The 55,443-nt window shown below is 53.1% G+C and carries 61 protein-coding genes and 2 pseudogenes (1 of these 63 only partly in view); 27 read left to right on the plus strand and 36 right to left on the minus strand.

Translation table 11 applies throughout. The features are described from left to right. Positions 1–526, minus strand: a 526-nt coding sequence (locus HA48_RS10110; RefSeq protein ID WP_139807980.1) for a TetR/AcrR family transcriptional regulator, incomplete at its 3' end; no start/stop codon positions are given. Positions 527–666: 140 nt separating this feature from the next. Here HA48_RS10110 and HA48_RS10115 point away from each other — a divergent pair. Next, positions 667–1,068 (plus strand): RidA family protein, encoded by a 402-nt coding sequence (locus HA48_RS10115; RefSeq protein WP_128601148.1) that lies wholly within the window; start codon positions 667–669, stop codon positions 1,066–1,068. A 197-nt stretch (positions 1,069–1,265) separates the two neighbouring features. Here HA48_RS10115 and HA48_RS10120 read toward each other — a convergent pair whose 3' ends face one another. Beyond that, on the minus strand, positions 1,266–1,988 hold the full coding sequence (locus HA48_RS10120) for an SDR family oxidoreductase (RefSeq protein WP_128601150.1): 723 nt from the start codon (positions 1,986–1,988) through the stop codon (positions 1,266–1,268). 98 nt (positions 1,989–2,086) lie between these two features. On the opposite strand from HA48_RS10120, the gene HA48_RS10125 reads away from it, so the two are divergent. After that, a complete protein-coding gene (locus HA48_RS10125) occupies positions 2,087–2,986 on the plus strand; it encodes a LysR family transcriptional regulator (protein ID WP_128601152.1) in 900 nt (299 codons plus the stop codon). 456 nt (positions 2,987–3,442) lie between these two features. Further along, complete coding sequence (locus tag HA48_RS10130) at positions 3,443–3,889, plus strand: ASCH domain-containing protein (protein WP_128601154.1); 447 nt, start codon at positions 3,443–3,445, stop codon at positions 3,887–3,889. A gap of 42 nt (positions 3,890–3,931) precedes the next feature. Here the strand turns inward: HA48_RS10130 and HA48_RS10135 are convergent, their stop codons facing one another. The 4 genes and pseudogenes from HA48_RS10135 to HA48_RS10150 all read right to left on the minus strand — a co-directional run bounded on the left by HA48_RS10135 (position 3,932) and on the right by HA48_RS10150 (position 6,574). Further along, a complete protein-coding gene (locus HA48_RS10135) occupies positions 3,932–4,390 on the minus strand; it encodes a GNAT family N-acetyltransferase (protein ID WP_128601156.1) in 459 nt (152 codons plus the stop codon). Positions 4,391–4,453: 63 nt separating this feature from the next. Beyond that, positions 4,454–4,786 carry an ASCH domain-containing protein gene (locus HA48_RS10140; RefSeq protein WP_425270665.1) on the minus strand — a complete coding sequence of 111 codons (333 nt, stop codon included), beginning with the start codon at positions 4,784–4,786 and terminating at the stop codon, positions 4,454–4,456. Positions 4,787–5,095: 309 nt separating this feature from the next. Next, a complete protein-coding gene (locus tag HA48_RS10145; RefSeq protein ID WP_128601159.1) occupies positions 5,096–5,659 on the minus strand; it encodes a hypothetical protein in 564 nt (187 codons plus the stop codon). A 454-nt stretch (positions 5,660–6,113) separates the two neighbouring features. Continuing rightward, positions 6,114–6,574 (minus strand): annotated as a pseudogene (locus HA48_RS10150) (winged helix-turn-helix transcriptional regulator). A gap of 129 nt (positions 6,575–6,703) precedes the next feature. Between HA48_RS10150 and HA48_RS10155 the strand changes: the two are divergent. From HA48_RS10155 to HA48_RS10165, 3 genes are all read left to right on the plus strand, one after another. Beyond that, entirely contained in the window at positions 6,704–7,906 is a 1,203-nt protein-coding gene (locus HA48_RS10155; protein WP_128601257.1) for an MFS transporter, read from the plus strand. A gap of 154 nt (positions 7,907–8,060) precedes the next feature. After that, positions 8,061–8,462, plus strand: a complete 402-nt coding sequence (locus HA48_RS10160; RefSeq protein ID WP_128601161.1) for a cupin domain-containing protein — start codon at positions 8,061–8,063, stop codon at positions 8,460–8,462. A 199-nt stretch (positions 8,463–8,661) separates the two neighbouring features. Next, positions 8,662–8,871, plus strand: a complete 210-nt coding sequence (locus tag HA48_RS10165) for a YdgH/BhsA/McbA-like domain containing protein (protein WP_128601163.1) — start codon at positions 8,662–8,664, stop codon at positions 8,869–8,871. A 211-nt stretch (positions 8,872–9,082) separates the two neighbouring features. On the opposite strand, the gene HA48_RS10170 is transcribed toward HA48_RS10165, so the two are convergent. Beyond that, entirely contained in the window at positions 9,083–10,273 is a 1,191-nt protein-coding gene (locus HA48_RS10170; RefSeq protein ID WP_162288097.1) for an MFS transporter, read from the minus strand. Positions 10,274–10,380: 107 nt separating this feature from the next. Here HA48_RS10170 and HA48_RS10175 point away from each other — a divergent pair, with 107 nt between their 5' ends. Further along, positions 10,381–11,247: a LysR family transcriptional regulator gene (locus tag HA48_RS10175; RefSeq protein WP_128601166.1), complete on the plus strand. Its 867-nt coding sequence runs from the start codon at positions 10,381–10,383 to the stop codon at positions 11,245–11,247. Between the two features lie 25 nt (positions 11,248–11,272). On the opposite strand, the gene HA48_RS10180 is transcribed toward HA48_RS10175, so the two are convergent. From HA48_RS10180 to HA48_RS10200, 5 genes are all read right to left on the minus strand, one after another. Further along, positions 11,273–12,070, minus strand: a complete 798-nt coding sequence (locus tag HA48_RS10180) for a cytochrome c oxidase assembly protein (protein ID WP_128601168.1) — start codon at positions 12,068–12,070, stop codon at positions 11,273–11,275. 15 nt (positions 12,071–12,085) lie between these two features. After that, entirely contained in the window at positions 12,086–12,553 is a 468-nt protein-coding gene (locus HA48_RS10185; protein WP_128601169.1) for a DUF2243 domain-containing protein, read from the minus strand. 213 nt (positions 12,554–12,766) lie between these two features. Next, positions 12,767–13,372 carry a TetR/AcrR family transcriptional regulator gene (locus HA48_RS10190; RefSeq protein WP_128601171.1) on the minus strand — a complete coding sequence of 202 codons (606 nt, stop codon included), beginning with the start codon at positions 13,370–13,372 and terminating at the stop codon, positions 12,767–12,769. Between the two features lie 131 nt (positions 13,373–13,503). After that, entirely contained in the window at positions 13,504–14,184 is a 681-nt protein-coding gene (locus tag HA48_RS10195) for a type 1 glutamine amidotransferase domain-containing protein (protein ID WP_128601173.1), read from the minus strand. Between the two features lie 358 nt (positions 14,185–14,542). After that, positions 14,543–15,703, minus strand: a complete 1,161-nt coding sequence (locus tag HA48_RS10200) for a diguanylate phosphodiesterase (RefSeq protein ID WP_128601176.1) — start codon at positions 15,701–15,703, stop codon at positions 14,543–14,545. A 437-nt stretch (positions 15,704–16,140) separates the two neighbouring features. Between HA48_RS10200 and HA48_RS10205 the strand changes: the two genes are divergently transcribed. The 3 genes from HA48_RS10205 (at position 16,141) to HA48_RS10215 (ending at position 17,806) form a co-directional block, all read left to right on the plus strand. Continuing rightward, a complete protein-coding gene (locus HA48_RS10205) occupies positions 16,141–16,347 on the plus strand; it encodes a hypothetical protein (protein ID WP_128601178.1) in 207 nt (68 codons plus the stop codon). 381 nt (positions 16,348–16,728) lie between these two features. Beyond that, the gene (locus HA48_RS10210) at positions 16,729–16,986 is read left to right on the plus strand and encodes a YrhK family protein (protein WP_128601180.1); all 258 of its coding nucleotides are present in this window, start codon (positions 16,729–16,731) and stop codon (positions 16,984–16,986) included. A 184-nt stretch (positions 16,987–17,170) separates the two neighbouring features. Beyond that, a complete protein-coding gene (locus HA48_RS10215; protein ID WP_128601183.1) occupies positions 17,171–17,806 on the plus strand; it encodes an alanyl-tRNA editing protein in 636 nt (211 codons plus the stop codon). A 53-nt stretch (positions 17,807–17,859) separates the two neighbouring features. Here HA48_RS10215 and HA48_RS10220 read toward each other — a convergent pair whose 3' ends face one another. Further along, positions 17,860–18,342, minus strand: coding sequence for a cold-shock protein (locus HA48_RS10220; RefSeq protein ID WP_128601186.1), 483 nt, complete (start codon positions 18,340–18,342; stop codon positions 17,860–17,862). 204 nt (positions 18,343–18,546) lie between these two features. Between HA48_RS10220 and HA48_RS10225 the strand changes: the two genes are divergently transcribed. Further along, positions 18,547–19,245 carry an RluA family pseudouridine synthase gene (locus HA48_RS10225; RefSeq protein ID WP_128601188.1) on the plus strand — a complete coding sequence of 233 codons (699 nt, stop codon included), beginning with the start codon at positions 18,547–18,549 and terminating at the stop codon, positions 19,243–19,245. A gap of 31 nt (positions 19,246–19,276) precedes the next feature. Here HA48_RS10225 and HA48_RS10230 read toward each other — a convergent pair whose 3' ends face one another. Next, entirely contained in the window at positions 19,277–19,816 is a 540-nt protein-coding gene (locus HA48_RS10230; protein ID WP_128601190.1) for a DUF2058 domain-containing protein, read from the minus strand. 150 nt (positions 19,817–19,966) lie between these two features. Continuing rightward, complete coding sequence (locus HA48_RS10235) at positions 19,967–20,824, minus strand: glucose 1-dehydrogenase (RefSeq protein ID WP_128601192.1); 858 nt, start codon at positions 20,822–20,824, stop codon at positions 19,967–19,969. Between the two features lie 771 nt (positions 20,825–21,595). Here HA48_RS10235 and HA48_RS10240 point away from each other — a divergent pair. After that, complete coding sequence (locus tag HA48_RS10240; protein ID WP_128601193.1) at positions 21,596–22,003, plus strand: DUF2382 domain-containing protein; 408 nt, start codon at positions 21,596–21,598, stop codon at positions 22,001–22,003. A 26-nt stretch (positions 22,004–22,029) separates the two neighbouring features. Continuing rightward, positions 22,030–22,974 carry a YsnF/AvaK domain-containing protein gene (locus HA48_RS10245; RefSeq protein WP_128601194.1) on the plus strand — a complete coding sequence of 315 codons (945 nt, stop codon included), beginning with the start codon at positions 22,030–22,032 and terminating at the stop codon, positions 22,972–22,974. Between the two features lie 18 nt (positions 22,975–22,992). Here HA48_RS10245 and ftrA read toward each other — a convergent pair whose 3' ends face one another. Continuing rightward, positions 22,993–24,000 (minus strand): transcriptional regulator FtrA, encoded by a 1,008-nt coding sequence (gene ftrA / locus HA48_RS10250; protein ID WP_128601195.1) that lies wholly within the window; start codon positions 23,998–24,000, stop codon positions 22,993–22,995. Positions 24,001–24,096: 96 nt separating this feature from the next. Here ftrA and HA48_RS10255 point away from each other — a divergent pair, with 96 nt between their 5' ends. Continuing rightward, entirely contained in the window at positions 24,097–24,528 is a 432-nt protein-coding gene (locus HA48_RS10255; protein ID WP_128601196.1) for a rhodanese-like domain-containing protein, read from the plus strand. Here HA48_RS10255 and HA48_RS10260 read toward each other — a convergent pair. Beyond that, complete coding sequence (locus HA48_RS10260; protein WP_128601197.1) at positions 24,525–25,529, minus strand: LysR family transcriptional regulator; 1,005 nt, start codon at positions 25,527–25,529, stop codon at positions 24,525–24,527. The genes HA48_RS10255 and HA48_RS10260 overlap by 4 nt on opposite strands. Positions 25,530–25,689: 160 nt before the next feature. Here HA48_RS10260 and HA48_RS10265 point away from each other — a divergent pair, with 160 nt between their 5' ends. The 5 genes from HA48_RS10265 to HA48_RS10285 all read left to right on the plus strand — a co-directional run bounded on the left by HA48_RS10265 (position 25,690) and on the right by HA48_RS10285 (position 31,475). Next, complete coding sequence (locus HA48_RS10265) at positions 25,690–26,259, plus strand: DUF4142 domain-containing protein (protein ID WP_128601198.1); 570 nt, start codon at positions 25,690–25,692, stop codon at positions 26,257–26,259. Positions 26,260–26,510: 251 nt separating this feature from the next. After that, positions 26,511–27,749, plus strand: a complete 1,239-nt coding sequence (locus tag HA48_RS10270; protein WP_425270666.1) for an MFS transporter — start codon at positions 26,511–26,513, stop codon at positions 27,747–27,749. 16 nt (positions 27,750–27,765) lie between these two features. Further along, entirely contained in the window at positions 27,766–28,821 is a 1,056-nt protein-coding gene (locus HA48_RS10275) for a sugar phosphate isomerase/epimerase family protein (protein ID WP_128601200.1), read from the plus strand. Between the two features lie 184 nt (positions 28,822–29,005). Beyond that, on the plus strand, positions 29,006–29,986 hold the full coding sequence (locus HA48_RS10280; protein ID WP_128601203.1) for a LacI family DNA-binding transcriptional regulator: 981 nt from the start codon (positions 29,006–29,008) through the stop codon (positions 29,984–29,986). Positions 29,987–30,224: 238 nt separating this feature from the next. Then, positions 30,225–31,475, plus strand: coding sequence for a sensor domain-containing diguanylate cyclase (locus tag HA48_RS10285; RefSeq protein WP_128601212.1), 1,251 nt, complete (start codon positions 30,225–30,227; stop codon positions 31,473–31,475). Between the two features lie 75 nt (positions 31,476–31,550). Here the strand turns inward: HA48_RS10285 and HA48_RS10290 are convergent, their stop codons facing one another. From HA48_RS10290 to HA48_RS10305, 4 genes are all read right to left on the minus strand, one after another. Further along, the gene (locus HA48_RS10290; RefSeq protein WP_128601215.1) at positions 31,551–32,015 is read right to left on the minus strand and encodes a YlaC family protein; all 465 of its coding nucleotides are present in this window, start codon (positions 32,013–32,015) and stop codon (positions 31,551–31,553) included. A gap of 94 nt (positions 32,016–32,109) precedes the next feature. Then, a complete protein-coding gene (locus HA48_RS10295; protein ID WP_128601217.1) occupies positions 32,110–33,513 on the minus strand; it encodes an aminotransferase-like domain-containing protein in 1,404 nt (467 codons plus the stop codon). 372 nt (positions 33,514–33,885) lie between these two features. After that, a complete protein-coding gene (locus tag HA48_RS23035; protein WP_128601220.1) occupies positions 33,886–34,218 on the minus strand; it encodes a four-helix bundle copper-binding protein in 333 nt (110 codons plus the stop codon). Positions 34,219–34,703: 485 nt separating this feature from the next. Then, on the minus strand, positions 34,704–34,907 hold the full coding sequence (locus HA48_RS10305) for a con-10 family general stress protein (protein WP_128601222.1): 204 nt from the start codon (positions 34,905–34,907) through the stop codon (positions 34,704–34,706). A 442-nt stretch (positions 34,908–35,349) separates the two neighbouring features. Here HA48_RS10305 and HA48_RS10310 point away from each other — a divergent pair, with 442 nt between their 5' ends. Then, positions 35,350–35,850, plus strand: a complete 501-nt coding sequence (locus tag HA48_RS10310; protein ID WP_128601225.1) for a YciE/YciF ferroxidase family protein — start codon at positions 35,350–35,352, stop codon at positions 35,848–35,850. A 74-nt stretch (positions 35,851–35,924) separates the two neighbouring features. Here the strand turns inward: HA48_RS10310 and map are convergent, their stop codons facing one another. Next, positions 35,925–36,707, minus strand: coding sequence for a type I methionyl aminopeptidase (map, locus tag HA48_RS10315; RefSeq protein ID WP_425270667.1), 783 nt, complete (start codon positions 36,705–36,707; stop codon positions 35,925–35,927). After that, on the minus strand, positions 36,707–36,949 hold the full coding sequence (locus HA48_RS10320; RefSeq protein ID WP_128601230.1) for a ParD-like family protein: 243 nt from the start codon (positions 36,947–36,949) through the stop codon (positions 36,707–36,709). The genes map and HA48_RS10320 overlap by 1 nt, the downstream gene beginning before the upstream one ends. A gap of 665 nt (positions 36,950–37,614) precedes the next feature. Here HA48_RS10320 and HA48_RS22045 point away from each other — a divergent pair. Then, positions 37,615–39,542: pseudogene (locus HA48_RS22045) on the plus strand (methyl-accepting chemotaxis protein). A 125-nt stretch (positions 39,543–39,667) separates the two neighbouring features. Here HA48_RS22045 and HA48_RS10330 read toward each other — a convergent pair. After that, positions 39,668–39,901 carry a transcriptional regulator gene (locus HA48_RS10330; protein ID WP_128601233.1) on the minus strand — a complete coding sequence of 78 codons (234 nt, stop codon included), beginning with the start codon at positions 39,899–39,901 and terminating at the stop codon, positions 39,668–39,670. Between the two features lie 497 nt (positions 39,902–40,398). Between HA48_RS10330 and HA48_RS10335 the strand changes: the two genes are divergently transcribed. Next, the gene (locus tag HA48_RS10335) at positions 40,399–42,174 is read left to right on the plus strand and encodes an EAL domain-containing protein (RefSeq protein ID WP_128601235.1); all 1,776 of its coding nucleotides are present in this window, start codon (positions 40,399–40,401) and stop codon (positions 42,172–42,174) included. A 510-nt stretch (positions 42,175–42,684) separates the two neighbouring features. Here the strand turns inward: HA48_RS10335 and HA48_RS10340 are convergent. From HA48_RS10340 to HA48_RS10360, 5 genes are all read right to left on the minus strand, one after another. Beyond that, entirely contained in the window at positions 42,685–42,912 is a 228-nt protein-coding gene (locus HA48_RS10340; RefSeq protein WP_128601238.1) for a YgdI/YgdR family lipoprotein, read from the minus strand. Between the two features lie 22 nt (positions 42,913–42,934). Continuing rightward, positions 42,935–43,162 (minus strand): YgdI/YgdR family lipoprotein, encoded by a 228-nt coding sequence (locus HA48_RS10345; RefSeq protein ID WP_128601239.1) that lies wholly within the window; start codon positions 43,160–43,162, stop codon positions 42,935–42,937. Positions 43,163–43,444: 282 nt separating this feature from the next. After that, the gene (locus tag HA48_RS10350) at positions 43,445–43,693 is read right to left on the minus strand and encodes a biofilm development regulator YmgB/AriR family protein (RefSeq protein WP_128601240.1); all 249 of its coding nucleotides are present in this window, start codon (positions 43,691–43,693) and stop codon (positions 43,445–43,447) included. A 78-nt stretch (positions 43,694–43,771) separates the two neighbouring features. Further along, positions 43,772–43,975, minus strand: coding sequence for a hypothetical protein (locus HA48_RS10355; protein WP_128601241.1), 204 nt, complete (start codon positions 43,973–43,975; stop codon positions 43,772–43,774). Between the two features lie 139 nt (positions 43,976–44,114). Then, entirely contained in the window at positions 44,115–44,732 is a 618-nt protein-coding gene (locus tag HA48_RS10360) for a TetR/AcrR family transcriptional regulator (RefSeq protein WP_128601259.1), read from the minus strand. A 126-nt stretch (positions 44,733–44,858) separates the two neighbouring features. Between HA48_RS10360 and HA48_RS10365 the strand changes: the two genes are divergently transcribed. Continuing rightward, positions 44,859–45,515, plus strand: coding sequence for an SDR family oxidoreductase (locus HA48_RS10365; RefSeq protein ID WP_128601242.1), 657 nt, complete (start codon positions 44,859–44,861; stop codon positions 45,513–45,515). A 15-nt stretch (positions 45,516–45,530) separates the two neighbouring features. Here HA48_RS10365 and HA48_RS10370 read toward each other — a convergent pair whose 3' ends face one another. Beyond that, positions 45,531–45,938: a MarR family winged helix-turn-helix transcriptional regulator gene (locus tag HA48_RS10370; RefSeq protein ID WP_128601243.1), complete on the minus strand. Its 408-nt coding sequence runs from the start codon at positions 45,936–45,938 to the stop codon at positions 45,531–45,533. 165 nt (positions 45,939–46,103) lie between these two features. On the opposite strand from HA48_RS10370, the gene HA48_RS10375 reads away from it, so the two are divergent. Further along, positions 46,104–47,669: a chloride channel protein gene (locus HA48_RS10375; protein ID WP_244182828.1), complete on the plus strand. Its 1,566-nt coding sequence runs from the start codon at positions 46,104–46,106 to the stop codon at positions 47,667–47,669. Further along, positions 47,657–47,797 carry a hypothetical protein gene (locus tag HA48_RS22465; protein ID WP_128601245.1) on the plus strand — a complete coding sequence of 47 codons (141 nt, stop codon included), beginning with the start codon at positions 47,657–47,659 and terminating at the stop codon, positions 47,795–47,797. The genes HA48_RS10375 and HA48_RS22465 overlap by 13 nt, the downstream gene beginning before the upstream one ends. Positions 47,798–47,872: 75 nt before the next feature. On the opposite strand, the gene HA48_RS10385 is transcribed toward HA48_RS22465, so the two are convergent. From HA48_RS10385 to HA48_RS10395, 3 genes are all read right to left on the minus strand, one after another. Beyond that, complete coding sequence (locus HA48_RS10385) at positions 47,873–49,057, minus strand: MFS transporter (protein WP_128601246.1); 1,185 nt, start codon at positions 49,055–49,057, stop codon at positions 47,873–47,875. 89 nt (positions 49,058–49,146) lie between these two features. Further along, positions 49,147–49,680 (minus strand): TetR/AcrR family transcriptional regulator, encoded by a 534-nt coding sequence (locus tag HA48_RS10390; protein WP_128601247.1) that lies wholly within the window; start codon positions 49,678–49,680, stop codon positions 49,147–49,149. An 82-nt stretch (positions 49,681–49,762) separates the two neighbouring features. Further along, the gene (locus tag HA48_RS10395) at positions 49,763–51,403 is read right to left on the minus strand and encodes a methyl-accepting chemotaxis protein (protein ID WP_128601248.1); all 1,641 of its coding nucleotides are present in this window, start codon (positions 51,401–51,403) and stop codon (positions 49,763–49,765) included. Between the two features lie 186 nt (positions 51,404–51,589). Between HA48_RS10395 and HA48_RS10400 the strand changes: the two genes are divergently transcribed. Then, complete coding sequence (locus tag HA48_RS10400; RefSeq protein WP_128601249.1) at positions 51,590–51,934, plus strand: ArsR/SmtB family transcription factor; 345 nt, start codon at positions 51,590–51,592, stop codon at positions 51,932–51,934. A 2-nt stretch (positions 51,935–51,936) separates the two neighbouring features. On the opposite strand, the gene HA48_RS10405 is transcribed toward HA48_RS10400, so the two are convergent. After that, on the minus strand, positions 51,937–53,127 hold the full coding sequence (locus tag HA48_RS10405; RefSeq protein ID WP_128601250.1) for an MFS transporter: 1,191 nt from the start codon (positions 53,125–53,127) through the stop codon (positions 51,937–51,939). A gap of 229 nt (positions 53,128–53,356) precedes the next feature. Between HA48_RS10405 and HA48_RS10410 the strand changes: the two genes are divergently transcribed. Next, positions 53,357–53,890: a sterol desaturase family protein gene (locus HA48_RS10410; protein WP_128601251.1), complete on the plus strand. Its 534-nt coding sequence runs from the start codon at positions 53,357–53,359 to the stop codon at positions 53,888–53,890. On the opposite strand, the gene crtB is transcribed toward HA48_RS10410, so the two are convergent. Together crtB and HA48_RS10420 are read right to left on the minus strand one after the other, a co-directional pair. After that, the gene (gene crtB, locus HA48_RS10415; protein ID WP_128601252.1) at positions 53,829–54,758 is read right to left on the minus strand and encodes a 15-cis-phytoene synthase CrtB; all 930 of its coding nucleotides are present in this window, start codon (positions 54,756–54,758) and stop codon (positions 53,829–53,831) included. The two genes, HA48_RS10410 and crtB, sit on opposite strands and share 62 nt — an antisense overlap. After that, positions 54,755–55,443 carry the 3' end of a phytoene desaturase gene (locus HA48_RS10420; RefSeq protein ID WP_128601253.1) on the minus strand. It continues 793 nt past the right edge of the window, so 689 of the gene's 1,482 nt are visible here — the last part of the coding sequence; the start codon falls outside the window, past its right edge — the gene reads right to left on this strand; its stop codon occupies positions 54,755–54,757. Before HA48_RS10420 ends, crtB begins: the two co-directional genes overlap by 4 nt.

The raw sequence follows: 55,443 nt of genomic DNA on the forward strand, positions 1-55,443 counted from the left end.
GCGGGTCTTCGCTGGCGGCCACCCATTGCGCAGCGTTCAGTGCGGCGCCGTTTAACAACCAGGCGGTGGCATCCACATCTACCGGTTTGATTAAGCCGCGTGCGATCAGATCTGAAAGGCTATCGCGAGTCGCCTCGAGGCAGCTGTTCTGACTCGGCCATTTTGTCGGATCACCAAGAAAAGCCGGACCATCCAGCAGAACGATGCGCCGGACTTCGTCATCCAGCGCCATTCTGATATAGGCTATCCCTTCAGCCAGCAGCTTTTGCTGATCGTCCGTGGCGTGTGCCGCTGCACGTTTAGCGCTTTGCGCCATTTCAGAATCAATCTGCGTAACCACAGCGGCAAGCAGCCCTTTTTTATCGCCAAAATTATGGTAGAGGGCGCCACGTGTCAGGCCAACGCTGGCGGTTAGATCATCCATCGACGCAGCCGCAAACCCTTTTTCGGCGAAGGCTTTTCGTGCGGCCGCAATCAACTTCGTGCGGGTCTCTTCCATTGTTTCGGCGCGGCGTTTGGCAGCCATGCAAGCTCCTTTCAGTTTACGCAGCGCATGTGATTTGACATACGCTGCGTATGTGTGATTAATTTTACATACGCCGCGTATATTAATTCATTTGTTTATGCCGCGCATCCACTGTCGCTTATCCGTACAAAGGAGACATCATGAACCAGCCGAAACCCATTTTTCCCGCGAATCGCCACGCCCTCTATGAAAAGCATGGTTATTCTGCAGCGATCCGCTCTGGCGATTTACTGTTTGTTTCCGGCCAGGTGGGGAGCCGGGACGATGGTACGCCTGAACCCGACTTTGCAACGCAGGTAGAACGTGCCTTTGATAATCTCAAGGACACGCTTGCCGCTGCAGGGTGTACGTTCGCCGATCTGATAGACGTCACCACGTTTCATACCGATCCTGAGAATCAATTTTCAACCATCATGCAGGTGAAACAAGCCATTTTCCCGCAGCCCCCGTATCCGAACTGGACAGCCGTGGGTGTTAACTGGCTGGCGGGATTTGATTTTGAGATAAAGGTTATCGCCCGAATTCCTGAACTTCAGGAATAAACACGCTGCACCCGGCAATCAGGGGGCTGGTATATGGGCCCCCCGATTCGAAGCCCCTCATGCCCGCTTACCGGATGGCTAATCTCAACGTGCGTCTGGCACTCCATTGCCATAAAAGGATGGTTTTAAGCAGTGACAATTCAGGTGTAGCTGTGGAAAGGATATTGAGAGAGCCAGGTAAATATTGACGCCAGGCTTTAGTTTGCAGACGCTGTAGGTCTGATGGTTATTTCTGACGTATCAACACCTTCAGGCGCCTCAATCACATGCCGTACGGCGCGGGCAATATCAGCGGGTTTAAGTGCAACCGAGCGGTAGGCATCCATCACCGCCATGGTTTCTTCATGCGTAATGGTTGACGCCAGCTCACTTTCCACCACGCCGGGGTTAACACAGGTCACGCGGATTTTCGCGTTTTCCTGCCGTAATCCATCAGAAATGGCCCGCACTGCAAACTTAGACGCACAATAGACCGCAGCTGTTGGTACGACATACAGTGCACCAATAGAGCCGATATTAATTATCTGACCGGAACCCTGCGCTTCCATCACGGGAAGCACGGCACCAATTCCCCATAGTACGCCCTTGATATTGACGTCGATGGTCCGTTCCCATTCATCCAGTTTGCCTGCGGCAAGCGGTGAGAGCGGCATGATGCCCGCATTATTGATAAGCACATCGACACGGCCCCATTTATCCAGCGCTGACTGTACGAAGTCAGCCATGGACTGCCGGTCCGTAACATCTAACTCTCGCGCGTCAGCAATACCGCCCGCGTTGCAGATCTCTGCTGCGATGGCGTTAATACGATCGCCTCTTCGTGCGCCCAGTAATACCTGCGCGCCTGCAGCGCCAAGTTCTCTGGCAATACCTTCTCCAATACCACTTGATGCACCGGTGATTAAGATAACTTTATCCATGATGTTCTCCTTTCGTTGAGTTCAGAGAGAGGATAGAACTTAACGATTAGTTGCAGTATCCTGCTTACACTGGACTCAGTGGTTAGCAGCATTAAACAATGAAAATCGATCTTAACCTTTTACCTATTTTTATCGCGGTGGCAGAAGAGAGTAACTTCACTAAAGCTGCGGCCCGGCTGGGCGTTACCCGTTCGGCGGTCAGTCAGGGAATAAGACGGCTTGAGGATGCTTTCGGGACAATGCTTGTCATGCGGACGACACGCTCTGTGAATCTGACGGAAGCGGGCGAACAGCTGCGTGCATCCCTGTCATTACCTTTATCCGGTATTGACGCTGCGCTCGACGATATAGCTTCTGACAATAAGCCTCGTGGACTACTCAGAATTGCGGTGACCTCAATAGCTGAAGAGTTTCTTTCAGGCCCGCTCATCGCTTCGTTTGCAGTAGCCAATCCTTTGATAAGGCTTGATATTGTTGTCACGGATGAAGAGTTTGATATTGTGGCTGCAGGCTACGATGCCGGCGTCAGGCTCGGAGAGGTGATTGAAAAAGATATGATTGCTGTTCCTCTGACTGGTATGCAATGTGAGGTGGTGGTGGCATCCCCATCCTATCTCGCAGCCAACGGCACGCCTGTTCATCCCCGTGAGTTAGTGCATCATCAGTGTATCGGCTGGCGTCCGTCGCCGGATGTTGCACCGTATCGCTGGCCATTTGAAGAGAAGAGGAGAGCTTTCGATCTGGCGGTTGAACCGCAGATTACCACCAATGATCTGCGTCTGATGTTGAGACTGGCTCTTGCCGGCGGAGGCATAACCCTGGCCACTCAGGAAACATTCAGGCCATATATTGAAAGCGGTCAGCTTGTATCTCTGCTTGATGAATTTCTTCCACAATTTCCTGGCTTCTATCTCTATTTTCCTCAGCGTCGCAACATTGCACCCAAGCTGCGTGCCCTGATTGACCATGTCAGGGAGTGGCGGCGGCAATCGACTTAATCTCCTGCCTGTTTCTGTCTCATGCGCGACCTGTTTTTCAGTACATGGTTCGTGCCGCGATTAATACGCTTCAGGCACCTAACCGGCATTCAAAGTCACACCTGATGGCCCCCTTATGCTTAGCTGCCGTTACCCTGACCTGGCCAGCCGGCAGAGCCCGCCCTTATCGCTGCTTTAAATATGGAGCAGATTGCAGAATTGAAAAATCGGAAGTGACTAAACCATATTACTAACTGATCGTTGTATCTGACACTGGGAGGCAGGTCAACATGTTCAGACTCAAATCTCCTGCAATGTTGGAGATTTGAGTATGGTTGTCCCTAATGAGCGATCTGCGGACGTCAAAATTCTGGGGATAGGGGTGTTAAGCCAGATAAAAAAATCCACTCCAGAAAAGAATTCAATGAATCTGTGCTAACTTCAACCACCAAACGGTTGCTGCAAAAGGATTTTATTATGAATTTAGTTGATGCTCTTAAAGCGAAATATCCGGGTTCCCAGGCTTGGCAGATCGGAGACAGTGCTGATATGGCTAACGAGCTGGCGGACTTGGTTATGAAAGGGATTAAAACCGCATCCTGTGGTTCTTTGGCCTCATACCTGGCAGAAAAATCGCCACCAAGAATAGGCAGTCACAATATTATCCTCGACGGTCGGGATGAGCCGGTATGCGTCATCAGAATGACTTCAATGCGCCTGGTTCGCTTCTCTGACGTTACTGAGGAATTAGCCCGCAAAGAAGGCGAAGGAGATCTGAGCCTCGAATACTGGAGATCTGAGCATAAAGCCTTTTTTACCAGAGCTGGCTTTTACGCTGACGACATGGAGCTTGTAGCAGAAGAATTTGAGGTCGTTGAGGTCTGTAACAAGACTGACCATGCCTGGCGCTCATATTTAATATAACAGTTCTGTAGCGCCCTTCCCTGGCGCTATAGCAGCATGAAGTTAAGGAAGCTCTTTGCGCATAAAAACACTCAACGGATCTGCTGTATACGGGGGAAATGCATCGCATATTTCGTACCCGCACTTGCGATAAAGCGCTATAGCCGGTTGCTGGTGAATCCCTGTTTCAAGCTGCAACAGCCGCGAATTCTTTTCTGAAACAATCCCCTCGATTGCACTGACTATCTTTTCTCCGAGCTTTTTTCCCCGGTATTCCGGTCGAATATAAACCCGCTTAATCTCGGCTGAGCCATTTTGATGAAATAGCAAAGCACCACAACCTGCATGTGCATTCCCTTCATCACGTACGATCACGCACCTGAGCTGTTCGTCACTGACTGCTGAAAGATCAAGGCAGTGGTTACTTTCTACAGGGTACAGTTCGCTCAGAAAGACATCGAGCTCGCTGACCAACCGCGCCAGGTCAGAATCCCCTTTATCAACTTCTGAAATATTGAACATTCACTATCCTCAGCTCACTTTTAACAACTGAATCTACCATGCCTGTTCTAACTATGACGCCTGTCAAGATTTAACATACGCTGCAGGCGGTAAATGGTGGATGACCGTAACCTCTGAATCCACCCCGATGGACGGGTAGTGCTCACGCATCCCTTCCAACAGTTCAGCATCAGGCCATTCCGCACTTTTTCCAAGCCTGGCCGCGACGTCAGAAAGCGGCATTTTTTCGACGTGCGTGACCCATACCATGACCGTGTCAAAGACATCCTGCACGTTTACGTAAAGCATAGGGCCCGGCACAATTTCGCGTTCCCGCCATCGAATGGTATGACGCTTCCTGCCTGCGCGAACGTCCGGCAGTAGGCGAGACACGATTTCAAGACTCTGCAATGACACATAACCTCCGGTGACCTGCTCCGGTATTTGAGACAACGATCAGTAGTAATACTGGTTTTTAACTAATGGATTGAATTTAATCTTGAGCAAGTAAGTTGTGTAGCAAAGCGTATTTTTTAAACGTCCGCTACTGGCATAAAGCGGACGGGTTTATTTTCAAGGTGGGCCAGGAGCGGAAAGCGGACCTGGAGGCGCATTAGTACTTAGAAGACGTTCACATCGAAGCCAGAGCCATGTGTTTTGACGTATAAAAGATTTTAATTAGGGATCGGAATGAGTCTATAGTGAAAACCTTATATCCATCTCTTTTTATACTGCATCTTGTTCAGAATTGTATTTTCGTTGTTCGATATCCCACGGAAGCGCAGGTTGTTTGCGAACAAGTTTTCTTTTACTGTTTGCGAAGAAATAAGTTCTGAGTTCTAAAAAATGGCGGCGTTTTTTTGGTTGTGGCTCGTAAGTGATAAGGAAAAAAATTAAAGGTCGACTCGCTTCACTCCATATTCTGCTTGCTTTTTCAATAACAATATTGACGTTTTCATGCTGACAATACGAAATGAATGTGGAGAAATAGCACTTGTCGTTTTTTTCAAACAGTTTATCCAACTCGTTAACGCTGTCTCTGTCTGCCTGATTATACTCCCACTCAACATAGGTTAAAATTTGGTTGTCTGGGTATCGTAAGACCGCATCAGTACGCCCACACTGTTCAAAAAACGTTCTCGCGCCCATCAACTTTGCGCACTCTCGCATGACCAGTCCAACATGAATGGTCCAGTTCGAACGGTTGATATATTCACCTTTGAACACTGGGAAATCTTGATACCATACACAATTAAACAGACAGATAAAATCACGCTCTACTCGCTTCAACGGAACCTCCTTTTCGAAATGATAAGTAATATTTGATATCGGCTATTCGGTACTACACATTAGGATTTTTATGGCTGGTTTCCGATTTTCATGTTTTTTGGTTGTTAACTCGGATTGATTTCACACTTATTACCTATCCGAAGCTGGTCTACCTCCCATGAAGTGATTAAAGTCCGCTCTGGCACAAATCGGACGCCTAATGCTGCTTATTCGTCATGGCTTATAAAGCAGCTTATACCGTCAAAACAGAAACTGCACTGCGTCTGTTCAGCCGGTGGGGAGAAGTATAAGGCGAGACCAGGTAGCAGCAGACAGGCATACCTTTTAAGTCGGGTGATAAATTGAAGGTACTGGCGGCAGGTCGTTGCCCGCTAAACGTGATATTAAACGTCCAATTCTGGCACAAAGCAGGCACGCAAAGCATGCTATTTTAAGAACAGTGTGAGCAGCCGTGTTAGTCTTTTCTATCTGCAATAACTCTCTTACGGTAACAATCCGTGGGGCCAAGCACACGACCGTTTGAGGCACGGACATCCAGCGGCAACAGCGGCTCGCCGTTAACGTTATCCAGCAACACAGAGTGCATTTCGCCTTCTTTAAACATATAACGCTCACCCCATTGCCGCATGGCAACCACAATGGGGAAGACGGACCGGCCCTTCTCGGTCAAAGTGTATTCTTTATAGCACTGCCATCGGAAGCAGGGCAGATCTCAAGCACGCCCATCTCAATTAAGTGCTTCAGACGTATCGCCAGTATGTTCTTTGCCAGCCCAAGGTTTTTCTGGAACTCGCTGAATCTGCGCACATCGTCAAACGCTTCACGAAGTATCATGAAGCACCAGCGCTCGCCAATCGACTCTACGGTCCGGGCAACAGGACACTCACTGGTCTGAAGGGATTTCTGCTTCGCCATTGCGTTCTCCTTATCTCATTTTACCCCCATAAGCATATCCAGCCCGAAAAGAAGTTGCAAAAAAAAACCAGTCTTGTTAGTTATAAATAAAGTGGTTTCAAAATAAAACCAGAAGGCAATATGGATGAGATGACAGGCAGGGCGGCAGGCGCCGGAAACGGCATGCCGACAGAAGACACACGAACGCTTTCTTCCTGGGCAGTATTGTTGTTTTCGTTGACGTGCGCGCTCGCTGTAGGAAATGTCTATATGGTGCAGCCCTTGCTGGAAGCGATCGCCAAAAGCCTGTATGTGGGAGCGGGCACCATGGGAAGTGTGGTCGCCGTTACGCAAATGGGGTATGCGCTGGGCCTGCTGTTGCTGGTGCCGCTGGGGGACAGGTGCGATCGGAAAACACTGGTGGTTATTCAACTGCTGCTTTCTGCGGTGGCCTTAATCGTGGCGGCTCTGGCAACCAATTTTATTATGCTGCTCTGTGCATTGCTGCTGGTTGGTGTTATGGCCGTTGTCGCACAGGTCATCGTGGCGTGGGCGGCAACCGCCGCCGCCCCGTCACAACGCGGCCGTGTTGTTGGCAGCGTGACCAGCGGGATTGTGCTGGGCATACTCCTTGCCCGTGTCGCTTCCGGCACGATTGCGGATATCGCAGGCTGGCGGGTGGTGTATATCACGGCCGCTGGCTTGTTGCTGGTGTTGACTGTTGCGCTGGCGGGTCTGATACCGGCACCGGGTTTACCGCGGTTGCGTGCCTCTTACATTTCGCTTGTGAAGTCCATGTTTGCACTTTTCATGAAAGACTCCCGACTGCGTCAGCGAGGGGTTCTGACTTTCCTGATTTTCACCGCCTTTAGCCTGATGTGGACCTCCATGGTATTACCGCTCGCAGCCATGTCCGCCTCGCTGACCCAAACCGGTCTGTTTGGTCTGGCTGGCGTGGCCGGTGCACTGGCAGCGTCAAGAGCGGGAGTCTGGGCTGATAAGGGGAAAGGCGCACGCACAAGCGCTATTGCGCTTTTGCTACTGACCCTGTGCTGGCTGCCGCTGGCAGGACTTGAAAGATCCTGGTGGCTTTTTCTTGTGGGCATTGTGATGCTGGATTTTGCGGTTCAGGCGGTTCATGTGATCAATCAAAGCGCCATTCTTGCCGCCCGGCCTGAGGCAGCAAGCCGACTGGTTGGCGCCAACATGTGTTTTTACTCACTGGGTAGCGCGCTGGGTGCCATCATGGCAACGCATCTTTATGCAATGTGGGGATGGTATGCAGTCTGCTGCGCAGGCGCACTGGTAAGCCTTTGTGCATGTCTTTACGGGATAAGGGGATATCAGAAATGAGAGTACATAATCTGCTTTTCGCCATCATGATCACGGCCGTCCGGGGTCTCAACTTTTTCGTAACCAAACCGGACCTGTGAGTGTATAAGCGGGTACGCGGCAGGTTTTTATAAAAATGGATACCAATTTTGTCTAAAAAAGATTACTGCACGACATGAACGTTGCGCTGCCGGGTAAGGCAGTAAGAGTAAACTTCGGATATTACTCACTCACGGCAACGCTAATTGCCTGCGGTGAGTACCCGGCAGGGTTCCAGGCATCACGTCCAGCGCGTTTATTGCGGTATCGAGTCCTGCCCGGAGAACCGGCACGGTTGCCTGAACCTGTGCCAGAGCCCCTTCAGCCTGACGAACCTGATACCAGGCAGTTCTTTTTTGTTCTTGATGGGGTTCTGACCCTGGAGCTGGGAGGTAAAGAGCATTGGATCATTACTCAGCAAGGCATTGAAATTCCTCCTGACTCAAAGCATCAGCCCAGAAATGACACTGATTCTGCGGTCGAGTTTATCGTCATCTCACAACCAACACTGCGCGGGGATCGGACAGACCTTACCTGACACAGTGATTTAATATTAGAATACAGTTACGCTCTTCATGACACCTCTTCCCAAACTTCATCGAAGTACTTTTCTTTTTTCAGTTTTTTTGAAGTTTATCAGCAAATAGGTTAGCTTTTATACATGCATGGTCAGCTGTATTATTTATCACATCAAGCAAAACGGCCTCTAACAGATAAAACAGACTAAGGAAATGACCATGAAATCCATCAAAAATTTCGTTGCAGTTTCAGCGCTGGCTCTTGTTTCATTCGGCAGCTTCGCACAAAGCGTTACCGCGACAGCCCTGACGCTTGACGGTGCAGAAGCCAAAATCGCCGCGCAGGCTCAGCAGCAGGGCGCTCAGTACAAAATTACTGAGGCCAACACCAATAACGTCGTTCACATGACCGCTGAGCTGTACAAATAAGGAATGGTCGCATAAGGAAGTGCCAGAAGAGGTCGCCCGCGGGCGGCCTTTTTTGTATCTGAAGCTGCCCTACAGGAGAAGTAAACATAACATGTCATCGATGACGGCTTCCGATATTTAACATAGAAGTTCGTTTACAATGTCCGCTTCCGGCACAAAGCGGACGTTGCCAGTGCGAAAGCGGCCTGTTTTCCCTGACTATAGCGCAACGTTAAGGCAGCGGCGGGCTCTTCAGCCTTAATACAAGCATCAGGCTAGCCGTAATCACCCCGGCTGCCAGCAGGGCCAGATTGTGAATACCCACAGCGGCTAACACTTTTCCTCCTGCAAGCGCACCGGTACCGATAGCGGCGTTAAAAATAGCAACATACAGGGATGATGCGGGTTGTGCGGATGTTCCTGCGCTACGCAACAGCCATGTCTGCATACCTACGAAGACGATTGCGATCCCGGCTCCCCACAAGGTGAGTAATAATCCGGTAAGGCCGAGAGAAAATGGCACGGCGCCCTTTAGACCGAGCATGCCCAGCGCAGCGGCACTCAGCAGCAGGGACGCAGAAATTAATGCCTTCATATGGCGATCGATCAGTTTGCCGGCAATGATATTTCCCGCCAGGCCAGACAGACCTGATACCAACAGCAATCCGGAAACGGAAGCGGGTGCTACGCTCTGCGCTTTCGTCAGCAGGGGCTCAAGATAAGTGAATGCGGCGAAGTGAGCTGAAATGATGCATGCCGTTGCGCCGTACAGACTAAGAAGCGTCGGGCTTTTGAGTATGTCACGGTAAATACGTATCCCGCCTGATGGGGACTTTTCAAGAGCGGGAAGCGTCGAGAACAGAACACAGGCAGTGGCAAGTGACAGAAGGGCAATTGCCGTAAACGCACTCCGCCATCCCACGACGCCTGCAATTACGCTGGCGAGAGGCACGCCCAGCACGCTTGCCGCCGAAACGCCGCCAAAAATCACTGACGTAGCCAGTCCCAATTTTTCAGCCGGCACGAGCTGTGAAGCTACCGCGCCAATTAATGCCCAGAAGGCGCCGTGCGCGACGGCGCCTGCCATACGTGCACTTATAAATGTTGTCATTGAGAGAGACTGTGACGCCGCCATACAGGACAGCGCAAGAATCAGCATCAGCGTCACCAGCAAAGCTTTGCGTGAGATCCGCGCCGGTATCAACCCGGACAAGAGCGCAGCTAAAGCCCCAACCCAGCCATATGCGGTGACAACAAGCCCCGTGCCCGCCTCGGTTTGATTCAGCTCTTTTGCTAACATGCTGAGCATGCCAACAGGTGCCAGTTCACTGGTGACGATCGAAAATGCACTGATGCCCAGTGCAGTCACGGCTATCCAGGCGCGTGCTGATACCGGGCTGACAGGTGTAGAAGCTGATAACAAATTACGTGTTTGCATATTTATCTCCTTGTGAGAGCTGAAGTATCCTCTCTGTAAAATTGATAAAACAGCCATGAAAACGGAGAGCCGTTTTCCATAAATGGAAAGTTATGAAAGCTGAATACAACTGGGATGACACGCGGGTTTTTCTCGCCATAGCCCGTACGGGCACGCTAAGTGGGGCCGCAGAGGCGATGGAGATGGGCGTCGCCACCGTATCCAGAAAGCTGGACCGGCTGGAGCGATCCCTGAACGTACCGCTTTTCAGCCGGCATCAGAGCGGATATCGCCTGACAGACGACGGTGAAGCGTTGCTGGAGCGTGCGGAAGCCCTCGAATACGCCAGTCTGGCGTTTGGTGAGAAAGCAAAATTACAGGGCGCTGTGGCCGGGCTTGTCCGGCTGGCCACATCAGATAACCTGGCCACGCACTTTGTCCTGCCTTCGCTGAAAAAACTGCTGGATCACCATCCCGACCTGCGGCTGGAGGTGCACAGCGGCGTGCAATCCGTCAATCTGCATCGCAGAGATGCAGATATGGCAATCCGCATGGTCAGGCCGGAGGCCGGTAACCTGACGCTAAAGCGGTTGGGTACGGTAGGGTTCGGTGTTTATCGTGCGAAAAACTATCCCGATGACGCCATTGAGGCCGAGTATGTTAACTGGCCCGAGGCGTACCGGCATCTGCCCGCTGCGCAATGGGTTACGCGTAAACTACGCGGCAGGCCATGCCGGGTGGAGGCCAATACGCTTGCGGCGCAGGTTGCCGCCGTTGCTGCAGGTCTGGGGCTGGGGGTTTTGCCGCACTTTATGGCGCGGACCAACGGTCTGCACTGCGTTACAGCGGATATCGGTGTGGAGCAGCCATTATGGCTGGTAATGCATTCCGATCTGGCAGATTCACGGCGAGTCAGAGCCGTCGCCGATCACCTGATCGCACTCTTCGATGAGCGCAAAGATCACCTGACAAACCCATGAACCTGCAGCGGCGTCTGGCAAGCATTCAATGGTGAGCTTTGTCTGCCCAGATATCCGGTAGCGTGCTTCGCTGCCGAAACCACTGTTTAAAAAAGCCGAGGATAATACAGAACTCAGCGACATCGCCGCCGTAGTACATCAACTGTGCGGCTGCCTGAATCTCCTCCGGACTCGCTAACGTGCCATGCGGATATCCCCAGGCATACATCAGCTTGCCGAGAATAGCGTGAGCGGCCGTCGCCAGAAAAATGACGGTAAGCCGTACAGGGCGCGATGGACGGTGGGGCGCAGGATCGGGTCCGGCAACTGACCAGGTAAACAGATAGCCCGAGAGAACAAAGTGCACATGAAGGAAAATGAAAAGCCCGGGACTCTTCATGCTCAGTGCATAAAAAGGCGTGAGATAAAGAAGATACATCCCGCCAATATCCAGGCACGCGGCGGTGACCGGATGAATCAAAACCCGCACCGGCCCGCGACGCAGCAGATTCATCAGCGCGCGCGCCAGCGGTGCAGGCACACTGCGCAGTAAAAGTGAACCTGGCGCACCAAACACCAGCCCGAGAGGACCAAACATCCCCAGTAACAGATGCTGCAGCATGTGTCCCCGCAAATCGTGATGGGCCCAGTCAGCCAGTGGCGGCACCATCGCCGCCACTATCAGCAGTATACCGGCGGTAAAGCTGGCTATGCGCCAAAGACTCCATGGGGCGGTTGTGCGCATTCTGAGAGCGGCAAAGAGGTATAAGCCGAGCACCAGTAACGGCACTATTACCAGCAGGATAACCAGTACGGCTGAATGCGGGGCTGCTGTGTGATGCATTGCATGCTCCACGACTTAACCTCCCGGCCCGGTGCGTCCGGGTGCACGACGGTATATCAGCCATCCCGTCAGGAGCAACAACAGGCCAAATACGTTCCAGATCAGGTCATAGAGCAGAATATTTTCAACATAGCGGATCTGATGCAATCTGAGCAGCTTATGATCCACAATGCCGTCAAACAGCTGGAAAGCGCCCAGACCAAAAAAGAAGCCTGCCCACGCCGCCGTGCGGTTCAGCGTTTTACGCCTGCGCAAATCAGTGAACATAAAAAAGCCGAGTACAAAGAATATCAGTTCACCTGAGTGCAATAATCCATCGGACAACAGGCTGAAGGCCGGTGTACCCCAGTCAAAAAAGTGGTGCCAGCCCAGAAGCTGATGGAAAATTATCTCATCAATGGCCGCCATCATCCCGATGCCGAGCGGAATAGTGGCCGTTACTGAACGTTTTAAATCGGATTTAACGGAGGAATTAAGGGACACAACGCTCTCCTGAAATATAATTTTTAACTCAAGAAGCGTAGCTGAAAATTAGCAGATAACGTTTAAAGAAAAGCGGCAGCGTTATTTATCCGGTCCGGAATGATTACGTTAAAAAACGCACCCGGTTATATGGCGTGACTAATAATAAACCTCCTGCATTACTTCATGCTGTTTTTGCAAAAGTCATGAAAATTCTTCTATATAAATCCTCCCTCACAGAGAGAGATGCAAAACCTGCCGGGTCATCTTCAGGGCGGCATCAAAAGGAGTCGTGGAGCGTACAATTTTTACCATTACGCTGGCACCCACCCAAAGTTGATACAGATTTTCAGCAACCTTTTCCGGTTCATCCTCAAGCGTTAAAGTGCCTTCGGCGGCACCCGCTTCCAGTGCCTCTGCCAGGCGGGAGATAATACCAGCAGTACCGTGCATCAGGGCGCTACGCATTTTATCGGAGAGATCGGCCACCTCTGCGCCCAGCTTAACGGCAAGGCACTTGCCCTGGCAGTCATAAAACGACTGCGTATCACGCCATTTTTGCCAGTAACTCATCAATCTTTGCGCGTGATTGAGACCGGGCTGCGCGAGGGTCCGGTCAAGATCGTCCAGATAATCTTTGAAGTAGCTCTCCAGCATCGCTACGCCAAAGTCCTCTTTTGAGGTGAAGTAGTAGTAAAATGACCCTTTGGGAACCTCTGATTCGTCGAGAATCTCCTTAAGGCCGACCGCAGAGAAGCCCTTGCCGGCCATGATTCGCTGGCCGGTTGCCAGGATATGAGCGCGGACTTGCTGATTGTGTTGTTGCGTTGCAGTTTTCATGGCGTCAATCTATCAACAACCCGATCGGCCGTCTATAAATCCGTAGTGCGCCGGCGAGGCAGTCAACCGTTGTAGTGGGCCGGTGCGCAAGGTGACCGTGAGTCCGGTCACCTCATGCATCCGGGCATGTTTTAAACGGCCAGCTGTTTCAGCAGCTGCGCTGCGGTTGCTGCTGATGACGTTGGGTTCTGACCGGTAATCAGTTGACCATCAGTGACGACATACGAACTCCAGTCCGCACCTTTAGAGTAGATGCCGCCTTTCGCAATCAGCTCATCCTCCACCAGGAACGGCACCACATCCGTCAGGCCTACCGCTTCCTCTTCAGAGTTAGTAAAGCCGGTAACTTTGCGTCCCTCAACCAGCGGTTTGCCTTCAGGTGTTTTGACGTGACGCAGTACGCCAGGCGCATGGCAGACAAGCGCCACATGTTTACCGGCGGCGATAAACGATTCAATAAGCGCAATGGAGTGCTGATCTTCTGCCAGGTCCCACAGCGGGCCATGGCCGCCCGGATAAAATACGGTATCAAAATCGGCCTGCGATACGCTATCCAGACGAACCGTATTCGCCAGCTGCGCCATTGCTTCGGCATCGCCTTCGAAACGGTGGGTGAATTCAGTCTGGAAATCGGGCTCGTTACTTTTCGGATCGAGTGGGGGATTACCGCCCTTTGGCGAAGCCAGCACGATATCGGCGCCAGCGTCCTTAAAGGCGTAATAGGGGGCGGCAAGTTCTTCCAGCCAGAATCCGGTTTTACGGCCGGTATTGCCCAGTGTGTCGTGTGAGGTCAGGACCATCAGAATTTTCATTGTCGTTCTCCAGGTTAGCTAATTTGTATTAGACCGGTCGTCTATAATGATCGCGTACGTTGCTACTGTATTGTTGCCTGTTGAGCATAGGCGGATTCCTGCTCACCCGATGCCGTTTCAGATTTTACTGCAATTACCGGGCATCTGACGCTCTTCGGATGTCCGTCTGAATCTACCCTAACAACTATTCGACCGGTCGTCTATAGAATTTTCAACTATCGTTTAGATCCTTTTAACGGGCGCAGGTATATGCACATAATGGGCAAGGGTTGAAATTAACTCCATGAATTTTAAGATCATTTATTGCGGGTGCGCTGCCCTGATAGCGAGCAGCGCTTGTCTTTCAGGGTTTAGAACATCAAATAACTTCTCTGAACTCCGGCCACGCGATTGAAGCCCCCTCTGGCGTAAACAGGCTGCCCTGAAAATCGATCACGCCAGCCGCTTCGAGCCACATCCACTCTTCAGGTCGGGTAATTCCTGCTGCAATCACGTTAATCTCAAGCGCAGAGCAGCAGCGGATAACCGCCTGCACAACCGCCTGTTTTGGCCCGCTCCGGTGGATATCCCGGATGATTCCGGCACCAATTCGCACCCGATCAGGCTGGATATAGGCCAGCAGAGAGAGCCCGGCAGAACCGTCACCGAAGTTATCAATGGAGAGGCTAATACCCGCCTGCTTCAGCCGTTTAACTGCTGATGCAAACTCATCAAGTAGTGAGATCACCTGCGTTTCGCTGACGCCAAGAATGATCTGCTCCGGCACTAAACCCGCTGCTTCAATGGTGCTGACAAGTTGGTCGACGGCATCCGGAATAGTGGCGAGAGTCATCGGCAGAACCGTAACGTAGAGTGTTACGCCGTCCGGAATGGCCATGCCGGCCTTTAACAGACACTGTTTGACGGCTGCAAGGTCATGTTCGAAGCGGGCTGCATCCTGCAGGCTTGTGGGTTGGTCTTCCGGAATAGCTTCTATAGCCGTAACTTTGCGCCCTAGCGGATCGACGACCGGAATGAATTTAAAACCCTCTTCGGATGCGGGTGCCGCTTCCTCATCGGCAATAAAATCCCAGTAGTCGTAAGGCAGCACTTCGAAATAGTTCTCTTTTTCACGCGCCTCTACAAAGGTTCGCAGGAATTGTAATCCGCGATCGTCATAGGTCAGTTGATATCTGGAGGTACCTTTATCGAGCACCGCTTGCAGAACGGTCGCTCTGTCATGTTCGCGCAGGTCGAACAACTCCATACCGGCATTACCAAAACGGCGTGAAGGGGAGTAGTCGCGCATCAGTTCCACCACATTGTGGTGACGCTTGTCGGTACAGATGCGCGTGTAGATGTCTATTACGCCCTCTTCAGGCCCCTCAAGGATCTGAAAAAAATGCGTACCATTAAACAGCAGTATGCCTGTAACCTGATGGCGGGTGTTCAGCTCACAGGCTTTTTCGATCATGCCCGGCAGGATATTAACGGGAACGTCATCGGAGAGATGGCTTCGGTAAATTATAGTTGTAAGCATACAAACTCCAGGGTTGTCGCGATTGTCCGCGTCAACAATAACAGTACGAAGAAATTTATTAAACCGTTGCGTTGATAATGATTAATTTATAATGGCATTTGCGCTTCGCTTATTTACGGGGGAGTATTCATATTTATTCATATAATATTACACTCTTTAAATGCTGCTCTGTGACGCATGATAATATGTTGAAATTTGTATTTTCGTGCTGGGGCGTGTCAATGAAATTGATAATAAGAATGCTCTAAGTTATTTTTCTGGCGTTCACTTATCATTAAAAACCAAATACTCTATTTCGCGCATATTTGTTATAGCCAGGGCGTAATAGCGGATGCCAGAGCGATTAACCATCAGCGACTCTTTTCAGAAACTCTATGCTTCATGTTATGGATTATCTGGGGTATGTTATGCCGAAGAGTGATGAAAAGGAGCTTTACATGTTAGAAAACTATTTTGGAACGGATGATGTAACCGATGAAAACAAGAAGCGGTTACTGGCTGTACAGGCGGCGTTAGAGATTGCCAAAGCCGCCGTTGCTGCACCTACATCCAACAGCAGCGTAAAGAGTGGTTACGATTTAGATAATGTTGCTAAAAGAGTTGCTGACCTTGCGGACGCTATTCAGGATGCGCTGGAGCCCTGAAATTTTAATCGGCGGGCTTTTTTTACCTGTGGCAACACGCGTTCTCTTAATCAAGTGACAATGCTAAGCGAGGACATTATGCGCTTACTTAGTGACCGGCTAAGATGGGCGCGGCATCGGCATTGATAAAGTGGTCTATATTTAACGTTCATACATGAACAGGAGGTAATTATGTCTGAACGTCCAGATCAAGAGTATGTTGAGCCGGTTCCGGATGACGCGGAAAGCCCGGCCTATCGCGATGATAATGACGATGAAGAACAGGAAGAGAACAGAGCGGGTTAAGCGCCCGCTTTTTTATTTCACGCTGGCGCTTCGGCTATTTAAAGGCTCACTGGTGGTCTATATTCGCAGTGCTGGCGCTATTTTCCGAGAGAAGAGATGCAAAAGCGAAAGGCCGAAATTGATGTTGGCGCTGACCATATTGTTATTGAGCGTCGCTATCGGGCGCTGGGCGCAGTGAACGATCTGCTGATAGCAGTGTGGTTTCTGATTGGCAGCATCTTTTTCTTCTATGACTCTCTGATGACGGGTGGAACCTGGCTCTTTGTTGCTGGCAGCCTGCAGTTATTGCTGAGGCCGGTAATCACGCTCACTGAACTTATTCACGTTAATCGGGTGCAAAAACGCACCGGCTAAATTCCCGCCTGATTTACTCCCCGGTAAAAATAGTGACGCTTAATCATCAGTTTACGCTTGCCAGTTGCGCGGCTGATTTGTCATTCTGCCTCTCCTGATGGCGAACAGAGGCACGATCGTCAAACCGATCTCAATCAGCCAGGTTAGAGAGTAAATGATAACCGGGCAGAATAAGGACTATCCCATGACAGAAAAAAGATACTTTTTCAGCGATGCGCTCGAGGCAGAGTCGTCCGTTACCGGTTGTACTCCACAGGAAGACGGGCGCTACCGTGTCACGCTCTCCGCCACGCTATTTCATCCTCAGGGCGGCGGTCAGCCATCGGACAAAGGCACCATCGGGCAGGCGAACATGCTTCAGGCAGTGCAGGAGGCGAAGGAGATCATCCACATTACGGATGCGCCACTGGATATCGGTCCGGTCACCTTAAAGGTCGATGGCAATTTGCGTCAACTGCATACACGTTATCATTCGGCCGGGCATCTGATTGCGGTCGCGGGTGAAAAGTACGGCTGGCAAGGTATCAAAGGTGATCACCGTCCCGGAGAGGGGCGAATAGTGTTTGAACCCGGTCAGCAGACAATCGCCGTCACGGCGGAGGATTTTGCCCGGCAGGTGGCAGATTTGGTGAGCCAGGCGCTGCCGCGTCACCAGCGCGAGGAGGAGAGCCGGCGCATGATTACGTGGGGAGACTTGCCTGCATATGCCTGTGGCGGAACACATGTTTCACAAACTTCTGAGGTGGGTGAAGTGCTGATCACGCGGGTCAGGGAGAAGAAGGGACAGCTTTCGGTGCAGTATGAGGTGAGTAAGGCATAGCCAGCCGGCGCTGAATACTACAAATTGATTTTGCAGTATTCAGCAAAATTCGGTCAGACTTTGAGCATCTTCGCTGTGTTATCGATGTCGATCTCATCTTCTGTGAAGATAAGTGTGGTGCCCTGGAAAGTTGTGATTGCCAGTTTCTTCACCGGACGCATTTCCCCCGCTTTAGTGGCGGATTTCGGCTTTATGCTGTTCATCAGCATGCCTACCGACAGCACTGCATTCTCTTTATCAATTCGCGTCTCAACCGGCTCTTCTTCGGTGTAAACCAGCCAGGACTTGATCGACGTCAGCTTCAGTCGCTCATTGGCAATAAAGATATATTTACTTTCCGGTGTAACTTTAACGTTATAAGCGGACAAGCCTTTATTATTGGTGGTGGGCTCGAAACTCACCGCGGCTTTAACTTTAATGAGCTCCGGATTGGCGACCTTAATCACATGAAAATAGCGGTTATCGCCGTTTTCATCTTTAATAAACCCAAAACCTTTATCCTGAAACCAGGTCGTGATCGTTCCGTTCATAGCCATTACCGTCTGCTTAATTGTTTATCTACTCAGTTATTCAGCGCGCAGTGTAAAACACATTGCCGGTATCGGCTACGTCTTTGGGGCAGCTTTTACCGATAAATGCCCGTGCAGCACCCTTTTGCGCGCCATCAGGCACGCGGTCCGGCTCGCCAGCTGGCTAAAAATCCGTTATTATCCGCAGCCACTTTTCCGCCGGTCAGTCTGATGTCTGCGATAGTCGATACATTTATTGCCCCGCCGTGCCACGAGCAGATAGAGATTCTCTATCAGGACGAGCATTTAGCGATCATCAACAAGCCAACCGGGCTGCTGAGCCTCTCCGGAAAAAATCCGCAAAACCTTGATTCTGTGCATCACCGCCTGGTGCAACTATTTCCTGGCTGTACCCTTGTGCACCGGCTTGACTTCGGTACTTCCGGGCTGATGGTGATCGCCCTTAATAAAGCGATCAACGCCGCGCTCTGCCAGCAGTTCAGCCAGCGCACCGTCACTAAATTGTACAGCGCGTTACTTTGCGGGCACCTGCATGAGAACGAGGGCATAATCAATGCAGCGATAGCCCGAGACCCGGCGCTCTTCCCTCTGATGACCATTTGCGCTGACCAGGGCAAGCCAGCCTGTTCGCATTATCAGGTAGTGGAGCGCTTTTACCAGCCGGGGAAGGGCGGTACGCCTTTGCCCCTGACGCGCGTCACCTTAGCGCCGCAGACCGGGCGCACCCACCAGCTGCGCATTCACTGCCAGTGGCTGGGGCACCCAATTTTAGGATGCGATCTTTATGGTGGTCGCCAGTTGCCGGGTACGGAACAGACGTCGCGTTTGATGTTGCACGCCAGCGCGTTGCATTTTGTTCATCCCGTCAGTGGAGAGGCGATTAACGCCCGTCATCCCTGCCCGTTTTAAAACTACGTAGCCGGCGTGACAGGCGGGCGCATTACCACATCAAATCATCGGGTACTTTGAAGTCGGCATACGGATCTTCTTCGTCCTGCTCTTCCTGACTCAGCGCGCTGTTTAAGACGATGGACTTCTCATCACGCTGCGCGATCTTATCGGCAACGCTTGCCGGGATAATGGCGTATTCACTCTCGCTGCTGTTATCAATGACCAGGCGCGCAATCGCGAGTCGGCCATTAATCAGTTGAGCCTGTGTTGCCTTATCCACCATGACTTTTTTGATCAGGTTATTGTCGGTGAAGTTAAAAGCGATCTCGCCTCTGGCGATAACAATTCTGTTCATCTCAATAAGCTGTTTAACCTGCGCTTTGTACTCTTTTGCCAACGCTGCCTGCTTTTGCTGCTCGCTGAGCTGCTTATCACGCTCCTGTTGCGCCTGTTTATTCTCTTCCACGGCGGCACGCGCCTCACGCGCCTGAACACGGGATTTTTTGGCGGTTCTTTTCACCTTATCCATCTTTTTACTGGTCACTAAACCAGCTTTTAACATCTGCTCTTGTAAGGTAAGTTTCGTCATTGTCGCTTCTGAATCCGTTGAATGATACGCCGGATTATACCTGTAATTTCTCACGTTGCATTAGCCAGGCGGCTCCGGCAGCGCAGCCGACGACGGTACGTTATCTGTCGTCGGCTTCAGAAGAAAATATCCGCTCTCTGTTGATCAACCCTAAATCACAGCCACGCCGCCCGTCACCGCAATTGTGGCGCCAGAGATGTAGCTGGCCTCATCGCTGGCCAGCATCACATACGCAGCTGCCAGCTCGGCAGGCTGCCCCATGCGTTGCAACGGTACTTCGCTACCAAAGCTTTCAACCTGTTCCGGCGGCATTGTGGCCGGTATCAGCGGCGTCCAGATGGGGCCAGGCGCAACGGCGTTGGCACGAATCCCTTTCTCCGCCAGCAGTGCCGCCAGTCCGCCGGAAAAGTTAACGATGGCGGCTTTTGTTGCTGAATAGGCCAGCAGCTTCGGCTTAGGCTGATCGGCATTGATGGAGGCAGTGTTGATGATAGAACCACCGGAAGGCATATGCGGCACCGCCGCTTTACAGATGTAGAACATCGCGTAGAGATTGGTTTTCATGGTGCGATCGAACTCGTCATCGCTGATCTCATCAAGCGACTGGCGCGTCATTTGATAAGCTGCGTTATTCACCACGATATCAATTTTGCCAAACTGTGCCGCAGTCTGAGCAACGATATGACGGCAGTGCTCCGCTTCTGTCACATCACCTGCAATCAACAGCGCGCGCTGTCCCGCTTCCTCTACCAGACTCGCCGTGTCTTTTGCATCATCATGTTCGTCCAGGTATGAGATGACGACGTCAGCACCTTCACGGGCATAGGCGATCGCCACCGCCCGGCCAATACCAGAATCCCCACCGGTAATCACGGCGGTTTTACCTTTCAGTCGCCCGCTACCTTTATAAGTGGTTTCACCGTGATCGGCCTTTGGCTGCATCTCCTGAATGTTGCCAGGCCATGTTTGCTGTTGCGCTTTCTGCGGGTGTTGTGGACGATTAGTCATAATCTCTCTCCCTATAAATATAAATTGCCGGATAAAGCGGGCATTCGCCTGAAAAACTGAATGCTCTCCAGCGCTGGTTGGTAAGTGTAGCAGTCATGATTAAATCGCCAGAAAATCGTTATGAAAAAGAAATAAGCCAAACGGTTCAGGAATAATATTACAACGGTCACGTCAGTCAGCTGGTCTCTATTAATCAAGTGCGATAAGAAAAAAGATTAATAATGGGTAAGGACATATTGGCTTTGAACGGTCACCATCAATGCAGAGCGAGCTGATTAAAATTTTGAGTAACATGCCTGCGGACTTATCCGAAAAAAATAGTGCGACTGTTTGCAGAGGCGTAAATAAATGTTTTAAAAAGTTACAGTGACTGACAATATTCTAAACTTATTAAATCGCTATAAAACAACTTATAACAGTAGATTTTAAAAAGAGGATGCTTGCTGAATAAGATTTTCCATCCTGACACCATAATTGTGCAAGTAGTTGTATTTAAAGTAAATTAATTGAATTAAAAACCGGGGTTTCATTAGGTTATTACGTGCCTGATAGCCACTTGCGCGTGGAGGCACAGGGAGAATTAAGGCAGGGCAAGATGATTGTTGATTGTGTAAGCATCCGTCCCGGCATTCGTCTTGTCATGATTTATAAATTTACTGCCATCAAGCCGCTTTGCTTGCAAATATTCGGGTCTAAACCAGACTGAAAAATCGCAAATTAAATTGCATAGCGTCAGATATATGCATCGTTAACGTTGATGAAAGGGTTTATATGTCTTCCTCTTCAGGTAATGAAAAACAAAGGGATAACAAGGAACAGATCCTGGGCCTTGCGGAGGAAAAACTGGATGTGTCGCGTGAAACTGTCATCGACAGAACGATTACCGTGAAACGAATGACTGCTGAAAATCAATCGGTTATCAATCTGACGCTTAGCCATCAAAAGGTGGATATTACGCATGTTCCCGTTAATAAGCCTGTCGGAAAGGTGCCGGATATTCGGGAAGAGAACGGCGTAATTATCGTACCGGTTGTTGAGGAAGAGGTCGAAGTCATTCGTCGGCTGATTCTCCGGGAAGAGGTACATATTCGCCGCATTGAGGAGCAGGTGCATCACGAGGAGTCTGTTCCTGTGCGAAAACAGTATGTAGAGATACATAAAGAAGATGATGAGAGTTAATTCAGCCTACCCTGCAAGAGGTACTTATGGAACACGAAAAAATTGTGACAATGTACGATTCGCTGGCTCAGGCAGAAGGTGCTAAACGCAGCCTTATCAAAGCGGGTTTCCACGAGCATGATATTGATGTCATCTCTGGCGAAAGACTACGTGAAGAGGGGCATGAAGCGCGTCACCCCAGCTTCTGGCAGCGCCTCTTTGGTAAATCGCTGGATGAAGAACAGAGTGAAGTGTATGAGGATGCGATACGCGCCGGTGGCAGCGTACTGACGCTGCGCGCGAAAGAAGATGAGTTACCGCGGGCGTATAGCATTCTGGACGCGCACGACACCACTGGCCTGATCACGCCCTCCAGCTCAGGTACGCTGTTAACGGAGAGTGATGAGTATCAATCTGCTGCTCCGGGCGTTGAGCGTGACGGTATAGCCGGTGAGTCACCGGTGCGCACAACGTTAACCGGCGACGAAACGGAAGAGGAGATACTGCGCCTGGCCGAAGAGCGACTGGAGGTCGGCAAACGTATTGTCAGCGAAGGCACCACTCGCGTCCGCCGCTATACCGTGACCGATCAGGTTTCTGAATCTGTTTCGCTGCATGAACAACATGCCGACATCTTCCGTCGCGATGCTACGCAGGTTGCACCAGCTGGCAGTGTGGACTGGGAAGAGAAGACGATTGAGGTCGAAGAGACGCATGAGCGCCCGGTAGTGAACAAAACAACCCACATTACGGAAGAGGTGGTGGTGCGGAAAGATGAGTCTGACCGCCAGGAGAATATCACCGATTCAGTGCGCCATCAGGAGGTTGATATCGAGCATGCCGGCAATAAAGCGCAGGCAGGTTTCGGCGCCCCAAAAGAGAGCGTTACCGCACAGGCGCCAGTTCAGCCACCGCGCGATTTGACCGCTGCAGATGATCTGAAGCGCTCAGACAGCGATCCTGTCGCTCCTCCGGTTACTAAAGCCCGGTAAATCGTTTTCAGCCTGGCGTTACTGCGCCGGGCTGAAACAGTCAGCTGCGGGTGCTGAATCAACGGGCCTGTTGCCGCCGAAGGTCTTACGGTAACAGGAGAGTGAGACTCCCGCAGATTTACGGAAAGCGGCGCGAAAACTCTCCATGGATTGAAATCCACACTGCTCCATTATCTGTTCATTAAGCAGCGCATTACTCTCCAGTAACTCACGGGCAAGATTCATCCGTGCCTGAAGCAGCCAGGCTTTAGGAGTGGTTCCCATCGCCTCTTTGAAACGCCTCAAAAATGTGCGTTCAGACATTACTGCACGCTCTGCCATCTGCTGCACAGAGAGATTCATGTGTAAATTCTGAAGTATCCATTCAAGAACGGAAGCAACCTCATCGCGCGGCTTTTGTGCGACGGGGGAGGGAATAAACTGGATCTGTCCGCCCGATCTTTGCGGCGCCATCACTAAACGTCTCGCTACCACATTGGCAATGTGTGTCCCGTAGTCACGACAAATCAGATGTAAACAGGCATCGATACCTGCAGCGCTACCCGCAGAAGTAATTATTTGTCCGCTATCAACGTAGAGCACATTAGGGTCCACGGTTATGTCGGGAAACTTCTCTGCCAGCTCACGGGTATAACGCCAGTGAGTCGTGGCGCGCTTGCCGCTCAGCAGGCCCGCTGCAGCCAGCACGAATACGCCAGAACAGATGGAAACCAGACGTGCCCCGCGATCGCTGGCTGCACGCAGTGCGTCCAGCAATGCCTGCGGTGGGGTTTCATCGCGACGACGCCAGCCCGGAATAATGATGGTCTGCGCTTCGCAGAGCGAGTCCAGACCAAAACCTGAAACAATCTGAATACCTTCTGTTGCGGTTATCGGCGAGGGATCAACCGCCACTATCCGGTGCTGATACCAGGGAAAATCAAATTCGGGTCGGGGAAGCCCAAAGATCTCCACAGCAATTCCGAACTCAAAGGTACAGAGCCCGTCATAAGCCAGTATGGCCACTAAGCCCGGGGGATTGAACATTGGCGGAAAACTACCGGTTATTGTCAGGACCGCCACTTTATCAGTCGGATGCTGCTCCCTACAATCATCAAACCCGTTATCCAGAAGAGAGTGCCCATGAGAAGTTTAATCCGTGAAATTCCGGCAGCATCACCCGCCGAAGCGCTGCAGCACTTCAGCCGCCGTTTCGCCTTTGAGACCGATTGCGCCGATGTCCATCAGAGCCAGCAGGCAGGTGACGTTGATTATGTGTTAGTCGATGTAAGAGGAAGCGATGCCTTTGCAAAAGCGCATGTGCCCGGGGCGATCAATATCCCGACAGGCGCGATCACCGCAGAAGGAGTGGCCGATTACGCGCCTGACACGCTGTTTGTGGTTTACTGTGCCGGGCCCCACTGTAACGGCGTGCACCGCGCCGCCATCCGTCTGGCAAGCCTGGGTTTCAGCGTAAAGGAGATGATTGGCGGCCTTACCGGCTGGGTTGATGAAGGACTTCCTCTGCAGGGTGAAACGCCTGCTTCTGATCCTGGCTTCTCCTGCGCCTGCTAAATCGTTTTGTCTCGTTTCGGGTAGCGCTGCCCGGCGACAGTTGATGTCAGGTTCATATCGTTGGCTTGCGCACCCGAAACAAAAGCGGGATGGGTGCGCATCAGTGCGGTGATGGCTTTGAGATGCTCACGCAGCAAGCCGTGCAGTTCACGGATAGCCGGCGAGAACTGCTTGCGATGTGGGCAGATGAGATTCAGCGGCACGGCCTCGCCGGGCTGTTCTGGCAGCAGCACCTCCAGCCTTCCCGCCACAACGTCCGGGCTAACGTCTATCCAGGATTTATACGCAATCCCCACGCCCGCCACAGCCCAGCGCCGCACCAGGTCCGCGTCGTCGCACAGCATACGGCTGCTGACCGTAATCTGCCTGCGCATCCCATTTTCCGGGAATGACCACTTATCGTAGACGTGGCCGTTCAGGGTATACAGCAGACAGTGATGCAGGCGCAGATCATCCAGCTGCCGGGGTCTGCCGTGTTTAAGGAGGTACGCCGGCGAAGCGGTGAGCACGCGGCGGTTATCCTCTGCCAGCGGCAGCGCAACATAACTGCTGTTTTCCAGCACGCCATATCGGATTGCGACATCCACCGGATCGCGAAACACGTCGCTAACGTTGTCTGACAGGTAGAGTCGCAGAGATATTTTCGGGTGCTTTTCGCAGAAAGCTGTGATCACCGGCAGGATAATATTGCGTCCGATGTCTGAAGGGATGGCTATCTTCAGTTCGCCCTGGATTTCATCTTCACTGCCCTGAAGCAGTTCCGTACCTGCCTGCAGGATTGCCAGCATCTCCTGAGCATAGGGGAGCCAGGTTTCGCCCTCGGCGGTCAGGCGCAGGCTGCGCGTGGAGCGTGCAAACAGCCTTTTATTCAAGTCACGCTCCAGTCGGTTGACGGCAGCACTGACCTGGCCCGGAAGAATATCCGCTTCACGGGCGGCGCTGGAGAAGCTACCCAGCGCGGCGGCGCGAACGAATAGCGTAACATCTTCAAGTCGTATCATGCAGGCTCCAGAGTGCAGGATCTATTGCGGCCTACCCGGTTAAGTCCGTCACAAATCATCAATCTACTATACTCACCATTACAGTTGAAAAGTTACCTCAAAAGCTGTGCACGGTTAATGACCGGATAACAACCCTACATCTGTCCATCTGGAGAACAAAATGCATAAGAGTAAAACCTTGAAAGGGCTGCTGGCAGTAACGGCAGTCGCAGCGATGTTCACCACGCTTAACGCGCAAGCCCAAACGCCGTCAGGTACCGCGCAGAACAGTGCCACTGCGCAAACGACAGCGGGCGCTAAACTCAGTGCCGGCGATGAAAAAGCGCTGAAGGACATGGCGCAGGCGAATGTTAACGAAATCGCCGCTGCTAAAATCGCGCTGAGCAAGGCCAAAAGCAGTGATGTTAAAGCCTTTGCACAGAAGATGGTCGACGACCATGGCAGTGCACTGACCAAAGTGCAGACGGTAGCCGAACAGAAGGGCGTTACGCTTCCGACTGAGCCGGACGCGAAACACAAGGCGATGGCCGACAAACTGGACAAGCAGAGCGGCGAGGCATTTGACAAAATGTATATGGAAAACGCCGGTACCAAAGACCACAAAATGGTGCTCTCAAAGTTGCAGGCTGACGCTAAAAACATCAAAGATCCGGATGTAAAAGCGCTGGCGGACGCGCATACACCGGTTGTTGAGCAGCATTTAAAAGCAGCTGAACAGATGTCGATGTAAGTAAGCCACCAGTGCGCTGATCGCACAGTCCTGTAACCTGAATCACGTGATCGATGCGTTACAGGACACCACAATGCCAGTACCAGTAGTGAGCATGTAGATGCTTGTCTGAACTATCCCTGCACGCATGAGTATCAACCCCGGCCAAAGAGTGTTCGATCTGTGATCAAACAGCCGGAATGATTTTTTGTAATCGATTACTTTGTTTCTGTCCTTAAATGTAATCGATTACTTTAAAGCGCGAGGTCGTTATGGCTATGACAGAAACAGAGACGGCAAGTGCAGTGAAACAGCAGCGGCTACTGATTCCCCGTCTCTCGCTCATGATGTTTATGCAGTTTTTCATCTGGGGCAGTTGGTCGGTTACGCTTGGGCTGGTGATGGCGCAGCACAACATGTCGTTATTAATCGGTGATGCGTTCTCCGCCGGGCCGATAGCATCGATTCTTTCACCCTTTGTGCTGGGTATGCTGGTAGACAGGTTCTTCCCGTCACAGAAGGTGATGGCGGTGATGAATCTTGCCGGCGCAGTGATTCTCTGGTTTGTCCCGGCAGCCCTGATTGCGGAAAACGGTGCGCTGCTGATTGCGCTCCTGTTTGGCTATACGTTGTGCTTTATGCCCACCCTGGCGCTGGCTAATAACATCGCTTTTCATAGCCTGGCCCGCAGCGACAAGAGTTTTCCGGTGGTGCGTGTGTTCGGCACGATTGGCTGGATTGTCGCCGGCGTCTTTATTGGGTTCGCCGGGATATCTGCGAGCACCTCCATCTTCACCGTGGCAGCCGTCTGCTCCGTGGCGCTGGCAATCTACAGCCTGACGCTGCCGCACACGCCGGCACCTGCTAAAGGGCTGCCCGTAAAAGTGCGCGATCTGTTTTGTGCCGATGCGTTTGCACTGCTGAAAATCCGGCACTTCTTTGTGTTTGCGCTGTGCGCCACACTGATCTCGATTCCGCTTGGCACCTACTACGCCTATACGGTTTCATGGCTGGCCGACGCAGGCGTAACGAACGTCAGCACCGCCATGTCTTTTGGCCAGATGTCTGAAATCTTATTCATGCTGGTTATCCCGTTCCTGTTCCGCCGCCTTGGCGTCAAATACATGCTGCTGGTGGGGATGCTGGCATGGTTCGTGCGCTATGCGCTGTTCGCGATGGGCATGGGCGACGAAGGGCGCGCGCTGATCTATCTGGGCATTCTGCTGCACGGCGTCTGCTATGACTTCTTCTTTGTGGTGGGATTCATCTACACCGACAGGATCGCCGGCGACAAGGTGAAAGGGCAGGCGCAGAGCATGGTGGTGATGTTCACGTATGGCATCGGCATGCTGCTGGGCTCGCAGATTTCGGGCGCGCTTTACAACAGCCTCGTGGCCGGTCAGGGCACAGCTGAAAACTGGGCAACATTCTGGTGGATCCCCGCTATCGCGGCAGCGGCGATCGCCACGCTTTTCCTCTTCTCCTTTAAATATCGGGATGAAGCGGTTTGATTAACCGGAGGTGTACGTGAAAACGTTAAAAGGACCTGGCATTTTTCTTTCACAGTTTATCGGGCAGCAGGCGCCCTTCAATTCGCTGGAAGGGCTGGCGCAATGGGCATCCGGGCTGGGTTACCGGGCGGTGCAAATGCCCTGCAATCATCCGTCGATTTTCGACCTGGAGCGCGCGGCGGTCAGTCAGTCCTATTGCGATGATATTACGGCGTTGCTGGCGAAGTATGGGCTGGAAATCAGCGAGCTTTCGACACACCTGGAAGGACAGCTGATTGCGGTGCATCCGGCGCACGACGCAGCATTCGACGGCTTCGCGCCGGAACATGTTCGCGGTGATAACGCAAAACGCACGGCCTGGGCCATTGAAACGGTGAAAAAGGCGGCGGCAGCGTCGGCGAAGCTCGGGCTGCGTGCGCATGCGACGTTCTCCGGCTCGCTGGCGTGGCCCTATATCTACCCCTGGCCGCCGCACAATCCGGCGTTGCTGGAGGAGGCGTTTGCCGAGCTGGCACGCCGCTGGCTGCCGGTGCTGGATGAATTCGATCGCCACGATGTTGACGTCTGTTATGAACTTCATCCGGGCGAAGATCTGCATGACGGCGTAACCTTTGAGCGCTTTTTGGCCGCCGTTAATCATCATCCACGCTGCAACATTCTGTTCGATCCCAGCCATCTGCTGCTACAGCACCTGGATTATCTGCAGTTTATCGATATCTATCATCCGCGCATCAAGGCATTCCACGTGAAGGATGCTGAGTACCTGACTAACGGCCGCAGCGGTGTGTATGGCGGTTATCAGCGCTGGATTGACCGCGCCGGGCGTTTTCGCTCGCCGGGGGACGGACAGGTCGATTTCAAAGGCATTTTCAGCAAGCTGGCGCAGTACGACTACGACGGCTGGGCGGTACTGGAGTGGGAGTGCTGTTTGAAAGAGGGTGAGACCGGGGCTCGGGAAGGTGCCGAATTTATTCAGCGCCACATTATTCCGGTTGCCGATCGTGCTTTTGATGATTTTGCCGCCCGTCAGGATGACGTTGCCGGCTTACGCGCCCGGTTAGGACTGAAGTAGGGAACGCCTGGGATGACCGGCGCCGCATTAAGCGGTCTGGTCATATCCAGCTGGTGCCCTTGTACAGCGCCACCCGCAGCAGCGCCAGATCTACGACCCGCGCGGGTGCACAGCCCGGGCTAACTTATTGTTCACGCGAATTTATGGTAGCCTGCGTGCAATATGTTCCCGTTTGGATCCTTCCATGTCCATTCAAAAAATCGCCCGTCTCGCAGGTGTTTCCGTCGCGACGGTGTCACGCGTATTAAATAACAGCGATACGGTTAAAGACGCAAACCGCGAGAAAGTGCTGCAGGCCATCAAAGCCAGCAACTATCAACCCAATCTGCTGGCAAGGCAGCTGCGTACGGCACGCACCTCAATGATTCTGGTCATGGTCTCTGACATCTCGAATCCGTTCTGTGCCGAGGTCGTGAAAGGCATTGAGGAGGAGGCCGAGAAGAACGGCTACCGTATTCTGCTGTGTAACTCCGGCTCGGATATTGAGCGTTCGCGCTCCAGCCTGCAGCTGCTGTCCGGAAAAATGGTGGATGGCATCATTACCATGGACGCCTTCAGTAAACTTCCGGAGCTAAGCCACCTGATTGTCAATACGCCGTGGGTCCAGTGCGCTGAATACGCTGATGCCGGCGAGATCTCCTGCGTGGGGATTAACGACAGTGAGGCGTCTCAAGAGATCGTAGGGTATTTGGCTGATAAAGGTCGCAGGCGCATTGCGCTGATCAATCACGATCTCAGCTACAAATATGCACGTTTGCGGCAGCAGGGGTATCTGCGTCAGCTGGATGAGCATAATCTGACATGGCAGGCGATCGGTTATGCCAGCGAGCTAAGTTTCAGCGCTGGTAAACAGGCAATGATCTCCCTGCTTGCTGCTGAGACAATCCCGGACGCGGTTTTCGCCGTTTCGGATACGCTGGCCGCGGGTGCCATGGCAGCTATTCAGGCCTCAGGATTACGTGTGCCTGAAGATATTGCGGTAGCCGGTTTTGATGGCACTGAACTTGCGGAGATGGTCACTCCACCGCTGACGACGCTGGCGCAGCCCTCGCGCGATATCGGGCGTAACGCCTTCAGGCTGGTTCGGCAAAAGATTGACCAGCCGGACGCTGCAGCGGAACGCCTCATTCTGCAGGGGCGCCTGATTAAGCGTGCCAGTGCGTAAGCCAACTCAGTGTTGGTGACGGGTGCGCCAGGCTGACTTTATAGCGTGAATGCCGCTGTCGGGCAGTAACGAGCGGCACTAAAGGTTGTCCGTCGCCCGGCCGATAAACACAGAATAATACTTATGGCCTTAAACCTTGTCCTGCATGCTTTGCTGCTGATGTTTACCGGCGGTACCGCTTAAACGCTGCCGCTCATAAAGGTTGTTCAGTATTGTCAGCAAATTACGGAGCATACCCATGAACGCTGTCATCAATCCTGCTCTCTCTGCCGTTTGGTCCACGGACGCGCAGGGCATTTGCATCGCCAGCCAGGAGAGTCCGGCAGGACTGATCCCCGCGCTGAAAGGCGTGACGCTCAGCGCATGGCTGAAGTTCGCACAGGCGGACGAAGATGCGAAAATTGCGCTGCAGCTGCGGGCGGCACTGGAAGAGGTCACCCCTTTTCATATTGAACTGCCGATCCATTGCCTGGATGGCACAACGCGCCGTGTTGTGGTCTCCGGGCTGCCGGATGATCAGCCGGGCGCTTCGCGCCAGCAGTACAGTGGCTTTATTCTTGATGTCACCGCGCAACGCAAAGCCCTTGAGGACGCGCTGCGTACGGCGGCTGAGTATCGTCTGCTGATTGAAAACAGCACGGATCTGATCGCCCATTGCGACACGGATGGCAGGTATGTCTCCATCTCGCCCTCTTATAGCGAGATGATTGGCTGGTCAGCCGATGAGATTATTGGTCAGCGGGTGGTGGATTTCCTGCATCCTGACGATCGCGCACCCGCTGCGGATGCGCTGCAGCACATCTTCAACGGCGGCACGCTGCCGGATGTGGTTGAAGTACGTAAGCGACACCGCGACGGCCACTCTATTACCCTTGGTACCAAGGCCTGCGGCGTGAGCGATCCCTCCACCGGTAATAACATCGGTGCGGTGCTGGTCTCCCGTGATATAACGCGTGACAAAGAGAAGCTGCGCAGTCTTGAGGCGCTGGCCACCCGCGATACGCTGACTGGATTACCTAACCGGGCCTGGATTTACGACAAAGTGAGCGGGATGCTCGCGCAGGAGGACGGTCGGGCATACACAACGGTGCTGTTTATCGACCTGAATGGCTTTAAGGCCGTGAACGATTCGATGGGGCACGCGGCAGGTGATGTCCTGCTGCAGCGGGTCAGTGAACGTTTACAGCACTGTATGCGCCCGGGTGACTCGGTCGCGCGTCTGGGGGGCGATGAATTTGTGGTGGCTGCGACGTGCGCCAGTCAGGAAGCGGCATCTGCGATTGCCCGACGGTTGCTGGAGAGCCTGCAAGAGCCCTTTGCGTTTAAAGGCATAGACGTTCGTATTGGCGCAGCGATTGGCATCAGCCTGGCGCGATTCGGTACCGCTTCAGCCAAAATGCTCTTTGAAAACGCTGATATCGCAATGTATCGGGCAAAAGCGCGGCGTGAAGGGGCTTATCAGTTCTTTGAGCCAGCCATGCTGCCGTAATATCGGCTTTCACCCGGTCCGGTGCCACCTTTAAAGGACTGACGCTTCGTCGGTCAGTCCTTTATCCGTGCGAAATTAGCGGGTTCTCAGGCGATAGATATCGGCAAAATAGAGGTGACCTTTCTTCTGATACTGCGATTGCAGCCGCGCTTTCTCCGCCGGAGTAAGTACATCACCCTCCATCAGCGCCTGAATAAATCCTTCTCTGACATGCACCTCCATGTACCAGTCACCGGTGTAGCAGTTTTTCCACGCGCCTTTATCGATATCTTTCACCTGATAAGAGGGATTCACGTGAAAGAAGAAGAAGAAATTACAGACTGCAAAAATCACACAGCAAACAGTGTACTCAATAGTGCCGAAGGAGTCGGAGTACATTAAAAGTCCCATGGTCAGCACAAACAGGAAACACATCAGGCCATAGAGGCCCGGGTACTGTTTGATGAAAGAGACATCGAAGTAAGGGCGATCGTTGCGATGCTCTTCTCTGTTAATGGTGTCTAACTCTTTTTGCAGGACAGTGTTCAGTTCGGTATTCATTTACAGTGCCTTTTCAACGAATCGTGTTGAGGTTAAGTGTTCAAATAGGGTGGGTGAAGCGTGCGGTGATGTATCGCTTTGCTCGCCGCATGAGTTAAATCGCCATACCTGAAAAATGAATCGGGTCTTCAAGCATCTCGGCCAGTATTTTCAGGCTCTCTTCGCACTGCTGGCGGGTTTGCGCCCCTCCCAGGCATAAGCGCAACGCTTCCACTGGCTTATTGTCAGTACAGAAAGCGACGGCAGAAACGGCACTTATCCCTCTTTCGCGCAATTTCGCTGCTACATCCGACGAGTTCGAATTCACCAGCTTTGGCAGTGAGAGCCAGAGGTGATAACCGCCGGGGTCGGCGCGATACGTATAGCCGGCTAAATACGTTGAGGCCATCTCCTGGCGCACTTTCGCCTCTTGCTTAATGGCGTTAAGTACGCGCTCAGCGGTGCCGTCGTTTATCCACTGGCGCGCAAGGGCATTGGTTAATGGACTGGACATAACGGTCAGCGCCCGCAGCACGCTCGAAAGAAGCTGAGTCGCCTGTCTGTCCGGCCCTTTAAGAAAGGCGATACGCAGTCCCGGGCCGAAGCACTTGGACATACCTGTGATATACCAGGTCAGTTCGGGGATTAACTCCGCAAAGGTAGGGATCGGCAGATCGCTTAATGCTGCATAGGCATCATCCTCAATTACAGAGATGTTGTAGCGGCGGCAGACTTCCGCCAGCTCCCGGCGGCGCGTTTCGGGGATGGTGAGCGTTGTGGGATTATGCAGTGTCGGGTTGATGTAGAGCGCGGTGATCTCACCGGTTCTGCATAATCCCTCCAGGGCTAACGGATCGGGCCCCATGTCATCATGAATGACGGCTCTGAGTTTGACACCCAGATGGCTGGCAATCGCTTTGATGCCCGGATAAACCAGACTGCTTACGCAGACGATGCCACTCTTGCGTTTCAGCAGAGTCATAATGCCGACCAGCGCACTGTGAATGCCGGGACAGACCAGCACCTCTGACTCGTTCTTGATCCTGAGCTTGCGTCCCATCCAGGTCATGGCGGCAGCTTTATCTTCGGCCGATCCGCCAAAATCCTGATAACGCAGCATGCTCAGCATATCCGCCTGAGCAAACAGGTTTATGGCCCCATTGCGCAGCGCCTCTTCAATCACGGCGCTGGCAGGTTCAACCGGAGCGTTCATCGTCATTTCATAGCTGGTGGCCGGCAGCGTTGCTGAAGCCGATGCTTTACTGCGAATAAAGCTGCCCAAACCGGGACGGGAGTCAATCAATCCCCGACGACGCGCTTCCGCATATCCGCGCGTGACGGTGGTGTAGTTTAGCCCCAGCGTTTCTGCCAGTTCGCGCAAGGGGGGCAGGCGATAGCGTGACGGCAACTCGCCGGTGCTTATGCCCTCAGCGATAAAGTCCGCAATGCGTAGATAGGCAGGGCGCTGCGTCTGTATCTGCAGCTGCGACGCCCAGCGCATGAAAAGTGAAGTGACCAACGGCGAGCTCCCGTATCAGGAAAGTGGCCACAGTAATAGCACAAACAAAATCATTGCGTAACTTGATTGCATCAATGATTGCATCATTACTCTGCAATAAAGCCATTAAACATCTTTCAAAGGTCGTTAGCATGGGGATGAAGTCCGGGGCGCCGCCTGGCTGCATGCGGATCAGGTGCCGCGCATCGTAGCGAGCTGGAGTGAGCAGGTGCAGGGTCATAGGGCAGAGCAGTATCAGGCGTGGTTTTATCTGGCCACCCAGCAACCTGGGATCTGTACATCGCTCACACGGGCGCATGAGTGATTGAGAAGTGATGCCATGCGGGCAGAGAGGGCGCAGCCCGCATGACACATTAAAGCAGATCCTGCTTGTTACTGTTCCATCCCAATCTCCATGCACATCTCAGCGCACTGCAGGCAGAGCTCAGCACTGTGCTGGCAATGTTCATGCTGGTACTTTTGGCTCGCCCATCCTGCCAGCTGACATGCCATCGAGTTGATGGTACAGAGTTGCTCGCTAAGCTCACTTTGTGAAGCCAGCAGCTGCGCAGTGACACGGCACAGAGCCGCACACTGTTGATTCAGGCTAATGCAGTCGCTCATTGCATCAGCATCAGGTTGTCGCAGACAGGCTGCTACGCAGTGATCGCAGGCAGCCGCACAGCGGTAACAAAGAGCAATACACTCATTCAGATCAGGGCTCATGGATCTCCTTAACGCTGGCTAAGCCTAAACGCGGATTTGGGTATTTGCAGTCAAACCTTAGTTAATCACACTGTTATTTCAAGTAAATGGTTAGAAAAGATGCATTCAGCATGCCTTAAATCGCTGAATTAACCGCTCTACACAGAATGTAAGGTTGCGTATATAAGTGCGAGCATAAATAAAAATAGGATATTAAAAGTGTACAAGGAGAGGTTTTTTGTACAAATATAATTGCTCTTTTAATGGTGAATAAATTAAAGCTTCAGCTTGCCTGGCGCGATGAATAAGGCCAGTCAGACACTGAAATAAGCGAAGCGGTAGCCAGGGTTGGATTGATCAAGATTTGATCAATCAAAGGTTTTTCAGGCTAAAATTACTCTCCTGACACGGTTAAGTCTCGCATTTAAGCGAAGCGTTAATACGCAGTCAGGAGAGTATTAAGCAGAAATTAATTGAGGCAGAATCAGTATGATGACTGAGTGGTACTATTTGCGGCGGCTGATCTTTCCTCCTTTTCTGCCCGCTTCAATGGCGCGCTGTGGATCATTTTTGAAATTACCACCACTTACCTGGCCCCCTTTGCGTCCCGCCTCGGCAGCACGCTCCTTATCTGCAGCGAAGTTGCCTGAACCACCACGTCGTTGCGATACTTTTTCTTCCTCTTCAGGTTTCTTCTTTGAGTCCTTCATTTGTTTCCTCTCTGTTCATACCAGCATGGAGCAAAAATAAATGTAGTGTCGTTTTTACCATAATCAAGCTGGGAATAATCTTAACTTTTAATTTCCACGGTTTGGTTGTTTAAGGAAGAGTCAATTTCGACTCATCCGGTGATGAAAGTCAGGGGCGCAGGGATTGTTATCATTTTGCATGGATAAAGTGAAGCTCTCTTTTAAAGGTGAAAAAAGTTGTCACCAGAATTGTGACAATTAACCGTTGTCGCAATTCTTTAAAAGCAGACTTGCATACGACTGCTTGCTTGCTACGTTTAATTAAGTTGTCCGGGCTGGATTAATTAGCGCTTCGCTTATCATCATTTTATCCATATATAAGCGCAGCGGTATCGCGTTACCGGACCAGGGCTTATCGCCTCGCGGCGTTTAAGCTGCCTTTTCCCTGACTTCGGAGAACACAATGACAAGGGAATCTGTTTATCTGGACTGGTTGCGCGATGCGCATGCCATGGAGAAACACGCTGATACCACTTTCAAAGCGGCGGTTCCGCGTCTGGCGGGATGGCCCATTCTTGGCGCGCGCATGGCCCAATACCTTGAGGTTACGCGTGAACAGCAGTTACAGATTAAGGAAATCTTGAAGCGTTATGACTCCAGCTGGTCGGCTCTCAAAGAGGCGCTGGGGCGTATGTCCATTGTTGGCCAGGCGGCCAACGATATGCTGAATGATGCTGAAGGGGTGCGTGTGGCAATAAGCAGTTACGTGTTTTGCCAGTATAAAGTCGCAACGTACAGCACGCTGCTGGCAGCTGCGCAACTTGCGGGAGATGATGAGGGCTTGCCGGTGCTACAGGAGGCGTTGCAGCATGAGACGCATATGGCAGAGTGGCTCAAGCGACATCTGCCTGAAGCAGCGGAAGAAGAGATTGTCCATCTGACAGATGCAGCCCTGACCGGCTAAGAAGAGGGCGTTTTGCGCGGCGGCCAGGGCGGGTCGCCACGCTATAGCGTGATAAGGAGAGCACGCAGCATCCTTTATACCGGCGCGTACTCGCCGGTTCCTTCCGGCCACGGCGTTAACAGATCAAACCCCGTTTCCGTCACCGCAACCGTGTGCTCCCACTGCGCTGACAGAGAGCGATCTTTGGTCACCACGGTCCAGCCATCGGACAGGACGCTGGTCCCGGCTTTACCGGCGTTGATCATCGGTTCGATGGTAAAGATCATGCCGGCCTGCAGTGCCAGTCCCTGGCCGGGTGTGCCATAGTGCAGAATCTGCGGTTCGCCATGGTAAACCTCGCCCACGCCGTGGCCGCAATACTCCCGCACAACGGAAAATCCGGCGCCCTCTGCCACCTGCTGAATGGCCGCCCCGATATCACCCAGCGTTGCGCCAGGCTTCACCACCCGGATTCCGGCCAGCATTGACTCATAGGTGATATCGACCAGCCGTCTGGCGCGCACTGAGGGCTGACCCACGTAGTACATGCGGCTGGTGTCGCCGTACCAGCCATCCTTGATAATGCCGACATCAATATTGACGATATCGCCATCCTTCAACTTCTTCTCTCCGGGAATCCCGTGGCAAACCACATGGTTTACTGAGGTGCACACCGTGCGCGTGTAGCCGTGATAGCCGATATTGGCAGGGATCACCTTCAGCTCATTTACGATGTAATCGTGACAGATGCGATCCAGCTCATCGGTGGTGACGCCCGGTTTCACATAGGGCGTGATGATCTCCAACACTTTAGCGGCGGCATGGCCTGCCGCGCGCGCCAGTTCAATTTCTGCAGCGGTATGAAGTTTGATGCTCATTATGCGATTCCCTGCGGCATAAAAGATGGATGGTCAAGCAGCTGCGCCAGTTCTGCGCCGCCGTCGCGTTCAACACGCATGAGCAGGCGCGTCAATTGCTGATGGTTAAGATCCGGGTAGAGTTCGGCAAGCATACCGATTTTCATCCAGTGTTCGGCCTGCGCATTGATGGAGCGGCTCAGGGCCGTGCTCGCCACGCGCAGATTCTCATGCATCAGGTCAGATATTTTTACAATGCCCATAACGTTGCCTGTATATAAAACGTATGTGTTTTGTATATAGCTTACGACGAATCGCGTTTTTTGCAAGCGGGAATGCGTCAAGTGTTCAGTTCTGTTTACCGGACGCGTTAAGACCACGCGCTCTTCAGATGTCAGTGACTGCATAAATAAAGGGCGTACCCTTCCGGCTTTATCATCTTGCAGGATCGTGATGTATTAACCCTGCACGTAAAATAGCCACCAGACAGGTGATGACTAATAACTCGTTGGGGTTATTATCAGAATAAAATAACAGCAGAAAATAAAATAGCGGCCTTTATCGGCGCAGGGAATCAAAACTTTAGGAAATTATTATTTTGATAAATTATATCCACTGAAATCTGATGGCTTAACTTTTATTAGTTTTTTTATTAACGCATATGTTTGATTTATATGAATAAATTATTATTTGACTTAATTGCTATGGCAAGAAAATATCGTCAGTTTATCTCCTTCAAAATCACAAAAGGCAACCTATAATCCAGTTCAGCTAATATGCATTGCCCTTATTTCGTTACAGGAATTGCCTGAGTCATCCGCGCATTGCGCGGGCCCGGGGCGGGATTTTATCTGCTGAAATCACGCACCCGTTAATAATTCTAATATTCATCTGCAAGATTATAATTAATACACACCGGAAATGACGAATGAAAAAGATACTAAACAAAATCAATTTACCTGCAAAATTCATCTTACTGGGCTTATTTGCCCTGGCGCTGTTTATTTTTCCCACTTCCCTCTTCATCAAAAGCGGTAACCAGATGATTGACGCGAAAGAGGTTGAACTGAGCGGCATTCCCGTAGAGAAACAGATGCTCTCCTTGCTGAATCAGATACAGCGACATCGGGCTGAGAGCGCGATTGCGATTGCGCTGAATAAGCCGGACAACGCACCACGCCTGGCGCTGGTTGACTCGATTGCGGTGCTACAGAACGTGATTCGCGATGAGTTGCGTAAAAACGATGCACAGGCTCAGCCACTGGTGCGTCTGGATAAAGTCTCTCGTGAGTGGCAATCCCTGCAGGATGATATCAACAACCGAAGCCTCTCGCTTGAAGAGAGCCTGAACCGGCATGCGTCGCTGATCCAGAACCTGCTTATGGCCAATCAGGATGTGCTGGACTTCTATGGATTGACCCTGGATAACGACCTGAATACTTACCAGCTCATCGTTAGCATATTCAACCGTCTGCCGCTATTAACGGAAACGCTGGGCAGATCCGGGCGCACGGCACTTCACTGATCGCGGAAGGGGACAAAGCATCAGAAGCTGCGGTGAGCCGCATGGGGTTTCGCATAGAGAATGGTCAGGTTGCACTTGATCAATTCAGCAGCAATATGGAAAAGGTCTTTTCGATTGAACCCTCATTAAAAGCGATTTTTTTAACCGCGGATGAGAGCGCTAACCAGCAGGCGATGGATGTGTTAGCGCTGGCCGAACGTATCTTCGTAAGTAAAAGCACCACCGTTAGCCCGACTGAATATGTGAAAGTGTTTACCAACGCGATTAATACCTATTCAGCGCTGGGAAATCAGAGTGCTGATAAGTTAACGGAGATGCTCTCTGCGCAGATCACCGCCCGCCGGCATGCGCAGTACAGTCTGCTGGCGGCACTACTGGTGCTGGTACTGGCTGCCGTTTGGGTCGCCACGTTGATTTCCCGCTCGGTGACGCGTCCGATTGAAGAGGCGGTCAATGCGGCAGAGAGCGTGGCAGCCGGTAACCTGGCCACAGTTATCAGGGTGGAGGGCTCAAATGAGACGGCAAACTTACTTAAAGCCCTTAAACAGATGCAGGATCGTCTTGCGCATCTCGTCTCAGGCATCAAAGAGAATGCGCTGACTATCGCCTCCTCTTCGCAGGAGATAGCGAAAGGAAACGATAATCTCTCCGCCCGCACCGAAGAGCAGGCCGCTTCTCTGGCAGAAACTGCAGCAAGCATGGAGCAGATGGCCTCCATCATCAGTCAAAACGCAGACAACACTCAGCACGCTTCAACCATGGCGGATGCTGCCACCGCGGCCTCCATGTTAAGTGGTAAAGCGATGGATGCTGTACTGGAGACCATGGATAAAATTCGCGGCAGCTCCGCCAGAATTGAAGATATCACCAGCGTGATTGACAGCATTGCCTTCCAGACCAATATTCTGGCGCTAAATGCGGCCGTTGAAGCGGCACGGGCTGGCGAGTCGGGCAAAGGATTTGCCGTTGTCGCGTCTGAAGTTCGTTCCCTGGCCCAGCGCTCTGCTTCTGCAGCCAAAGAGATCAAAGAGCTGATTGCCCAATCCGTTGAGCATGCAGAAGAGGGCATTACTCAGGCGAAAAATGCCGGTGATAAGGTGAAGCAGAGCGTCGAGGCCATCGGCCAAACGTCGCAGCTGATTCACGATATCTCATCATCTTCTAAAGAGCAGAGTAGCGGGATCACGCAAATCAACATTGCGGTCAATCAGATGGATCAGGTGACGCAGCAGAATGCCACGCTTGTTGAGGAGTCAGCCTCATCTGCCGGCGATCTGGCTCAGAGAGCGGCCTCCCTGCGTGATATGGTGGCGCTCTTCAGAACGGTGTAAGAGGGGCGCTAACGAAAGTGTGTGCTTGCGTGAGTTTATCAGGATGATCGTTGCCGGGACGATATGGCCCGGCAAAAGCGCGGCGCCTTTAAGGGTAATGATAAAGGTGTAACTGCCGATAGTGATTAAGCTCCCGGAGTGAGGCGCATATAAGGATGTTTCCCTGCCAGCAGTAACAGGAACTCATACTCTCCCTGGCTAAGCGGCGAGGGTTTGGTGAGAGACTCTTTCATCTGCCAGACGCGAAGACTGAGATCGAAGCGCTCAGCTGCGTGAGACTGTGTCATGCCCGTTGCGATGCGTAAGTCACGCACATCGGCCTGCACTGGCACGATATGCAAAAGGTGTTTATGGCTCATATTATTTTCTCTTTATGCTGCCGTTGCGGCTTCAGCCTGTCACGGACAGTGTCAGGGAGGTAGATGCTGACTGCATCAACCCCCGGTGTCGTTGCGGCATCTCATTGCGACGACCATGTACGGATAAACGATTGAGAACGTTTATCCGTAAGTGAAAAGTAAAGCTCCCTGGTGTTGGAGTAGCTCAGTAAATAGTAACATGGGTAATAATAATGTTGCTCGCTATCATATAGCGCGCTATTGTTTTACAGAGCTGAGTTTGGCAGGGTCTGACTGAAAATGAAACGACTGGTTGATGAAATAATTCTCCCGGAATGATAGGTCGAATTAATCAAATTAAATCAATATGACAATAAGGCCCGGCAGGCCTATGCTTCACGTTCAAAATAATTAATTAATTGTTTTTACCGCTTGCTGAAATAGCAGCGTTGAGCCCCCGAATATTTTCAATTCTTTCACGTTAAACGCTCTGTGACACGGTCCGGCGCGGAGGACCTATGCTTATAAATCTTACCGGCGACCACGAGCGCCGGGAACGTGCGCTGCAGGCGTTGCGCGATCCTGATGAGAGCCGCGACGATGTGCTACTGAAGTTTGTCCGGCTTACCAGCCAGGCACTGGGCATCCCCGGCTGCTTTATCTCGGTGCTGGACGAGGAATTTCAGTATATTCGGGCGGCGCGCAATTTCTCCCTGACGCACTCCATGCGTGAAGATTCCCTCTGTCGCCATGTAGTGGACGGTGAAGCCGCAATGGTGGTGCCGGACACGTGGGTTGATGCGCGTTTTGTTACCCATCAGTTCGTGACCGGCGCACCCTATATTCGCTTTTACGCGGGTGTGCCGCTGAAAAATCGCGAAGGCGTCGTTCTGGGTACGCTTTGCGTAACTGACAGCGAAGCCCACTTTTTCAGCCCGGAGCAACTGACCACGCTTAAGCTGCTCTCTGAGCTGGTAATGTCATTCCTGGAGGCCTGGCACTCGGCGGGCTATACCGATCCCGTTACAGGCCTGCCGAACCGGCAGCGGCTGTTCCGCGATCTGCAATACCTTGCGGTAGCCGGTGATACCACGGCGCGCCGCCTGGTACTGATTGAGTGTATCGATCTGCCTCGTGCCTACGAACTGGCGCGCTCAATGGGCATGGGTCCGGTTGAAGGCCTGCTCAGGGATGTCTCCACGCTGTTACCCCTGCGTCTGCGGCTCTCTCCGGGCGAACTGCTTTATACCGTGGCGACCGGGCGCTTCGCGCTGCTGACCCGCGACGACAGCAAGTTAAGCGCTTCATGGATTGCCGGACGTATGGAGGGCATCAACGCTGAACTGGGCGAAGGTTTATCCGTCGGGCTTAACATTCATACAGGTCAGGCTGATTTTGTGGCGGGAGCCTTCTCCGCACCGGAGATATTGCGCCGGGCGGTGAGCGCGCTGCATGAAGCGGTAGGGCGCGGGGTGCCCTCTATCGCCTATAGTGGCATGCAGGATGTGATGCACACGCGGGATTTTACGCTGATGCATGAACTCTCTGCGGCGCTGCGTGAAGAGGGCGGCCTGTATCTGGTGTATCAGCCCAAATTATGCCTGAAAACCGGGTTGCCTGTGGGGCTTGAAGCGCTCATCCGCTGGCGGCATCCGGTGCTGGGTGAGTTATCCCCGTCGGCCTTTATACCGCTGGCGGAGCAGACTGAACTGCTGCATACCCTGACGGAATGGGTAATTGATCGAACCTTGCTGCGCCTGGCCCGATTGCGGAACAGCGAAATACAACTGCCGGTGACGGTAAACGTCAGTCCGCGTGATTTTGCCCGTGAAGGTTTTGCAGAGAGGCTGGAGAAGCGCGTGTTGCAGAAAAACCTCTCTGCCGCACTGCTGGGGATTGAGTGTCTGGAAACGGAACGCATCGTGGAGAGCGCAGCGGCAATGCGCGGCCTGGAGCAGCTGAAACAGCGCGGCTTCGGCATTTCACTGGATGATTTTGGCACCGGCTACAGCAACATCAGTTACCTGCGGCGTATGCCACTGGATGTGATCAAACTGGATCGTTCACTGATCAATGAACTCTCAACCGATGTCGCGTCACGCATTATTGCCCGCAGCATTATCAGCATGCTGAAAGAGCTGGACTATACGGTACTGGCCGAGGGCGTGGAGAATGCAGAAACGGTTGAGGCGTTAACAGAGTATGGCTGTGACCAGGCGCAGGGTTATTTTTATGCTAAACCCATGGACGATGAAAAACTTGATGACTGGCTCCGCTGGAAATTGCGTGCTTAAAAAAAGCCCCCGAACGGGGGCAATAAGGAGTTACTTATCTCCGTGTGTAGTTGGATTTCGACACAGAGAAACTTAACTATATAAGATGCTGTGAGATTAGCAGGATAAGCCTGCGTTTTTTTTAGTTAAATTACTTATTTTTAGTCAGCTAACCTTTCTGAAATTAATCAAATTCAATAAGTTAATAAGCATGAAATCGATTACTAAGAAAATGCTGAAATACAATATCCAGTCATCGGGTGGTTATTATGAACCAGGCATTATTTTTTGCGCCCTCAAAGAGGGTGAGGGCTTTTGCATGAAATAGTATCCTGCAGAGAAGCAAGGCCATAGCGGGTTATCGCCGGATAGCGAATGTAACGCTTTATCGATAAAGCATTAACTTTATGATTTTAATTGAGTTTATGTCTTGATGCGGGTGTCTGAAATCGGCAGAAAAAGATTGTGCCTGACAGGAAGATTGCAACGAGGAGTCATTAAGCCCGCAGTGCGGGCTTATTAAACGGAAGATTAATGAGGTATTTCTGATACTTCTTTAACGTCCGACTTATTAATCTGCTGCTTCACACCGTTGGCATCGATATAACCCAACAGACCGGTTTCAGCTTCCTGAGGTTTGCCATCGCTGACAATCGTGCGTCCATCGTTAGTATGAATCGCGTAGCTGGTACGGGTACATCCGGTTAATGCGCTCAGTGCCACCAGGGCTGCTAACGGAATTAAAATAACCTTCTTCATTGTACTCTCCTTGATTGATGGATCAGTTATTTAGTTCACTCATATTGGTGATCTGATCACGGTTGATCTGCTCGGTTTTGCCGGTTTGCGCATCTTTATACGAAACCAAACCCGTATCGCTATCAACCTGTGGTTTACCGTCGGTCACAATCGTGCGCCCATCGGAAGTTTTGATCGCCTGGTTAGAAGAGCAGCCGGTAACGGCGAAAAGTGAGGTGAGTAATAATGCTGCGACAGTCATCTTCTTCATGATTTTTTCCCTGATTTGTCTTGATACCAGAGATAAGCATAGAACATATTTTGCAGCCTGGTCTGACCTTAGCTCTTTTAATCAAAGCATTTTCGATTCTGGTATCGTCAGTCAGTAAATAGGTGTGTGCAGCGCGGTTGTCAGATCAGCGGTATGCATCTTGAGGATGGTTATCAATTAACCGAATGCTGCGCAGCGATAAAAGGAATAAGCCGGTGTGGCTAAGAAGAGAGCAAAATGCGGCACAAGCGCGCCGTTGCAGTTAATGTGCAACGGCGGGGATCATGAATCCTGACGCCCCAGCAGCAGCGGGAAAATATTCTCATAATGCTGTTTCATCAGCAGGTCTTCACAATTATCCAGCCGGGCTAACAGCGCAATACATAATGTTTTGCGACTAAGCGTTTTACCTGACGCCAGAATCTCCTGCACCAGGTTGCCCAGGGTCTCATGCTCCTGCGCCTGTAATGACGCCGCTATGTTGTTATCAACGCAACGGGCATTGTTTTGTAAGGGGTCATATTGCTTCATATTTACTCTGCTACTGTCAGGGTTAATTTTGGCAGCAACCCGTGATTACAGATGTCTGCATAAGATATTTCTGAGCCTTTAATTCAATTTTTTGGCCAGCAGCTGTATCGCTTTTTCGCACACCTGCTGTATTTCAGGATTACTGGCACGCAGACCGGCCCGATAAAGTGCGCCAATAATTTCCTGGAGGGAGAGATCCTCACCTGGTTTTAAAATTTGGGTAATCACTTCACCCAACAGAACATATATTTCATCCGCACCTTCAACGCCATCTTTCTTCACTCAACCTCCGGCGCCACTCTGTATTTGTATTCTATCTTATTGATATTTATAGGTATTATGCTTTTTATTCCACGTATTTGAAGGATTAAACATTATGCACTCAATTAGGAAATGGATATTTCCTAATAGGCCAAATGAATTAATCCAGGATGCTGAGCACCATATTAATGGTTTCCTCGCCATTAGTCACATCCTGAATTTTACCGACAACGCGCATGCCAAATGCCACGCACAATAACAGGCCGGCAGCCGTATCAGGATTGAGGCGCGAAGAGATTGAACCGTCCTCTTGCCCTTGCTGAATCAGGGAGGTTAAAAAGTTGCGATTACGCATAACGGCTTCGCGCACTAATCGCGAAAGCTCTTCATCCAGCGTTTGCAGTTCAACGGTACTGCCAACCACCAGGCAACCGCGGCGGCCTTCAATTTCGCTGGCAGAGTCCAGGTAAAACTGAAGTAATTCAGCAATACGCTCGCGGCCGGTAGGGTAGTGTTGCAGGCGCGCGCGTAAGTCAGTATTCCGCAGCAGGATATAGCGTTCAAATACCCGTAAAAAGAGTGAGCGCTTATCCTGAAAGGCTTTATAAATACTGCCGGCTGTCAGGTTCATCGCTGCGCCTAAATCATTAATCGAAGCGGCATGAAAACCTTTCTGACGAAACACGATCATTGCGTTATCAAGCGCATCATCAATATCAAAGTTACGCGGACGACCGCGCTCTTTTGGCTGTTTAGCCGTGTTCGGATTATTTGTCATCAGCAGCATATAGTTGAGTAACCATTTCCAAATTATCCGGATTACAGCCGGCAGGGTCAATGCCAGCCGCGTCGGCTATAGTTAATCCCTTTATGACTGACTATGTACACCAGGGGAGAACACGCTATGAGTAACGTATTTATTATTGGTGGCGCAGGAAAAATTGGCCGCCGTTTGGCAAAAACTCTCGTCTCGGATGGACACACTGCGCGTCCGCTCTATCGCCAGCCGCAGCAGGAAGCCGAACTCCGTCAAACAGGCGCCAGCCCGGTGGAAGGCGATTTAGTCTCCCTTGATAGCCAGGCGCTGGCTGCGCTGATGCAGGGCAGCGATACGGTGGTTTTCACTGCCGGCGCGGGGGGAAAAGGCGGCGAAGCGATGACCAACGCGATTGATGGTGAAGGCGCAGTGAAAGCGATCGCCGCTGCCCGGCAGGCCGGTATTCACCGCTTTGTCATGGTCTCTGCTTTCCCGGAGGCGGGGCGCGGTAAGAATCTTTCAGATACTTTCGAAAATTACATGCGGGTAAAGAAAATGGCGGATGTCGCGCTGGCCAGTAGTCCACTGGATTGGGTGATTCTGCGGCCCGCCACGCTGACAGACGAAGCAGGCAGCGGCAGTGTTTACGCCGGGCTGGCTATTCCGTATGGCAACGTCACCCGTGACGATGTTGCCGCCGCGCTGGCCGCTATCATCAACCAGCCAGCCGTTTCGCGTGTGATCATTGAGCTCACGGAAGGCGAAACGCCGGTTGATCAGGCGATTGCGCAGTTCGCGCGCTAAAGCCCGCCATAACACTCAACAAAACTGGTTGATCATCTGCAGCAGTAGCGGCTTGAGATTGCCAAGCTCTTCAAGATGCGCCAGTGACAGCGACTCCAGTACGCTCTCCGCTTCCGCCGTGAGGCGGAGAAACGTTTTACGCTGATCGCGCTTATCCTGCTCACGTATAATCAGTCCCGCCTCCTCTAACCGGCTAAGTAACCCTGAAGCGCTATGCGGTTTAAGCATCATCCGCTCTGCGACATATCCCACGGTTGCCCTACCTAACTCCGTACCGCGGATAGTCAGTAGCGCCTGATGCTGTTGCGGTGTCAGGCCCATACTGCGTGCCTGATTTTCGCTAAAAGCCATAAATTCACGCAGTGTGGCACGGAAATCGGCCAGCAGGGCGTAATCGGCATCGCTCATATGCGGTTGTGACATGTTGTAAACCTTTCAATGTTGAATTTATATCGTAATGCGATGTAAATTGCGCGTTTCACAGATGTAACGAGGAAACACACTATGCGGGATCACTTCTCCGCTTCCCCGCTTCGGCCAAAACTTGCTGACCATACGGTAACAAAGCGCGTGATTATACTCGCGCTCATGAGCACGCTTATAGGCACTGGCGGCGCAATCGGGGCCATTGTGTTATTGCGGCTGATTGCGCTGATGACCAACCTGTTCTGGTATCAGCAATTCTCTTTTGCCGAACAGTCGATGCCGGGTGATGCCGGGACGCTGCATACGCTGGCTGCGCCGGTATTGGGGAGTCTGATCATCGGCATGATGGCACGTTTCGGCTCAGAAAAAATTCGCGGGCACGGCATCCCGGAAGCCATCGAAGCGATTTTATATAGCGAGAGCCGGATGTCACCTAAAGTGGCGCTGCTTAAACCGCTCTCTTCGGCGGTTTCAATTGGTAGCGGCGGCCCATTTGGTGCGGAAGGACCGATTATTATGACCGGCGGGGCGATCGGTTCGCTGTTTGCTCAGCTGTTTCATCTCAGCGCCGCAGAGCGCAAGACGCTGCTGGTGGCAGGCGCGGCAGCGGGAATGACGGCTATTTTCAACGCGCCAATAGCCGCCGTGCTGCTGGCGTTGGAGGTTCTCCTGTTCGAATGGAAGCCGCGTAGCCTCATTCCGGTGGTAACGGCTACCGTAGTCTCCTGGTGCTGGCGTAACGCATTACTGGGTGCAACCGCTATCTTCCCGTTCAGTCTGACGACGCCTCTGCAACCCGGACATATTATCGCGGCGGTGGCGCTGGGCGTCGTAACCGGCGTGATGGCCGTGATGCTGTCCAAAAGTCTCTATCGGATTGAAGAGCTGTTTCATCAGCTGCCGGTGCACTGGATGTGGTGGCCCGCGCTCGGCTCGCTGATTGTCGGGGCTGGCGCGCTTATTGAACCGCGCGTGCTGGGGGCGGGGTATGCCAGCATTCAGAGTCTGCTGGATGGCTCGCTGGCGTTCAGAGTAATCTGCTCGCTGCTGCTGGTGAAAAGCCTGGTGTGGCTGGTTTCACTGGGTTCGGGCACGTCTGGCGGCGTGGTTGCGCCGCTGCTGATTATTGGCGGTGCTACCGGCGCGATACTGGCTCACTGGCTGCCAGGTTATGGCGGAATGCTGGTGATGGCCGGCATGGCCGGGACGCTCAGCGGCGCGATGCGTGCACCGCTGACCGGTACTCTGTTTGCGGTCGAGGTCACCGGGCATTTCGATCTGCTGCCCATGGCACTGGGTGCAGCCGTGGCCTCTTATGCGGTGAGCGTGCTGCTGATGCCACGGTCCATTTTTACGGAGCGCCTGGCGCGGCGCGGTCACCATATCGTGCAGGAGTACGCCACTGATACGCTGGAAACCACAAAGGCGCAGCAAATTATGTCAGCGGCGCCTGCGACGTTACCGGCCTCGATGTTGCTTAGCGACGTGGCCGATGTGATGATGGATTTAACCGCTCATCACCACTATCCGGTAGTGGATGCGCAGGGCGTATTTCTGGCGGTAGTGTCGCGTAAAGATGTTATTCACTGGCAGCTGCAAGCGCGCGCAACGGATATCACCCTGCAACAGTTAATAGGCGATGAGCGTGGTCTGAGTGCCATCCCGATACCCTGTGCAGTGAGATTGCCGACTACATCTTTAGTGAAGAGGCAAGTATGGTGGTGGTGACGAACGCAGAGAGCGGCAAGGTTGCCGGGGTGATTACCCGCCACGATATCTTCCGCGTGCGTTACCTGGCCCATCGGGCAGAGAGCGTTAAAACCCGACATTTACTGCTGCGCAGAGCTGATCGGTAACCGGATAAAAACTGGCTGTCCCGCAGGACGGCCAGCTTTATCCGCGATCTCAGGCGTGCAGAACAGTGCAGACAGCTAAGCGTTCGCAGATTTCTGCCTGCCCGCTGAACCGGCGCACAGCAGCGCCAGCAGTACCATAATAAATACCGGCAGCATCGCCATACGCAGACCGGCATGTTCACCGATAAAGCCCAGCGCGGGCGGGCCCACCAGAAAGGCCATATAGCCCAGCGTAGCGGCGATAGTGACACGTACCGCGCTGTTGTTGCCGTCGCCGGCGGCAGAGACGGTCAGCGGGAAACCCAGTGAGGCACCGATGCCCCAGAACAACACTGCGGCAGCAGCCAGCCAGGCATTATCAGAGAAGATCACCATGGCCAGGCCCAGCGCAGCTGAAAACGCGCTGGCGCGAAGCACCCGAACGCGACCAAGGCGATCAACCACATAGCCACCCAGAAAACGTCCCAGCGTCATGCCCGCAGTAAAGCCCGCATATACCAGCGTACTCTGCGTAGGATTCAGGTTATGACCATCGATCATCAGTAAAGGCAACCAGTCATTGGCTGAGCCTTCCGCCAGCGCCATCGCCAGAATCACCACGCCAAGAATCAGCAGCTGGCGATCGCGTAGTTCACGCCCAACCTGAGACAAGAAACCGCCCTGATGATCCTGCTCGCTGCGCTCACTGTCGCTGGTGGCAGGCAGGTGGCGCAGGGCGGTCAGTGCTATCAACAGGTTAACCACCAGCACGGCGGAAAAATGCCAGCTGATGCTGATATTGGCAGCGGTCATCGCCAGGCCTGAGAGCGCACCAATCAGCGTACCGAAGCTGAAAAAGCCGTGAATAGTCGTCATGATTGAGCGGCTGATACGGCGCTCAAACGCTGCGCCTTCCACGTTAATCACCACATCCATCAGTGCCGTGCCGCCGCCAAGCAGCACCAGGCTGGCAAATACGGCCCCGCTGCTGGCCAGCGTGAGTGCCCCGGCCATCACCAGCAGGCCACATAACAGCAGGGCGTAGCCATAGCGCATCACACGCTGGGTGCCAAACTGGGCGATCAGTTTGCCCGCCAGCAGCACACCCAGCATCGACCCGCAGGAGAAACCAAACAGGATCATGCCCATCATCTCCGTAGAAGCATGCAACACATCGCGCATAAACGGTGTGCGGCTGACCCACGAAGCCCAGGTAAAACCGGGAATAAACATCAGGCCATATATCGCCCATTTACTCCGCTGCTGTTGCTGAAGATCCATAGCAATCCTTGTTTGTCGTACAGGTGTACGAGATGATAGTACAAAAATCTTCCGCCACCCAACAGTTCATTTTTACTCTTGGGGATTGATTAATCGGCAGCGATTTTCTGCACGGCGTTCAGTACTGAAGTGCGGCTGACAGGCGTGTCATTCAGAAGATTATGGATGGTAAACCCTTCTATCAGGGCGTCCAGCGCGCAGGCGGTTTCAGGCGAAAAACAGAGCTGTAAAGATTCGCGGCTGCGCGCCATCCACTGCTGGAGCAGGGCCCGAAACGGCGCTTTACGTGCAGCAAGCGAGTAGAGTTCAAAACTCAGTACCAGATGGCGCTGGCTTACCCAGATATCCCCGCAGATTAAATCAACCACCGCTTCGCAGGCGCTGGCGAGATCGTTCACGCTTTGCATACGGAGACGGAAAGCGTGGGCAATATTATCCACCATATAGCTGAACGCAGCCATCAGCAGGCGATCGGTTTGCGGGAAGTGATAGGTGAGTGTGCCGGGTGAGAGCGCCGCCTGTTCTGCTACGCGGCGATAGGTGGTGCCGCGCACGCCCTGGTTGATAATCACCGTCAGCGTGGCTTCCAGTATGGCAGTTTTGATGTCGCGCGTGTCGCTCATTATCCCTCCGGCAGAAGCGCAAAGGGTAACGCGTTAAGCGGCAGAAAGCACCTCCGCATGCGGAATGCGGAGGTGAAGCCAATCAGAAACTTTGCCAGTCAGCACTGTTCGCCACGGCCAGACGCGCCGGCTTCGCTGGTTCTGCTGGCGTTGCAGCAGGTCGCATGGGCTGATGCGCCACACCCTCCAGCACAAATTTACCGACCAGTTGGTTGAGGTTCTGGGCCTGCTCCTGCAGGGACTGCGAGGCCGCTGACGCCTCTTCAACCAGCGCGGCGTTCTGCTGGGTAACATCATCCATCTGATTAACCGCCTGCTGCACCTGCGTAATGCCCTGGCTCTGCTCGACGGCGGCGGCGGCAATTTCACTCATCAGCTCACTCACCTGATGAATGGCCTCGTTCATCTCATTCATGTTGCGACTCACATCGCTGGCCTGCGTTGCACCGGCTTCGGTCAGGCGGTGTGCCTCCTCAATCAGCGCTTTGATCTCCCGAGCAGCAGAAGTAGAGCGCTGCGACAGGCTACGCACTTCACCGGCCACCACGGCAAAGCCTTTACCGTGCTCGCCCGCACGTGCGGCTTCTACCGCTGCGTTAAGTGCCAGAATATTAGTCTGGAACGCGATGCCTTCAATCATCGATACAATCTCGGTCACTTTACGCGAACTGCCGCGAATATCATCCATCGTGGAGAGCATGGTGCCCAGCGAACCGCCGCTTTTCTCCGATAACGCACTGGCATTGGCTGCCAGCTGGCTCGCCTGTCGGGTGTTATCCGCGGTCTGGCGCACCGTTTCACCCAGCTCGGTCATGCTGGCGGCCGTTTGCTCCAGCGAGGCCGCCTGCTGTTCAGTACGTGAAGAGAGATCCTCGTTACCGGCGTAAATCTGTAGCGATGCGCTGCTGACCGATTGCGATGCGTTACGCACGGAGGCGAGTGAATTTGCCACGCTACGCATTAAAAGGTTGAAAGCGTGCGCCATTTTTCCAACCTCATCGCGACGGTCCTCATCCGCTGTTAGCGTCAGGTCCAGATTTTCGCTGGCGCGCATCATCACGTCACCCACCGCAGAGAGGCTGCGGCGAATCCGCAATACGGTAAACAGCGCGAACAGGCCCAAAATAATTACCGTAGCCGCCACGCCAGCGATGGTGGTCAGTAACACATTGTGGAAGGTGCTGCGGTTGGTGGCGCGCAGTTCATCACCAATCGCAATGTTCAGCGCCAGCTGCTTCTGGTAACTGCTGATAAGCTGACGAATCACCGCGCCGATACCCGCTTGCCCCTCAATCAGCTCGAGCGTGGTGGCACTCTGATGACTGCGTGAAGCCGTGAGAAAGGCGGGCAGGGCAGCCGATATCTGTTGAATATTTTCCAGCGCGACGTGGGTAAGACGCTCATCTTCCGCATTGGAGATATCATGTGCCATGTAGTAATCCGTTAGTGTCTTCAGGCCGGCGATCTGTTGATTGATCGCCGTCTCTACGGCCGGCATTCCGCTGTCCTGCAGTTGACTCTGATGCTTATAGAGCGTCAGCGCCAGCTGGTTACTCTGGTCAATCAGTTTACCCAGATCCTTGATGGAGGGAATGGCGTTAGCCTGCACGTATTCAAAGCGGTCCTGAAAGCCGGCAAGCAGCGAGATCGCCAGTACGGCCTGCAGGATGATGGCCGCAAAAAGCATGGAGAAGTTCAGGAACAGACGTTGGGAGATGTTCATCTTATTATCCTTAATCTAAAAGCAATCCGACACGCAGCGCATCGGAAAAAGAGGCAGATGAAGGAATATCGGCACTTTGAGGGTTTTAGTTAGCAGAATGTTGAATAAAGCGGGGCTGCGAGCCACGCGCTGTACATCCGGAAAGGGCTCACGGATAATTCATCTTTTAAGCGACTGAGGCAGCCTATGCTGGAGAACCACCCACAGCGAGCAGCGATTCGGCTGGAACAGGTACTTACCGCACTGGGTAATCCGCTGCGCATGGCGGTGATCGCGGTGCTTGCCGACGGCGGTGAACATCCCTGCGGATCACTGGTAAAAGGGGTGTCGAAATCAACGCTGACTCACCACTGGCGCGTGCTGCGCGACAGCGGTGTCATCTGGCAGAAACCATCCGGCCGGGAGAACCTGCTGTCGCTGCGGCGCGACGATCTTGAGGCACGTTTTCCCGGATTACTCGGAGCGTTACTCAACGCGACCGCGCAGGATGCGTTAACCTGCGCTGCCGTGCAGGCGTTCCGGCCAGATTAATATCAAATGTGGCGCGCCCGCCCCGCCAGCGTCGCCATAACCATCTGCACGGTGGTCACCAGCAGAAGCATGATAAGCGGCAGCTGCCAGTTACCGCTGGCATCATGCAGCATGCCAAAGCAGAGCGGCCCCAGGGCTGCCAGTCCATACCCGACGCACTGTGCCATACCGGAGAGCTTCGACGCCTGATGATGATCCTGCGTGCGCAGATTAAACAGTGACAGGCTAATCAGCAGCGATGCGCCCGCGCCCAGCCCGGCCAGAATCAGCCACAGCAGCGACCACGACGGCGCCAGCAGTAGTCCGGCAACGGCGATGAAGATCGAGAGCGAGGCGAGAAAACCCATCAGACGTTGGTCGGCCATCCGCTTCAGCGCGCTCATACAAGCAAGGTTAGAGGCAATCGCGACGATCTGATAAACGAACAGCATGCCGCCCGCTTCCAGCTGGCTAATGCCGTTATCCTGTGCGAACGGGGTAAACCAGCCGATCAGGGTATAAAACAGCAGCGACTGGCAGGCCATAAACAGTGAGACCTGCCACCCCAGCGCCGAACCCCACGGTGAGCGTGCAGGCTGGCGGGAAGAGGAGGTATGTGCCTGCTCCTGCGGTTTTTTCAAGTGGGGCAGCCAAGCCAGCAGGGCGACCAGCGCCGGTATCACCCAGACCGCCAGCGACAGGCGCCAGCCCGCACGGCTGATCTCCGCCAGCGGCACGGCGACACCTGATGCGATACTGGCGGAGATCCCCATGGTCATGGCGTACAGCCCGATATAGCGTGCGGTATGGGCGGTGTAGTCCCGTTTAATCAGGGGCGGCAACAGCACGTTTGCTGCGGCGATGCCGGCGCTGAGAATCAGAGTGCCGACCCATAAGGCTGCCTCGCTGCCGCTGATGCGCAGCAGTGATCCAAGGGTGATCAGCAGCAGGGAGCCCCACAAGCTGCGCTCCAGGCCGAAGCGGTTGCCCGACCAGGCCGCAGGCGGTGCCAGCGTGGCAAACATCAGCAGCGGTAAAAAATTGAGCACGCCAGCGGCACTGGCGCTAAGACCAAACGCCAGACGGATATTCTCCAGCACCGGGCCAGTCGCCGTAACAGGAGTGCGCAGGTTCGCTGCGGTCAACAGCAGTAAAAACAGGAAAAAACCTGACTGACGGACAGCCGGGTGGTGTGCTAAAGCAGTACGGGGCATATTGTCGCACCATAGAGATAAGGCAGAGTGTTTCTGCATATGGTGCGTTGATTGACGTTAACGCGTACGCAGCGGAGAGGCCCGCTGAAGAGGCGCTATACTAGCGAGCGGCTAACGTGATGTAAAGTATCGACATGTGCGGTAAAACAGCGAAATGCGGCTGCGCGACTTGCGCCATCTCCCTTCCGCGTCCACCTTTAATGTTCCTCTGATGGCAAATGGACGATCAATGCTCTGGTTATGGAATACGCTCATCCTGCTGGCGACCGTGTTGTTAATGGAAATCATTGCGGCGCTGTCGCACAAGTACATCATGCATGGCTGGGGATGGGGCTGGCACCTGTCGCATCATGAACCGCACGACAGCAAATTTGAACTTAACGATCTCTATGCGGTGGTCTTTGCGCTGCTCTCGATTGGCCTGATCTATGCGGGCGTCAACGGCATATGGCCACTGCAGTGGATAGGCGCGGGCATGACAACCTACGGCGCGCTCTACTTTATGGTACATGATGGTCTGGTGCATCAGCGCTGGCCGTTTCGTTATATCCCGCGTAAGGGCTATCTGAAACGACTCTACATGGCGCACCGGATGCATCACGCTGTGCGCGGGCGGGAAGGGTGCGTCTCCTTTGGTTTTCTCTACGCCCCGCCGCTGCATAAGCTCCAGGCGACGCTGCGCGAGCGCCACGGGCGTAAACCTAACGCGGGCGCTGCCACAGCCCCACCGGACGCGCCTGGGGACGAGAAACGCGCGAAGTAAGCGCCATGCCGGCGCCTTTTACCAGCAGCGCCAGCTTCTCTCCCTTGCTGGTGCGTTGACGCGCATCCCACGCCCGTGGGCCTGCATGCTGCACTTTCACGCCAATCTCACGGTAAACGCCGCGCGCGGTGGCAATCGCCCAGGCGGAGCGGAGCGGCAGATCCGGCAGGCCGCTACGCGCCGATTGGTAATAGGGTTCTGCTTCGCTAACCAGCCGCGCCGCCAGCGGTGCCAGTGCAGCGCGATGCTGCGGGTCGGCCAACTGCTCGCTGCGCAAGCCGGCCTTATCCAGCCAGCTACGCGGCAGATAGCAGCGCCCATTCTCAGCGTCCTCAACGATGTCACGGGCAATATTAGTCAGCTGAAACGCCAGACCTAAATCACAGGCGTGATCGAGTATGGCTTCGTCGCGCACGCCCATGACTCGCGCCATCATTAAGCCCACGACGCCCGCCACGTGATAGCAGTAGCGCAGCGTATCATCGAAACTGTTGTAGCGTTCGTCGCGCGTATCCATGGCAAAGCCCTCCAGATGATCAAACGCCAGCTGCTGGGGCAGATGGTGCGTTAAGGCCACTTCCTGAAATGCGCGAAAGGCGGGCTCATCCATATGGGCGCCGCTGTAGGCGCGGCGGGTTTCAATTTGCAGATGTAGCATGCGCGCCTGCGCATCAGCAACCTGATGTTGCGTGCCGCCTTCGCCCAGCGTTTGACCATCAATCACATCATCACAGTGGCGGCACCAGGCATAAAGCATCAGCGTGCTGCGGCGCGTGGGCGGATCAAACAGTTTGGCGGCGGTGGCGAAGCTCTTTGAGCCCAGCGCCATGGTTTGGGTGACCTGCTCAATCAGCGGCGGCTGGTTCATCCGGCGAGATCCTCCAGCATCAGCTGTGCGGTGGCTTTCGCCGAGCCAATTACGCCGGGCACGCCCGCGCCGGGGTGGGTACCCGCGCCGACGAGGTAGAGATTGCGGATATCGGCATCGCGATTGTGCGGCCGGAACCAGGCGCTTTGCGTCAAAATGGGCTCAAGCGAAAACGCGGAGCCCTGATGCGCATGCAGCGTGTCGCGGAAATCAAACGGCGTAAACATTTTGTGGGTAACCAGTTGCTGTCGCAGGCCCGGCATATAGTGCTCCTCCAGATAAGCAAAAATGCGATCGCGTAAACGCGGTCCTTCCTGATGCCAGTCAATCGCTGCCGTGCCCAGATGCGGCACGGGCGCCAGGACATAAAAACTGCCACACCCTGCGGGTGCCAGCGAAGGATCGCTGCTGCAGGGGGCGTGCAGATAAAGCGAGAAGTCGTCAGCCAGTTGATCGCTATTAAAAATTTCATCAATCAGCTCACGATAGCGCGGCCCAAAGCACACGGTATGGTGTGCCAGCTGCGTATGGGGCTGATTCAGGCCGAAATAGAGCACAAACAGCGAGTTGCTCATGCGTTTACGCTTCAGCGAGGCGGCCCGCTTGCGGGCAGCCGGATGCGCAGGCAGCAGGCGATCGTAGGTGTGCACCACATCTGCATTGGAGGCCACGGCGGCCGCGTCAA

This window comes from Pantoea wallisii, assembly GCF_002095485.1.
GTDB lineage: Bacteria > Pseudomonadota > Gammaproteobacteria > Enterobacterales > Enterobacteriaceae > Pantoea > Pantoea wallisii.

Coding starts and splice junctions, on each gene's coding strand:
- HA48_RS10115 (WP_128601148.1), top strand. CDS start 667: ATGAACCAGCCGAAACCCATTTTTCCCGCGAATCGCCACGCCCTCTAT.
- HA48_RS10120 (WP_128601150.1), bottom strand. CDS start 1,988: ATGGATAAAGTTATCTTAATCACCGGTGCATCAAGTGGTATTGGAGAA.
- HA48_RS10125 (WP_128601152.1), top strand. CDS start 2,087: ATGAAAATCGATCTTAACCTTTTACCTATTTTTATCGCGGTGGCAGAA.
- HA48_RS10130 (WP_128601154.1), top strand. CDS start 3,443: ATGAATTTAGTTGATGCTCTTAAAGCGAAATATCCGGGTTCCCAGGCT.
- HA48_RS10135 (WP_128601156.1), bottom strand. CDS start 4,390: ATGTTCAATATTTCAGAAGTTGATAAAGGGGATTCTGACCTGGCGCGG.
- HA48_RS10155 (WP_128601257.1), top strand. CDS start 6,704: ATGACAGGCAGGGCGGCAGGCGCCGGAAACGGCATGCCGACAGAAGAC.
- HA48_RS10160 (WP_128601161.1), top strand. CDS start 8,061: ATGAACGTTGCGCTGCCGGGTAAGGCAGTAAGAGTAAACTTCGGATAT.
- HA48_RS10165 (WP_128601163.1), top strand. CDS start 8,662: ATGAAATCCATCAAAAATTTCGTTGCAGTTTCAGCGCTGGCTCTTGTT.
- HA48_RS10175 (WP_128601166.1), top strand. CDS start 10,381: ATGAAAGCTGAATACAACTGGGATGACACGCGGGTTTTTCTCGCCATA.
- HA48_RS10180 (WP_128601168.1), bottom strand. CDS start 12,070: ATGCATCACACAGCAGCCCCGCATTCAGCCGTACTGGTTATCCTGCTG.
- HA48_RS10190 (WP_128601171.1), bottom strand. CDS start 13,372: ATGAAAACTGCAACGCAACAACACAATCAGCAAGTCCGCGCTCATATC.
- HA48_RS10195 (WP_128601173.1), bottom strand. CDS start 14,184: ATGAAAATTCTGATGGTCCTGACCTCACACGACACACTGGGCAATACC.
- HA48_RS10200 (WP_128601176.1), bottom strand. CDS start 15,703: ATGCTTACAACTATAATTTACCGAAGCCATCTCTCCGATGACGTTCCC.
- HA48_RS10205 (WP_128601178.1), top strand. CDS start 16,141: ATGTTAGAAAACTATTTTGGAACGGATGATGTAACCGATGAAAACAAG.
- HA48_RS10210 (WP_128601180.1), top strand. CDS start 16,729: ATGCAAAAGCGAAAGGCCGAAATTGATGTTGGCGCTGACCATATTGTT.
- HA48_RS10215 (WP_128601183.1), top strand. CDS start 17,171: ATGACAGAAAAAAGATACTTTTTCAGCGATGCGCTCGAGGCAGAGTCG.
- HA48_RS10220 (WP_128601186.1), bottom strand. CDS start 18,342: ATGGCTATGAACGGAACGATCACGACCTGGTTTCAGGATAAAGGTTTT.
- HA48_RS10225 (WP_128601188.1), top strand. CDS start 18,547: ATGTCTGCGATAGTCGATACATTTATTGCCCCGCCGTGCCACGAGCAG.
- HA48_RS10230 (WP_128601190.1), bottom strand. CDS start 19,816: ATGACGAAACTTACCTTACAAGAGCAGATGTTAAAAGCTGGTTTAGTG.
- HA48_RS10235 (WP_128601192.1), bottom strand. CDS start 20,824: ATGACTAATCGTCCACAACACCCGCAGAAAGCGCAACAGCAAACATGG.
- HA48_RS10240 (WP_128601193.1), top strand. CDS start 21,596: ATGTCTTCCTCTTCAGGTAATGAAAAACAAAGGGATAACAAGGAACAG.
- HA48_RS10245 (WP_128601194.1), top strand. CDS start 22,030: ATGGAACACGAAAAAATTGTGACAATGTACGATTCGCTGGCTCAGGCA.
- ftrA (WP_128601195.1), bottom strand. CDS start 24,000: ATGTTCAATCCCCCGGGCTTAGTGGCCATACTGGCTTATGACGGGCTC.
- HA48_RS10255 (WP_128601196.1), top strand. CDS start 24,097: ATGAGAAGTTTAATCCGTGAAATTCCGGCAGCATCACCCGCCGAAGCG.
- HA48_RS10260 (WP_128601197.1), bottom strand. CDS start 25,529: ATGATACGACTTGAAGATGTTACGCTATTCGTTCGCGCCGCCGCGCTG.
- HA48_RS10265 (WP_128601198.1), top strand. CDS start 25,690: ATGCATAAGAGTAAAACCTTGAAAGGGCTGCTGGCAGTAACGGCAGTC.
- HA48_RS10270 (WP_425270666.1), top strand. CDS start 26,511: ATGGCTATGACAGAAACAGAGACGGCAAGTGCAGTGAAACAGCAGCGG.
- HA48_RS10280 (WP_128601203.1), top strand. CDS start 29,006: ATGTCCATTCAAAAAATCGCCCGTCTCGCAGGTGTTTCCGTCGCGACG.
- HA48_RS10285 (WP_128601212.1), top strand. CDS start 30,225: ATGAACGCTGTCATCAATCCTGCTCTCTCTGCCGTTTGGTCCACGGAC.
- HA48_RS10290 (WP_128601215.1), bottom strand. CDS start 32,015: ATGAATACCGAACTGAACACTGTCCTGCAAAAAGAGTTAGACACCATT.
- HA48_RS23035 (WP_128601220.1), bottom strand. CDS start 34,218: ATGAGCCCTGATCTGAATGAGTGTATTGCTCTTTGTTACCGCTGTGCG.
- HA48_RS10305 (WP_128601222.1), bottom strand. CDS start 34,907: ATGAAGGACTCAAAGAAGAAACCTGAAGAGGAAGAAAAAGTATCGCAA.
- HA48_RS10310 (WP_128601225.1), top strand. CDS start 35,350: ATGACAAGGGAATCTGTTTATCTGGACTGGTTGCGCGATGCGCATGCC.
- map (WP_425270667.1), bottom strand. CDS start 36,707: ATGAGCATCAAACTTCATACCGCTGCAGAAATTGAACTGGCGCGCGCG.
- HA48_RS10320 (WP_128601230.1), bottom strand. CDS start 36,949: ATGGGCATTGTAAAAATATCTGACCTGATGCATGAGAATCTGCGCGTG.
- HA48_RS10330 (WP_128601233.1), bottom strand. CDS start 39,901: ATGAGCCATAAACACCTTTTGCATATCGTGCCAGTGCAGGCCGATGTG.
- HA48_RS10335 (WP_128601235.1), top strand. CDS start 40,399: ATGCTTATAAATCTTACCGGCGACCACGAGCGCCGGGAACGTGCGCTG.
- HA48_RS10340 (WP_128601238.1), bottom strand. CDS start 42,912: ATGAAGAAGGTTATTTTAATTCCGTTAGCAGCCCTGGTGGCACTGAGC.
- HA48_RS10345 (WP_128601239.1), bottom strand. CDS start 43,162: ATGAAGAAGATGACTGTCGCAGCATTATTACTCACCTCACTTTTCGCC.
- HA48_RS10350 (WP_128601240.1), bottom strand. CDS start 43,693: ATGAAGCAATATGACCCCTTACAAAACAATGCCCGTTGCGTTGATAAC.
- HA48_RS10360 (WP_128601259.1), bottom strand. CDS start 44,732: ATGACAAATAATCCGAACACGGCTAAACAGCCAAAAGAGCGCGGTCGT.
- HA48_RS10365 (WP_128601242.1), top strand. CDS start 44,859: ATGAGTAACGTATTTATTATTGGTGGCGCAGGAAAAATTGGCCGCCGT.
- HA48_RS10370 (WP_128601243.1), bottom strand. CDS start 45,938: ATGTCACAACCGCATATGAGCGATGCCGATTACGCCCTGCTGGCCGAT.
- HA48_RS10375 (WP_244182828.1), top strand. CDS start 46,104: ATGAGCACGCTTATAGGCACTGGCGGCGCAATCGGGGCCATTGTGTTA.
- HA48_RS22465 (WP_128601245.1), top strand. CDS start 47,657: ATGGTGGTGGTGACGAACGCAGAGAGCGGCAAGGTTGCCGGGGTGATT.
- HA48_RS10385 (WP_128601246.1), bottom strand. CDS start 49,057: ATGGATCTTCAGCAACAGCAGCGGAGTAAATGGGCGATATATGGCCTG.
- HA48_RS10390 (WP_128601247.1), bottom strand. CDS start 49,680: ATGAGCGACACGCGCGACATCAAAACTGCCATACTGGAAGCCACGCTG.
- HA48_RS10395 (WP_128601248.1), bottom strand. CDS start 51,403: ATGAACATCTCCCAACGTCTGTTCCTGAACTTCTCCATGCTTTTTGCG.
- HA48_RS10400 (WP_128601249.1), top strand. CDS start 51,590: ATGCTGGAGAACCACCCACAGCGAGCAGCGATTCGGCTGGAACAGGTA.
- HA48_RS10405 (WP_128601250.1), bottom strand. CDS start 53,127: ATGCCCCGTACTGCTTTAGCACACCACCCGGCTGTCCGTCAGTCAGGT.
- HA48_RS10410 (WP_128601251.1), top strand. CDS start 53,357: ATGCTCTGGTTATGGAATACGCTCATCCTGCTGGCGACCGTGTTGTTA.
- crtB (WP_128601252.1), bottom strand. CDS start 54,758: ATGAACCAGCCGCCGCTGATTGAGCAGGTCACCCAAACCATGGCGCTG.